Origin of the sequence: Mesorhizobium carmichaelinearum, assembly GCF_900199455.1 — a bacterium.
Classification (GTDB): Bacteria; Pseudomonadota; Alphaproteobacteria; order Rhizobiales; family Rhizobiaceae; genus Mesorhizobium; species Mesorhizobium carmichaelinearum.
This window is the reverse complement of the sequence record NZ_FZQR01000006.1, coordinates 114291-171150: the sequence shown is the minus strand read 5'-3', so window position 1 is coordinate 171150 and position 56860 is coordinate 114291. Positions and strand designations below refer to the sequence as shown.

At 63.5% G+C, this 56860-nt stretch carries 52 protein-coding genes (1 of these 52 running past the window's edge); 27 read left to right on the top strand and 25 right to left on the bottom strand.

All coding sequences use genetic code 11. From position 1 onward, the window contains the following. From aroA to rpsA, 3 genes are all read left to right on the top strand, one after another. Positions 1-167, top strand: partial view of a 3-phosphoshikimate 1-carboxyvinyltransferase gene (gene aroA / locus CKW40_RS15940; RefSeq protein WP_095200843.1) — the end only. The gene continues 1192 nt to the left of window position 1, outside the view; 167 of the gene's 1359 nt are visible here — the last part of the coding sequence; its start codon lies off the left edge, out of view; its stop codon occupies positions 165-167. Between the two features lie 244 nt (positions 168-411). After that, the gene (gene cmk / locus CKW40_RS15930; protein ID WP_095200842.1) at positions 412-1062 is read left to right on the top strand and encodes a (d)CMP kinase; all 651 of its coding nucleotides are present in this window, start codon (positions 412-414) and stop codon (positions 1060-1062) included. A 207-nt stretch (positions 1063-1269) separates the two neighbouring features. Then, positions 1270-2967 (top strand): 30S ribosomal protein S1, encoded by a 1698-nt coding sequence (gene rpsA, locus CKW40_RS15925; protein WP_095200841.1) that lies wholly within the window; start codon positions 1270-1272, stop codon positions 2965-2967. A gap of 141 nt (positions 2968-3108) precedes the next feature. Here rpsA and CKW40_RS15920 read toward each other — a convergent pair whose 3' ends face one another. From CKW40_RS15920 to CKW40_RS15905, 4 genes are all read right to left on the bottom strand, one after another. After that, on the bottom strand, positions 3109-3816 hold the full coding sequence (locus CKW40_RS15920) for an SDR family NAD(P)-dependent oxidoreductase (RefSeq protein WP_095200840.1): 708 nt from the start codon (positions 3814-3816) through the stop codon (positions 3109-3111). A gap of 238 nt (positions 3817-4054) precedes the next feature. After that, positions 4055-5635 (bottom strand): 5-guanidino-2-oxopentanoate decarboxylase, encoded by a 1581-nt coding sequence (locus tag CKW40_RS15915; RefSeq protein ID WP_095200839.1) that lies wholly within the window; start codon positions 5633-5635, stop codon positions 4055-4057. Between the two features lie 97 nt (positions 5636-5732). Further along, entirely contained in the window at positions 5733-6410 is a 678-nt protein-coding gene (locus tag CKW40_RS15910; RefSeq protein WP_095201036.1) for a TetR family transcriptional regulator C-terminal domain-containing protein, read from the bottom strand. Beyond that, positions 6380-7252 carry a dimethylarginine dimethylaminohydrolase family protein gene (locus tag CKW40_RS15905; protein WP_095200838.1) on the bottom strand — a complete coding sequence of 291 codons (873 nt, stop codon included), beginning with the start codon at positions 7250-7252 and terminating at the stop codon, positions 6380-6382. Before CKW40_RS15905 ends, CKW40_RS15910 begins: the two co-directional genes overlap by 31 nt. A 214-nt stretch (positions 7253-7466) precedes the next feature. Between CKW40_RS15905 and CKW40_RS15900 the strand changes: the two genes are divergently transcribed. The 7 genes from CKW40_RS15900 to CKW40_RS15870 all read left to right on the top strand — a co-directional run bounded on the left by CKW40_RS15900 (position 7467) and on the right by CKW40_RS15870 (position 13784). Then, the gene (locus CKW40_RS15900; RefSeq protein ID WP_095200837.1) at positions 7467-8282 is read left to right on the top strand and encodes an ABC transporter ATP-binding protein; all 816 of its coding nucleotides are present in this window, start codon (positions 7467-7469) and stop codon (positions 8280-8282) included. A 54-nt stretch (positions 8283-8336) separates the two neighbouring features. After that, positions 8337-9134 (top strand): transporter substrate-binding domain-containing protein, encoded by a 798-nt coding sequence (locus tag CKW40_RS15895; protein ID WP_095200836.1) that lies wholly within the window; start codon positions 8337-8339, stop codon positions 9132-9134. A 197-nt stretch (positions 9135-9331) separates the two neighbouring features. Further along, positions 9332-9997: an ABC transporter permease gene (locus tag CKW40_RS15890; RefSeq protein WP_095200835.1), complete on the top strand. Its 666-nt coding sequence runs from the start codon at positions 9332-9334 to the stop codon at positions 9995-9997. Next, a complete protein-coding gene (locus tag CKW40_RS15885; RefSeq protein ID WP_095201035.1) occupies positions 9997-10806 on the top strand; it encodes an ABC transporter permease in 810 nt (269 codons plus the stop codon). Before CKW40_RS15890 ends, CKW40_RS15885 begins: the two co-directional genes overlap by 1 nt. A gap of 101 nt (positions 10807-10907) precedes the next feature. Beyond that, positions 10908-11909 (top strand): Ldh family oxidoreductase, encoded by a 1002-nt coding sequence (locus CKW40_RS15880; RefSeq protein ID WP_095200834.1) that lies wholly within the window; start codon positions 10908-10910, stop codon positions 11907-11909. 334 nt (positions 11910-12243) lie between these two features. Continuing rightward, positions 12244-12696 (top strand): DoxX family protein, encoded by a 453-nt coding sequence (locus CKW40_RS15875; RefSeq protein WP_095200833.1) that lies wholly within the window; start codon positions 12244-12246, stop codon positions 12694-12696. A gap of 110 nt (positions 12697-12806) precedes the next feature. Next, on the top strand, positions 12807-13784 hold the full coding sequence (locus CKW40_RS15870; protein WP_095201034.1) for a complex I NDUFA9 subunit family protein: 978 nt from the start codon (positions 12807-12809) through the stop codon (positions 13782-13784). 21 nt (positions 13785-13805) lie between these two features. Here CKW40_RS15870 and CKW40_RS15865 read toward each other — a convergent pair whose 3' ends face one another. Beyond that, positions 13806-15179 (bottom strand): cytochrome P450, encoded by a 1374-nt coding sequence (locus tag CKW40_RS15865; protein ID WP_095201033.1) that lies wholly within the window; start codon positions 15177-15179, stop codon positions 13806-13808. Between the two features lie 199 nt (positions 15180-15378). Between CKW40_RS15865 and CKW40_RS15860 the strand changes: the two genes are divergently transcribed. The 4 genes from CKW40_RS15860 to gyrB all read left to right on the top strand — a co-directional run bounded on the left by CKW40_RS15860 (position 15379) and on the right by gyrB (position 24039). Further along, positions 15379-15948: an NADPH-dependent FMN reductase gene (locus CKW40_RS15860; RefSeq protein ID WP_095201032.1), complete on the top strand. Its 570-nt coding sequence runs from the start codon at positions 15379-15381 to the stop codon at positions 15946-15948. A gap of 89 nt (positions 15949-16037) precedes the next feature. Further along, positions 16038-18671 carry a caspase family protein gene (locus CKW40_RS15855; RefSeq protein WP_244571196.1) on the top strand — a complete coding sequence of 878 codons (2634 nt, stop codon included), beginning with the start codon at positions 16038-16040 and terminating at the stop codon, positions 18669-18671. 87 nt (positions 18672-18758) lie between these two features. Next, positions 18759-21422: a caspase family protein gene (locus CKW40_RS15850; protein WP_244571195.1), complete on the top strand. Its 2664-nt coding sequence runs from the start codon at positions 18759-18761 to the stop codon at positions 21420-21422. Positions 21423-21567: 145 nt separating this feature from the next. Beyond that, on the top strand, positions 21568-24039 hold the full coding sequence (gene gyrB, locus CKW40_RS15845) for a DNA topoisomerase (ATP-hydrolyzing) subunit B (RefSeq protein ID WP_095200832.1): 2472 nt from the start codon (positions 21568-21570) through the stop codon (positions 24037-24039). A gap of 79 nt (positions 24040-24118) precedes the next feature. On the opposite strand, the gene CKW40_RS15840 is transcribed toward gyrB, so the two are convergent. Continuing rightward, on the bottom strand, positions 24119-25267 hold the full coding sequence (locus CKW40_RS15840) for an alpha/beta hydrolase family protein (protein WP_095200831.1): 1149 nt from the start codon (positions 25265-25267) through the stop codon (positions 24119-24121). Positions 25268-25587: 320 nt separating this feature from the next. On the opposite strand from CKW40_RS15840, the gene CKW40_RS15835 reads away from it, so the two are divergent. Beyond that, a complete protein-coding gene (locus CKW40_RS15835; protein WP_095200830.1) occupies positions 25588-26505 on the top strand; it encodes a hypothetical protein in 918 nt (305 codons plus the stop codon). Positions 26506-26580: 75 nt separating this feature from the next. Here CKW40_RS15835 and CKW40_RS15830 read toward each other — a convergent pair whose 3' ends face one another. The 10 genes from CKW40_RS15830 to CKW40_RS15785 all read right to left on the bottom strand — a co-directional run bounded on the left by CKW40_RS15830 (position 26581) and on the right by CKW40_RS15785 (position 38868). Beyond that, positions 26581-27978 (bottom strand): NAD(P)(+) transhydrogenase (Re/Si-specific) subunit beta, encoded by a 1398-nt coding sequence (locus CKW40_RS15830; RefSeq protein WP_095200829.1) that lies wholly within the window; start codon positions 27976-27978, stop codon positions 26581-26583. 6 nt (positions 27979-27984) lie between these two features. Further along, the gene (locus CKW40_RS15825) at positions 27985-28410 is read right to left on the bottom strand and encodes a proton-translocating transhydrogenase family protein (RefSeq protein WP_095200828.1); all 426 of its coding nucleotides are present in this window, start codon (positions 28408-28410) and stop codon (positions 27985-27987) included. Continuing rightward, positions 28410-29696 carry a Re/Si-specific NAD(P)(+) transhydrogenase subunit alpha gene (locus tag CKW40_RS15820; RefSeq protein WP_095200827.1) on the bottom strand — a complete coding sequence of 429 codons (1287 nt, stop codon included), beginning with the start codon at positions 29694-29696 and terminating at the stop codon, positions 28410-28412. The genes CKW40_RS15825 and CKW40_RS15820 overlap by 1 nt, the downstream gene beginning before the upstream one ends. A gap of 87 nt (positions 29697-29783) precedes the next feature. After that, positions 29784-30008, bottom strand: coding sequence for an aa3-type cytochrome c oxidase subunit IV (locus CKW40_RS15815; protein ID WP_095200826.1), 225 nt, complete (start codon positions 30006-30008; stop codon positions 29784-29786). A gap of 164 nt (positions 30009-30172) precedes the next feature. Further along, the gene (locus CKW40_RS15810) at positions 30173-30322 is read right to left on the bottom strand and encodes a DUF3096 domain-containing protein (RefSeq protein ID WP_019862764.1); all 150 of its coding nucleotides are present in this window, start codon (positions 30320-30322) and stop codon (positions 30173-30175) included. A 121-nt stretch (positions 30323-30443) separates the two neighbouring features. Continuing rightward, positions 30444-31136, bottom strand: a complete 693-nt coding sequence (locus tag CKW40_RS15805; protein WP_244571194.1) for an N-acyl amino acid synthase FeeM domain-containing protein — start codon at positions 31134-31136, stop codon at positions 30444-30446. Between the two features lie 404 nt (positions 31137-31540). Beyond that, positions 31541-33886, bottom strand: a complete 2346-nt coding sequence (locus tag CKW40_RS15800; RefSeq protein ID WP_095200824.1) for a putative bifunctional diguanylate cyclase/phosphodiesterase — start codon at positions 33884-33886, stop codon at positions 31541-31543. Between the two features lie 141 nt (positions 33887-34027). Next, on the bottom strand, positions 34028-37507 hold the full coding sequence (locus CKW40_RS15795; protein ID WP_095200823.1) for an indolepyruvate ferredoxin oxidoreductase family protein: 3480 nt from the start codon (positions 37505-37507) through the stop codon (positions 34028-34030). A gap of 217 nt (positions 37508-37724) precedes the next feature. After that, positions 37725-38264, bottom strand: coding sequence for a hypothetical protein (locus CKW40_RS15790; RefSeq protein ID WP_095200822.1), 540 nt, complete (start codon positions 38262-38264; stop codon positions 37725-37727). Then, positions 38257-38868, bottom strand: coding sequence for a CGNR zinc finger domain-containing protein (locus CKW40_RS15785; RefSeq protein ID WP_095200821.1), 612 nt, complete (start codon positions 38866-38868; stop codon positions 38257-38259). Before CKW40_RS15785 ends, CKW40_RS15790 begins: the two co-directional genes overlap by 8 nt. Positions 38869-39017: 149 nt before the next feature. Between CKW40_RS15785 and CKW40_RS15780 the strand changes: the two genes are divergently transcribed. The 5 genes from CKW40_RS15780 (at position 39018) to CKW40_RS15760 (ending at position 44231) form a co-directional block, all read left to right on the top strand. Then, positions 39018-39923: a branched-chain amino acid ABC transporter permease gene (locus tag CKW40_RS15780; protein WP_095201029.1), complete on the top strand. Its 906-nt coding sequence runs from the start codon at positions 39018-39020 to the stop codon at positions 39921-39923. A gap of 183 nt (positions 39924-40106) precedes the next feature. Further along, a complete protein-coding gene (locus CKW40_RS15775) occupies positions 40107-40691 on the top strand; it encodes a TRAP transporter small permease subunit (protein ID WP_095200820.1) in 585 nt (194 codons plus the stop codon). Then, the gene (locus CKW40_RS15770) at positions 40691-42481 is read left to right on the top strand and encodes a TRAP transporter large permease (protein ID WP_095201028.1); all 1791 of its coding nucleotides are present in this window, start codon (positions 40691-40693) and stop codon (positions 42479-42481) included. The genes CKW40_RS15775 and CKW40_RS15770 overlap by 1 nt, the downstream gene beginning before the upstream one ends. A 13-nt stretch (positions 42482-42494) precedes the next feature. Further along, positions 42495-43523 carry a zinc-dependent alcohol dehydrogenase family protein gene (locus CKW40_RS15765; protein WP_095200819.1) on the top strand — a complete coding sequence of 343 codons (1029 nt, stop codon included), beginning with the start codon at positions 42495-42497 and terminating at the stop codon, positions 43521-43523. Between the two features lie 333 nt (positions 43524-43856). Continuing rightward, the gene (locus tag CKW40_RS15760) at positions 43857-44231 is read left to right on the top strand and encodes a VOC family protein (protein WP_095201027.1); all 375 of its coding nucleotides are present in this window, start codon (positions 43857-43859) and stop codon (positions 44229-44231) included. Between the two features lie 55 nt (positions 44232-44286). Here the strand turns inward: CKW40_RS15760 and CKW40_RS15755 are convergent, their stop codons facing one another. Beyond that, on the bottom strand, positions 44287-45396 hold the full coding sequence (locus CKW40_RS15755; RefSeq protein ID WP_095200818.1) for a TRAP transporter substrate-binding protein: 1110 nt from the start codon (positions 45394-45396) through the stop codon (positions 44287-44289). A 263-nt stretch (positions 45397-45659) separates the two neighbouring features. Between CKW40_RS15755 and CKW40_RS15750 the strand changes: the two genes are divergently transcribed. Further along, a complete protein-coding gene (locus CKW40_RS15750; protein ID WP_095201026.1) occupies positions 45660-46433 on the top strand; it encodes a gamma-glutamyl-gamma-aminobutyrate hydrolase family protein in 774 nt (257 codons plus the stop codon). Here CKW40_RS15750 and CKW40_RS15745 read toward each other — a convergent pair whose 3' ends face one another. From CKW40_RS15745 to CKW40_RS15725, 5 genes are all read right to left on the bottom strand, one after another. Continuing rightward, positions 46434-46832: a hypothetical protein gene (locus tag CKW40_RS15745; protein ID WP_179297982.1), complete on the bottom strand. Its 399-nt coding sequence runs from the start codon at positions 46830-46832 to the stop codon at positions 46434-46436. A gap of 83 nt (positions 46833-46915) precedes the next feature. Continuing rightward, entirely contained in the window at positions 46916-47899 is a 984-nt protein-coding gene (locus tag CKW40_RS15740; protein WP_095200816.1) for a 2-hydroxyacid dehydrogenase, read from the bottom strand. Continuing rightward, positions 47896-48918, bottom strand: a complete 1023-nt coding sequence (locus CKW40_RS15735) for a LacI family DNA-binding transcriptional regulator (RefSeq protein WP_080511907.1) — start codon at positions 48916-48918, stop codon at positions 47896-47898. Before CKW40_RS15735 ends, CKW40_RS15740 begins: the two co-directional genes overlap by 4 nt. A 78-nt stretch (positions 48919-48996) precedes the next feature. Continuing rightward, complete coding sequence (locus CKW40_RS15730; protein WP_179297981.1) at positions 48997-49881, bottom strand: DMT family transporter; 885 nt, start codon at positions 49879-49881, stop codon at positions 48997-48999. Between the two features lie 200 nt (positions 49882-50081). Continuing rightward, complete coding sequence (locus CKW40_RS15725; RefSeq protein ID WP_095200814.1) at positions 50082-50489, bottom strand: DUF2000 family protein; 408 nt, start codon at positions 50487-50489, stop codon at positions 50082-50084. A gap of 51 nt (positions 50490-50540) precedes the next feature. On the opposite strand from CKW40_RS15725, the gene CKW40_RS15720 reads away from it, so the two are divergent. After that, positions 50541-51413, top strand: coding sequence for an AraC family transcriptional regulator (locus CKW40_RS15720; RefSeq protein WP_095200813.1), 873 nt, complete (start codon positions 50541-50543; stop codon positions 51411-51413). Here CKW40_RS15720 and CKW40_RS15715 read toward each other — a convergent pair whose 3' ends face one another. Then, complete coding sequence (locus tag CKW40_RS15715; RefSeq protein WP_056569192.1) at positions 51414-51884, bottom strand: MarR family winged helix-turn-helix transcriptional regulator; 471 nt, start codon at positions 51882-51884, stop codon at positions 51414-51416. Positions 51885-52307: 423 nt separating this feature from the next. On the opposite strand from CKW40_RS15715, the gene CKW40_RS15710 reads away from it, so the two are divergent. The 4 genes from CKW40_RS15710 (at position 52308) to CKW40_RS15695 (ending at position 55291) form a co-directional block, all read left to right on the top strand. Beyond that, on the top strand, positions 52308-53363 hold the full coding sequence (locus CKW40_RS15710) for a CobW family GTP-binding protein (protein WP_095200812.1): 1056 nt from the start codon (positions 52308-52310) through the stop codon (positions 53361-53363). 82 nt (positions 53364-53445) lie between these two features. After that, positions 53446-53724, top strand: coding sequence for a type II toxin-antitoxin system TacA family antitoxin (locus CKW40_RS15705; protein WP_095200811.1), 279 nt, complete (start codon positions 53446-53448; stop codon positions 53722-53724). Then, the gene (locus CKW40_RS15700; protein WP_095200810.1) at positions 53721-54248 is read left to right on the top strand and encodes a GNAT family N-acetyltransferase; all 528 of its coding nucleotides are present in this window, start codon (positions 53721-53723) and stop codon (positions 54246-54248) included. The genes CKW40_RS15705 and CKW40_RS15700 overlap by 4 nt, the downstream gene beginning before the upstream one ends. Positions 54249-54316: 68 nt before the next feature. Beyond that, entirely contained in the window at positions 54317-55291 is a 975-nt protein-coding gene (locus CKW40_RS15695; RefSeq protein WP_095200809.1) for a WD40 repeat domain-containing protein, read from the top strand. 2 nt (positions 55292-55293) lie between these two features. Here CKW40_RS15695 and CKW40_RS15690 read toward each other — a convergent pair whose 3' ends face one another. Then, positions 55294-55749, bottom strand: coding sequence for a hypothetical protein (locus CKW40_RS15690; RefSeq protein WP_179297980.1), 456 nt, complete (start codon positions 55747-55749; stop codon positions 55294-55296). 64 nt (positions 55750-55813) lie between these two features. Between CKW40_RS15690 and CKW40_RS15685 the strand changes: the two genes are divergently transcribed. Next, positions 55814-56245 (top strand): MarR family winged helix-turn-helix transcriptional regulator, encoded by a 432-nt coding sequence (locus tag CKW40_RS15685; RefSeq protein WP_095200807.1) that lies wholly within the window; start codon positions 55814-55816, stop codon positions 56243-56245. An 18-nt stretch (positions 56246-56263) separates the two neighbouring features. Here the strand turns inward: CKW40_RS15685 and CKW40_RS15680 are convergent, their stop codons facing one another. Then, on the bottom strand, positions 56264-56716 hold the full coding sequence (locus CKW40_RS15680) for a hypothetical protein (protein WP_095200806.1): 453 nt from the start codon (positions 56714-56716) through the stop codon (positions 56264-56266). Positions 56717-56860: the final 144 nt, after the last annotated feature.

The window sequence follows — 56860 nt, the reverse complement described above, 5'->3', positions numbered from 1 at the left end:
TGGATACGACGGTCAAGACGCATCTCGACCACCGCATCGCCATGAGTTTTCTGGTGATGGGGCTGGCGACGGAAAAGCCGGTTACCATCGATGACGCCAACATGATCGCGACCAGCTTTCCGGAGTTCATGGGGCTGATGAAGGGGCTCGGCGCGGAGATCGAGTGACCGTCGTGGCGACCAATAGCCTTGGCACGTTGGCAGGACAGCGCCCCCCTCTGTCCTGCCGGACATCTCCCCCACTTGGGGGGAGATTGGCAGTTTTGGCGCTTCGCTCAATTCTGCAACGTAGACAATTGGCCAAGGCCGCGAGGACGGCCGATCTCCCCCCTTGTGGGGGAGATGTCCGGCAGGACAGAGGGGGGCGCGAAGGATCGCGGCGCTTGTCTAGATTCTCTATGGTGGCCTGCCAATGACCTCGACCTTCACCATCGCCATCGACGGCCCCGCCGGCGCCGGCAAGGGCACCCTCGCCCGCCGGCTCGCCGATCACTACCGGCTGAACCTGCTCGACACTGGCCTCACCTATCGCGCGGTGGCCTATGCGCTGATCCAGCACGCATTGCCGCTCGACAATGTCTCGGCGGCCGAAACCGCCGCGCGCCAGGTCGACCTGGCCAAGCTCGACCGGGCGGTGCTGTCGGCACATGCCGTCGGCGAGGCAGCCTCGAAGGTCGCGGTGTTCCCGACCGTGCGGCGCATTCTCGTGGAAAAGCAGCGCGCATTTGCCATGACGCCGCCGGGCGCGGTGCTGGACGGGCGCGACATCGGCACCGTCGTGTGCCCCGATGCCGACATCAAACTCTATGTGACGGCGAGCGCGGAGGTGCGCGCCAAGCGCCGGCTGGCCGAGATCGAAAGCATCGGCGGCACCGCCAATTTCACCGAAATCCTCGCCGACATCGTGCGCCGGGACGAGCGCGACATGGGCCGCGCCGACTCACCCTTGAAGCCGGCCGCCGACGCGCACTTGCTTGATACCAGCGAAATGGCTATAGAAGCCGCGTTTCTCGCAGCCATGGCGATCATCGACGAGGTCATGGCCAAGAGAAACAAGGCCTGATCCGGGTTTTCTCTCGCATTTCCGTTGCCGGAAGCGCAGAAAATACCCATATCGGGCACGAACCAGCCTGCCAGCATTCTTCATGCGCCGGAATTGCCGCTTTAAAGCGGCCCAGGGCTTTTAAAGCCCGGAACGCCGGCAGGCCAACGCAACGCTAACCCACGGCGCCCGTCCCGCTCAGAGATGCGGGGCACTCCAGGAGAAAATATGTCAGCTGCAAATCCCACTCGCGATGATTTCGCGAGCCTGCTCGAAGAATCTTTTACCGCCGGCCATTCCGGCGAAGGCCAGGTCGTCAAGGGCATCATCACCGCCATTGAAAAAGACATGGCCATCATCGACGTCGGCCTCAAGGTCGAAGGCCGCGTGCCGCTGAAGGAATTCGGCGTCAAGGGCAAGGACACCACCCTCAAGGTCGGTGACACCGTCGAAGTCTATGTCGAGCGCATCGAAAACGCGCTTGGCGAAGCGATGCTTTCCCGTGAAAAGGCCCGCCGCGAAGAGAGCTGGGTCCGTCTCGAAGAGAAGTTCACCAAGGGTGAGCGCGTCGAAGGCGTCATCTTCAACCAGGTCAAGGGCGGCTTCACCGTCGACCTCGACGGCGCCGTGGCCTTCCTGCCGCGCAGCCAGGTCGATATCCGCCCGATCCGCGACGTCTCCCCGCTGATGCACAACCCGCAGCCCTTCGAGATCCTCAAGATGGATCGCCGCCGCGGCAACATCGTGGTGTCGCGCCGCACCGTGCTCGAGGAGAGCCGCGCCGAACAGCGTTCGGAAATCGTGCAGAACCTCGAAGAAGGCCAGGTTGTCGAAGGCGTCGTCAAGAACATCACCGATTACGGTGCGTTCGTCGACCTCGGCGGCATCGACGGCCTGCTACATGTCACCGACATGGCCTGGCGCCGCGTCAACCATCCGACCGAAATCCTCAACATCGGTCAGACGGTCAAGGTGCAGATCATCCGCATCAACCAGGAAACCCACCGTATCTCGCTCGGCATGAAGCAGCTCGAGAGCGATCCGTGGTCCGAGATCGGCACCAAGTTCCCGATCGGCAAGAAGATCAAGGGTACCGTCACCAACATCACCGACTACGGCGCGTTCGTCGAGCTGGAGCCGGGCATCGAAGGCCTCATCCACGTTTCGGAAATGTCGTGGACCAAGAAGAACGTGCATCCCGGCAAGATCCTGTCGACGACCCAGGAAGTCGACGTGGTGGTGCTCGAGGTCGATCCGGCCAAGCGCCGCATCTCGCTCGGCCTCAAGCAGACGCTTGAGAATCCGTGGGAAGCCTTCGCGCGCAACCATCCGGTCGGCAGCCAGGTCGAGGGCGAGGTCAAGAACAAGACCGAGTTCGGCCTGTTCATCGGCCTGGAAGGCGACGTGGACGGCATGGTGCACCTTTCCGACCTCGACTGGACCCGTCCGGGCGAGCAGGTCATCGAAGAGTACAATCGCGGCGACATGGTCAAGGCGCAGGTGCTCGACGTCGACATCGAGAAGGAGCGCATCTCGCTCGGCATCAAGCAGTTGGCGCGCGACACGGTCGGCGAAGCAGCGACTTCAGGCGAACTGCGCAAGAACGCCGTCGTCACCTGCGAAGTCATCGGCGTCAAGGATGGCGGTCTGGAAGTGCGGCTGGTCGACAGCGGCATCGAGACCTTCATCAAGCGCTCCGATCTGAGCCGCGACCGCGACGAGCAGCGCCCCGAGCGCTTCACCGTCGGCCAGAAGGTCGATGCCCGCGTCATCGCCTTCGACAAGAAGACCCGCAAGCTGCAGGTCTCGATCAAGGCGCTGGAAATCGCCGAAGAGAAGGAAGCGGTCGCCCAGTACGGCTCGACCGACTCCGGCGCTTCGCTGGGCGATATCCTGGGTGCCGCGCTGAAGAAGCAGGGCAACTAAGTCCTTCGCAACGCGAAGGCCTTCGCAACGCGAAGTCCTTCGCGTCATCTCGAAAACAAAACCCCGCCGAAGCGATCCGGCGGGGTTTTTCTTTGGAAGCCAGGTCGACTTCTGGCGAAAGCCAGGTCGACGGATGCTGAGCTATGCGCGGCCGTAGAGCGGCACCAGCGTTCCGCTCATCGCCTGGTTGGCGGGCGAGGCGAGATACGCGATGGCTTCGGCCGCCGCTTCGAGACTGACCCATTTGGTGAAATCGGCATCCGGCATGTCGGCGCGGTTTGCCGGCGTGTCGAGCGTCGACGGCGCCACGGCGTTGACCAGGATGCCCTTGGCCTTGAGTTCTTCGGCCATCGCCACCGTCATGGCCGCGACCGCCGCCTTGCTGGCGGTGTAAGCGACCATGCCGGCGCCCCGCCTGGGGTCGAGCCCGGCGCGCGCCGTGACATTGACGATGCGACCCGATGTGCCCGACGCCAGCATCGAGCGGATCGCGGCACGGCTGCACAGGAAGGTGGTGCGGGCGTTGGTATCCATCATCTCGGCAAACGATGCCGATTCGATCTTTTCCACCGGCGCCATGGCGAAGCCGCCGGCCAGATGGATCGATCCCCACAAGGCAGGAACCTGGGCATAGAAGCTTTCAACCTTGGCGGAGTCCGACAGGTCGACATTGTGCGCCAGCTTTACATTCTCGTGCGCGGCGAAAGGAAAATGCTGGGGTGCCGCGGCGTGCGCGTTCGGCACATGGCAGATCGCGCCCTGTTCCAGCAGCCGGCCAACCACCGCACCGCCGAGCGCGCCGGTTCCACCGGTCACAACGATATGTCTGCCTTGAAGTGTTTCCGTCATCCTGGACCGCTCCTGTCGTGTTTTTATGATTTTGTCGCTTGTTGTGCCCCGCCGACGCGAAGCGTCGCGCCTTTCTGGCGATCACTCAACTGATATCTCGGCATGGCAGCCGTCACGTCTTTGCATGCGTCGGGACGCATATAATGGCAATGCCGTCAGCCATCCGGCTGTTGCGGTACAACAGCCGAGCCGGCTTAGGTCCGATGCAGGTTGGACAATAAACGCTGGCCTGCAGGCTTCAATCGACCGTGATTTCGATGACGCAGGGCAATCCGGTTGCCCGGGCGCGCTTCAGCGCCTGTGGCAAGGCGCCGATCTCGGCCAGCCGTTCGGCGCCGATGCCATAGGCTTCGGCCAGCTTGCAGAAATCCGGCGGCGCCGGCGAGACCCCGACAGGTTCGACGCCGACATCGAGCATCGAGGTTTCGATCTCGCGATAGCCCCTGTTGTTCCAGACCACGAAGATGACCGGCGCGTCGGAATCAAGTGCGACACCCAGTTCCGGCAATGTGAACTGGAAGCCGCCGTCGCCGGTCAGGCAGACGACCGGCACGTCGGGCACGGCAAGTGCGGCACCGATCGCCGCCGGCGGGCCGTAACCAAGCGCGCCGAAGCCGGTGGCGGCGTTGAACCAGCCGGCCGGTCGGTCGTGGTCATAGTAGAGGTTCGCGGCGTAGATCGGCTGTGTCGAGTCGCCGACGATGATGGCGCCCGGCAAGGCATCGCGGATCATTTCCACGGCATGCACCTGCGCCACATAGGCCGGGCTGAGCTCGGCGAATGCCGCCTTCCGTGCCGCGGCGGCGCGTGCCTCGCCGTCCGGCGCGGCGGCATGGGCGGGGCCGATCGCCGCCAGCAAGGCTTCGATTGCCTCGGCGCAGTCGGCCTGGATACCAACCGTCACCGGGCGGCGCGCGAGCTGGTCGGCGCCGATGTCGATGCGAATCAGGTTGGAAGGCAGCACAAAGCCGCCGTCGCCATAGCCGTCATAGTCGGTCGGGCCGAATTCGGTGCCGGCGGCAATCACCAGATCGGCCTCGGCCATCAGCGCGCGAACCGCCTTCAGGCTTGGGCTTGCCGGCACGCCGAGCGGGTGCCGATAGAGCAGGCCGCGCGCATTGGTGGTCTCGACGACCGGCGCGCCCATTGTCTCGGCCAGACGCCGCAAGGGTGCTTCGGCACCCTTGGCACCGCCCCCGGCCAGAATCAGCGGATGGCGGGCAGTGGCGACGAGTTTGGCGGCACGCGCAATTGCCGCGCCATCCGGCGCCGGCGGTGCCGCATTGCTCAGAAGCGCAACGATATCGTCCGCCGACTTGACCATGACATCGGTCGGGATCTCGATGTGCACCGGGCCTGGCCGCGAGGATGAAAACAGCGCGAAGGCCTGCGCCAGCGCGCCCGGCAATTCGCTGGCCTGGGTGACGCGTAGCGACAGCAGCGCCACCTTCTCCATCATGCCGCGCTGGTCCGGCAGTTCGTGCAGGAAGCCCAGTCCCTTGCCCAGCGTCGGCATGGCGTTGACGCCGGATATGACCAGCATCGGGACCGAATCGGCGCGCGCCTGACCCATGGCGGTGATGGTGTTGGTCAGCCCCGGTCCGGTGATGACGAAGGCGACACCGGGCCTGCCGCTGGCGCGGGCATAACCGTCGGCCATGAAGCCGGCGCCCTGTTCGTGGCGCGGCGTGACGTGGCGGATTTTCGAGCGCGCCAGGCCACGGTAGAGCTCGACCGTGTGGACGCCTGGAATGCCGAAGACGGTGTCGACGCCATGGGCTTCAAGCAGCGTGATGAGGGCTTCGCCGAGTGTTGTCATTGGTTCTCCTCCCCTTCCGAGCCGATCACTGTTCAACAGAACAGCGATCCGCTTTATCTCTTTGTTTTTAACGCAATTCCGGACGAAAAACCGCTTCTCACTTTTTCTGGACTTGCTCTAGCGGCACGAGGCCTAGTTCGGCCTCGACAGTCTTGATGCCAATCGCCGCCAATTCGCCGGGCGAGAACATCTCGCCGGCCAGGCAGCCTTCAATCCAGAGTCCGTCGATGATCGCATTGATCGCGATGGCATGGTGGCGCAATTGGCTTGCGTCCGGCGTGCGCCGTTCGGCGGCAAGCACCTCGGCCACAACTGCTTCCACCTCATTGCGAAAGCCAAGGTAGCCTTCGCGGTGGGCGCGAGCCAGGCTCGGATCCGCACCGGCACGGCCGATGAAGGTTGCCCAGAGTGAAAACACCCGCGCGTCGATGATCGGCACGTTGAGGTTGGCGGTGACGAAAGCCGCAAGGCGCTGGCGCGGTGAGGCATCTTCCATGACCAACGCCGCTTTCGCCTGCTCGGTCATGCGGTCCATGAGCGCCGCATAGGCTTCCTGCAGTAGTTCTTCCTTGCCGGGGAAATAGTGCCGGATCAGCCCGGCGGTGACGCCGGCACGCAATGCGATGGTGCGCAAGGTGGCGCCCTGCAGGCCATGTTCCGCCACGCTGTCCAGAGTGGCCTCGATCAGATCCTGCCGCCGCCGCTCTTCGCCCTCGCGGCGGAACCTGCGGCGGGTTGGCGCATTCATTGGCGCAGGATCGGCCGCGTCAGGCATGTCGGCCCACCCTCGCAGGCGATGCAGAGCGCATCCGCTTCGAAGATTTCGACCGTGCAGCCAGCGGCTTCCATCGCGGCCTTGGTTTTTGGAAAGCCTGCAACGGCAATGACCTTGTGTGGGCTGGTCGGCAGCACATTCAGGCTGAGGCCGTTGGAAGCCGCGAACTCTTCGGCATCGCCTGCGACCAGCCGGATGTTGCGCGCCTTCAGCATCTGATAGAACGGGGCCGGCAAAAGCGGTGAATAGACCAAAGCGAGGTCGTCGGCCAGCGGGCTGATCACCGACATCAGATGCAGGCACGCCTCTTCGCCCTGCCACAGCGGCAGGTCAAAACCGAAGACGGAAATGCCCAGCGGTGTCAGCAAGTTGGAAAGCTGTTGGATGCCTTCCTGATTGGAGCGGACACCGCGCCCGATCACCAGCGTGCGGGCATCCAGCCAGACACAATCACCGCCTTCGACCTGGCCAGGAGCCTCGAGGCGGCCGAGGATCGGAATGCCCAGTCTTCTGTAGGTCTCCTCATGCAGCGAGGGCTCGCTGGCGCGCAAGGGCTTGCCCATGGACAGGATCAGCGCGCCGCGGTCCGTCATCAGCGATGGGTCGTGCGTGAACACCGAATCCGAAAGCCCATCGGCCCTGTCCTCGATCCATTCGATTTCGGCACCGGAAGCCGCCACCAGTTCAGCAAGGAGCGCGTGCTGCGATGCTGCTTTCGCCGGATTGAATCCTGGGCCATAGTGCCAGGCAGCTCTGTCGGCGTTGCGCATAGCGTTCGCCGCCGACCGCATCAGCACGCGTCGCAGCGGCGCCGCCATGGACTGTGATCCGAAAGCGCTCATCGAAGCCCTTTTTTAGCTGAAAAAAATCGAAAAAATTTCATGAGAGGCTATTTATACACTTGCACAACAAGCTCGCAAGTGCCGTAATGAGCGGGATTGACGGGCTCGCGCCGTTGGGTCCATGCTGAAGTCTGGAGCGGGGCAGTACAGCGTATATGTTGATTAGCCAGATAGACGTTCGACGAACTGCCGCCGACCCTATAGAGGTCACCCGGTGAGCGCGGTGGAGGCTGCCGCAGTCCGATCCGGCAAGGCGCAGGACGGCGCCGCCGAAGCCATCCATGTCGAGAACCTGCACAAGAAATTCGGCCAGCTGCATGTGCTGAAGGGCGTGTCGCTGTCGGCGCGCGACGGCGAGGTGATCGCTATCATCGGCGGCTCGGGCTCAGGCAAATCGACGCTGCTGCGCTGCATCAACTGCCTGGAAAATCCAACCAGCGGCATCATCCGCGTCAATGGCGAGGAGATCAAGCTCAGGGCGGACAGCCATGGCCACACCGTTCCGGCCGACCGCAGGCAGATCGAGCGCATCCGCTCCAAGCTCGGCATGGTGTTCCAGAACTTCAATCTGTGGAGCCACATGACGCTGATCGAAAACGTCATCGAAGTTCCCGTGCATGTGCTCGGCGTCAAGCGCGACGAGGCTATCGCCCAGGCCGAAAAGCTGCTGGCGCGCGTCGGACTCGCCGAGAAGCGCGACGTTTATCCAGCCTATCTTTCAGGCGGCCAGCAGCAGCGCGCCGCGATCGCCCGCGCGCTCGCCATCAACCCACGCGTCATGCTGTTCGACGAGCCGACCTCGGCGCTCGACCCGGAACTGGTCGGCGAGGTGCTGAAGGTGATCGGCGATCTGGCGCGCGAAGGCCGCACCATGGTGCTGGTCACCCATGAGATGAAGTTTGCCCGCGAGGTCGCGACCCACGTCGTCTATCTCTACAACGGGCTGGTCGAGGAAGAAGGCCCGCCGGAGCAGATCTTCGGCGCACCGAAATCCGAAAGGCTCAAGCAGTTCATCCGCAACATCGGCTAGGGACAGGCCGGGACGGAAGAAAACCGGGAACGAACAACAAACTGGGAGTTTGAAATGAAGACTGTTCTGAAGACATTCGCCGCGGCACTGCTGCTCGGCGTCGCCGCCATGGGCGTGGCCAAGGCCGATCCGGTCAAGATCGGCGTCGCCGCCGAACCCTATCCGCCCTTCACCTCGCCGGACGCTTCGGGCAAATGGGTCGGCTGGGAGATCGAGTTCATCGACGCCGTGTGCGCCGAGGAGAAACTTGATTGCGTCATCACGCCTGTCGCCTGGGACGGCATCATCCCGGCGCTGACCACCAAGAAAATCGACCTCATCGTCTCGTCGATGTCGATCACCGACGAACGCAAGAAGACGATCGACTTCTCCGACAAGTACTACAACACGCCGACGGCGATCATCGGACCGAAGGATCAGAAGTTCGGCGCCTCGCCTGACGACCTGAAGGGCAAGGTACTCGGCGTCCAGGTGTCGACCGTGCACGCCGTCTACGCCAAGAAGCACTTCGGCGCCACGGCGTCCGAGATCAAGGAATACCAGACGCAGGACGAGGCCAACCAGGATCTCGCCGCCGGCCGCCTCGACGCGGTGCAGGCCGATTCCATCGCGCTCGGCGAATTCCTCAAGTCGGACCAGGGCAAAGCCTGCTGCGACCTGAAGGGCATGGTGGCTCCGGATCTCGAGGTGCTCGGACCCGGCGTCGGCGCCGGCGTGCGCAAGGAAGACACCGAGCTGAAGGAAAAGATCAACGCCGGCATCAAGGCAATCCGCGCCAACGGCAAATATGACGAGATCTCGAAGAAGTACTTCGATTTCGACATCTACGGTGCCGACGCGCAGTCGAACTGACGTCCCTCGCATGAGCCGGAGGCACGACGCCAAGTCGTGCTCTCCGGCTTCCCACGCATGCTTGCCGCCGGCCACTGGCGTCGGCGGATAGAGCCAGCAATCCGGGGGCAAAGCTGATCGACGCATTCCTTCCGGCCTCGGCGGCCGGCATCATCGAACTCCTCTCGCCCGCGCCCGTCGGCTGGGGCGGCACACTCATGCTCGGGCTGCTGCATTCGCTGGAGATTGCCGTCGGCGCCACGATCGTCGGCCTTGCCATCGGGGTCTGCGGTGCCTATGGCAAGCTTTACGGCGGACCGGTCGTGCGCGACCTGCTCGCGGTCTACACCACCGTGGTGCGCGCCGTGCCGGAACTGGTGCTGATCCTGCTGCTCTATTATGCCGGCACCGACCTGATAAACCAGGTGCTGAGCGCGATCGGTTACCAGCGTGTCGATATTAGCGGGCTGGTGGCCGGCATAGCCGTGCTCGGCTTCTGCCAGGGCGCCTATTCGACGGAGGTCATGCGCGGCGCGATCCTCGCCATCCCGCAAGGCCAGATCGAAGCCGCCCGCGCCTTCGGCATGTCTCCCGGCCTTCTCTTGCGGCGCATCACGCTGCCGGCGATGCTGCCCTTTGCCATTCCAGGTCTCGCCAATCTGTGGCTGATCGCGACCAAGGACACCGCGCTGCTGGCCGTCGTCGGCTTCTTCGAACTGACGCTGGCGACACGGCAGGCGGCGGGCGTCACCAAGGCCTATCTGATCTTCTATCTCGCCGCCGGCGTGCTCTATCTCGCGGTGACACTGTTTTCGAACTTCCTGCTTGGCCGCGCCGAGAAGTGGGCGCGGCGCGGCATGCCTTCGATCAAGGAGGCACGCTGATGGCGGGCGAAGCAGCCATCATCAACACAGCGGCGCGCGCCTCGCTCTGGCTGCAGCCGCATCGCATCGTCCTCATTCTGATCGCGCTCGGGCTGGTGCTGTCGGCCGCCTTTTTCATGCGCTGGGACTGGCTGCCGCAATATTGGGAAATGGGCCTGATGGGCATCTGGCGCGCCCTGTGGATCCTGGCCGTCACCTGCGCGCTCGGCTTCCTGATCGCCGTGCCGGTCGGGCTGGCGCAGGCCGCCGGTTCGATCTGGGTTGCGGCACCGGCGAAAGTCTTCTGCACCATCATCCGCGGCACGCCGCTGCTGTTGCAATTGTGGTTGCTCTATTACGGGCTGGGCTCGCTGTTTCCGCAGTACCCGTGGATCCGCGACTCCTGGATGTGGCCTTATCTGAGACAGGCCTGGCCGTACGGCGTTCTGGCTCTCACCCTGTCCTTCGCCGGTTACGAGGGCGAAGTGATGCGCGGCGCCTTTGCCGGCGTGCCCAAGGGACAGTTGGAAGCCGCCCGCGCCTTCGGCATGAGCCGCTGGAAGATCTTCCGGCGCATCTGGCTGCCGCAGGCCTTCTACCGGGCACTGCCGACGCTGACCGGTGAGGCCGTGCTGCAGTTGAAGTCGACCCCGCTGGTGGCGACGATCAGCGTGATCGACATCTTCGCCGTCGCGGGCAAGGTGCGGCAGGACACCTACCTCACCTACGAGCCCTTGCTGCTGCTGGCGTTGATCTATATGGCGATCACCGGCATTCTCGTCCTGGCCCTCAGCCGGATCGAGGCGCGGATTCCGGTCAAGGTCGGCTAGGAAGACGTGGTGAATAGCGAGTAGTGAGTAGCGAATAGGGGCGCCTCGCTATTCCCCTACTCGCTACTCCCTACTCGCTACTCACTTAGGAACCTATTGCGATGCAACTCAGTCTCGACCAGGCAAGAGGACTGTGCCGGATGGCGGCACTCGGCGCCGGCGCCAATGAGGAGGCGGCGCAGTCGCTCACCGCGTCGATCATCGCCGCCGAGGCGGAAGGGCTTTCTAGCGTCGGCCTGTCGCATTTCATCGACTATCTCGAGGCGCTGGAGGCCGGGCGCATCGACGGCAATGCCGATCCGGTGATCACGAGGCCGGCGCTGGCGGTCTATCTCTCTGACGCACGCGGCGGGCTGGCGCATACCGGCTTCGACCGCACGATCGACGACCTTGCCAAGGCGGCAAGACTGTTCGGCGTCGCCATCTTCTCGCAGAAGAACGCCTATACATGCGGTGCGCTCGGCTATTTCACCGGAAGGCTGGCGGCACAGGGGCTGGTGTCCTTCGCCGCCACCAACGGCCCGGCCGTGCTTGCCGGCTCGGGCTCGATCAAGCCGGTCTACTGCACCAACCCGATGTCGTTTGCCGCGCCCGCCGCCGACGGCGCGCCGCTGGTCATCGACCAGTCGTCGAGCGCCACCGCCTTCGTCAACATCCGCAAGGCGGCCGAGGACGGCAAGAAGATCCCCGAAGGCTGGGCGCTGGACGCCAGCGGCAACCCGACCACCGACCCGGCCGCCGCCATGAAGGGCGCCATGCTTGCCTTTGGCGGCCAGCGCGGCGCCAACATCGCGCTGATGGTCGAAGTGCTGGCGGCGGGCATTTCCGGCGCCAACTGGTCACTCGATGCGCCCTGGTTCAGCGGCGGGCCGGACAGCCCCGGAACCGGCCTGTTCGTGCTGGCCATCGAGCCCAAGCTGCTCGACCCGGATTTCGAGCAGCGGATGAAGGACCAGCTCGACCGCCTGCGCCGCCGCTATGGCGTGCATGTGCCGGGCCGTGCCCGGGCGGAAGCCGCCGAGAAGGCACAGGCGCGCGGCATCACCGCGCCCAAGGCGGTGGTGCAGCGTATTTCCGAATTCGCCGAGCGCTATTCGGCCTGAAGAAATCGACGAATTTTTCCGCGCCTTTGTGAACCTTTGCGCGTGTCGCGACGACCTATGACTGTCCGGGTCGGGTTTGCCCGGTCGGTGTCTTGTGTCGGATGCGTCCAGGGCTGGGGCGGGCGTCTCACGCCACGCTGATACCGTCTCAGGTCAGGCCGCCTCGTTGGACCCTGGTTTCGACATGAACCTCACCCGGAAAACCCCGCTTCGGCGGGGTTTTCTGCGTTTCGTCCTGCACATAAACATGATTGTGAAAGTTAACTTTTGTTAACTTGACTTGACGGGAGCCATCGGGCGTTTGCGAGGGGATACTCACCAGACAGGAGCTACGATGTCCGTAACCACCGACGCTTCCCGCGGCAGACTAATCATTCCGGCGCTCGGCCGCCTGTATTCGTCGCTGCATGACGCCGGCGAAACCGTGCTGCGCGTCGTCGCCGGCGCGTTCCTTACCATCCATGGCTCGCAGAAGATCACCGATCCCTTCGGCGCCGCCGAGATGGTCGAAGGCCTCGGCTTCTATCCGGGCGCCTTCTGGTCGTTGCTTTTGGCCTGCACCGAGTTTTTCGGCGGCATTTTCATCGCCCTCGGGTTTTTGACGCGCCCGGCCGCTTTTGCCGGCCTGTTCGTGCTGCTGGTGACCGTCTGGTTCCATTGGGTCACCATGGGCCAGGGTTTTTCGGGCGCCGAAAAGTCGCTTTTGTGGGCCGCGATCCTGCTCTTCTTCGTCATTCGTGGCGGCAACCGTCACTCGGTCGACGCCCGTATCGGCAAGACGTTCTAACAGACGCGAACCGGGGGTAACGCGACGACGCGTCACCCTTTGCCTTTGGCGCAAAACCGACTATGAAACGGCTTCAGCCAAGCCATCTGGAACGTGCGCCGGAGCCCGCCATGACCGAAATCCTGCAAACCCCAAAGCTCGTCGTCGTCTTTGGCGGGTCAGGCTTTGTCGGCCGCCATGTCGTGCGCGCACTGGCCAAGCGCGGCTACCGCATCCGGGTCGCCTGCCGGCGGCCCGATCTTGCCGGCCACTTGCAGCCGCTTGGCAATGTCGGCCAGATCCAGCCGGTGCAGGCCAATGTGCGGGTGCGCTGGTCGATCGACCGTGCCGTGCAAGGCGCTGACCATGTCGTCAATCTCGTCGCCATCCTGCATGAGACCGGCCGGCAGAAATTCAACACCGTGCATGACTTCGGCGCCCGCGCCGTCGCCGAGGCCGCGCGCTCCGTTGGCGCCGGGCTCACCCATATTTCAGCACTTGGCGCCGATCTGGGCTCCGAATCGGATTACGCGCGCACCAAGGCGCTTGGCGAGAAGGCCGTGCTAGAGACGATCACTGATGCCGTGATCTTGCGGCCGTCGATCAATTTCGGACCGGAAGACAGCTTCTTCAACCGCTTCGCCAACATGGCGCGCTATTCGCCGGTGCTGCCGCTGATCGGCGGTGGCCACACCAAGTTCCAGCCGGTCTATGTCGGCGACGTCGCCGAGGCGGTGGCGCGCTCGGTCGACGGCAAGATCAATGGCGGCCAGATCTACGAGCTTGGCGGCCCCAATGTGCTCACCTTCAAGGAGTGCATGGAAGAGCTGCTCACCGTGATCGAGCGCAAGCGCTTCTTGGTTCCGGTCCCGTGGTGGGTGGCCAACATCCAGGCCTCGATCCTCGGCCTGTTGCCCAATCCGCTGCTGACCAAGGACCAGGTGATGCAGCTGCGCGAGCACAACATCGTTTCGGAAGCCGCCGCCAAGGCCAACCGGACACTCACCGGGCTCGGCATCCAGCCGCAATCGATCGCGACGATCCTGCCCAGCTACCTCTGGCGCTTCCGCGCCGCCGGCCAGTTCCAGCAGCGCAAGCCAGCGGCATAATTTCCAGAAGAGCCTTGCCCTTCAACGTTGCCGCGGTGTGACCTGCATCGGCAACCCACCTTGCGGCTGCGTGGTCAGTTTCTGCACCGGCCAGGGCTTGGTCTCGGCCGTGGTATCGAAGCGGAAGCGCGACAACAGGATGGCGAGCGCGATGATCGCCTCCTGCATGGCGAAGCTGGCGCCGATACAGACACGCGGGCCGGCGCCAAACGGCAGATACTGGAAGCGGTCGATCTTTTCGCGGTTTCCCGGGTGGAAGCGCTCGGGCAGGAAGGCATCGGGCCTGTCCCACAGCTTCCTGTGGCGATGGACGACCCAGGGCATGACCAGCACGGCCGCGTGCTTGGGGATATAAAGATCCTTCCAGGTCTCCGGCACGATCGGCTCGCGGTTGATCGAGGGCGCCGGCGGGTAGAGCCGGAGCGCCTCATCGAAAGCCGCGCGGGTCAACGGCATGGTGTCGAGCCATTTCGTCGGATCGGGCTCGCGCGCCAGCACCTCGTCGATCTCCTGCTCGACGCGGTTACGCTCCCACGGCGATTCGGCCAGGCAATAGAGCGTCCAGCCCAGCGCCCGCGCGGTGGTCTCATGGCCGGCGCCGATGAAGGTGATGATGTTGTCCTCGACTTCCGAGCGCGTCAGCCCGTCGGGGCCTTCGGCCTTGAGCAGCAGCGTCAGGAAATCCTGCGGCACGCCATCGGGATCACGCTTGAAACGCTCCTCGCGCATCTTGACGGTGTCGGTGACGATCTTGCGGAAATAGGCCATGGTCTTGCGGCCACGGATGCGGGTGAGCCGCGGCAGCCAGTCGGGCGCGCGCAGCAGATCGAGCGGATCGACACGGCCCATGGTCTCGAACAAACGGTCGATCTCATTGGCGAAACTGCCCGGCTCACCCGCGATCTCGCCGGAGAACAGCGTCTCGGCCAGAATGTCGTAGGTGAGCAGCGTCATGTCATGGGCGATGTCGGACGTGCCGCCGTCCTCGTAGCGGGTGACAAACTCCAGCGTGCGCTTCAGCATCGGCTGGGCAAAGCCGAAGATGTGGCGCGGCGTGAACACCGGCGCCATCGCCTTGCGCGACCGCTTCCACACCTCGCCCTCGGCGGTCAGCAGGCCATCGCGCAGGATCGGCCGCAGGATCTTCTGGCGCACCGTCGCCATCTTGTAGTTCTTGGCGTTGTCGACCAGCACATGGCGGATGAGGCCGGGATCGTTGGCGATGACCAGATGCCCGCCAACGCCATTCACCGATATCCAGGGTTCGTTGTAGGTCGGCTCGCCCCACAGTTCGAGCGGGTTGCGGTAGACGATGCGGATCATCTCCAGCGTCGAAGGCGGCGACGTGCGCGGCTTCGGTGCGGGTGGAACGAAGGGGGCGGGCTGAGTGTCCATGAAGTGCTCCGCTGCTCTGTTAATGTAGTGGCTGGTGATCCGGGCGTCCATGTGACCGAACGGCAGGCAATTCACGGCACGAAGCAGACGATCTGTTCATCCGATCGTGACTGCTGCGCCAGATGTCCCGGCTTGTCCGCCGGGACGCTCTGCCGTAGTGACAGTCACCAACAGATACCGCCCGAGAAAGGAGCCCGCCTTGAAGCACCAGTTGAACATCATAATCGGCAGCACGCGGCCCGGCCGCGCCGGCCCGGTTTTTGCCGAATGGCTGGAGACATTCGCGCGCGAGCACGGGAAATTCGAGCCGATGCTGACCGACATCGCCGCGTTTCACCTGCCGGTGCTCGACGAGCCGCATCATCCAAGGCTAGGCAATTATCAGAACGATCACACCAAGGCGTGGTCGAAGGCGATCGACGCAGCCGATGCCTTCGTCTTCGTAGCGCCGGAGTACAATTATTTCGCCGCCCCGGCGATCGTCAACGCCGTCGACTACCTGCTGCGAGAATGGAAGTACAAGCCGGCCGCCATTTTCAGCTATGGTGGCGTCTCAGGCGGCCTGCGCGCGGCGCAGGCGCTGAAGCCGCTGCTGACGTCGGTGGGGGTCATGCCGATCCCGGAAGGCGTCGCGCTGCCGATGTACCAGAAGCTGCTCGACGAAAATGGCGCTTTCAGCGCCAGCGAACAGGTGACCGGCGGCGCCAAGGCCATGCTGGACGAGTTGTTGCGCTGGAGCGAGGCGTTGAAACCGCTGCGCGCAGCCTGAAAGAGCTGATCTTCGCCCAAATGCCCGGCTTGCTCGCGCCATAAAGAGGTGGAATTGTCAGTACGCGACTGAGCCGGGGGCGGTTCGACGTGCGTTTGCTGCTTGCCATGCTGCTGTTCTTGTCGGTCACCGCCACCGCGGTGGCGGAGCGGCGCGTGGCACTGGTCATGGCGGAGGACGACTACCGGCTGGTGCGGCCCTTGGCCAATCCCATCCATGACGGCGAGGCGATGCAAGCGGCGCTGAAAAAGCTCGGTTTCGAGGTGGTGCTCGAAACCGACCGTGATCTGCGGCGCATGCGGCGCGCGCTCGACGATTTCCGCGACGATGCCAAGGGCGCCGATGTCGCACTGGTCTATTTCTCCGGCCATGGTGTCGAAATCTCGGGCGACAACCGGCTGCTGCCGGTCGATGCCGACGCGTCCTCGCTCGACGCGCTGGACAAGACCAGCCTGCCGCTGGAGGAAGTGCGCGCCGCGGTCGCCGCCACCGCCAAGGTCGGGCTGATCGTGCTCGATGCCTGCCGCAGCGATCCGTTCTCGGGCGGCGGTGGCGACGGGCGCGGCGCGACCTCGCTGGCGAAGGATATCGCCGACAAGGTCAAGCCGGGCCTCGGCCGCGTCGGCCGCGCGGAAAACATCCTGTTTGCCTTTTCGGCCGCACCCGGCGAGACGGCGGCCGACGGTACCGGCCAGAACTCGCCGTTCACGACCGCGCTGACCAAATATCTCGGCACCGACGGGCTCGAAATCCGCTCGGTGCTGACGCTGGTGCAGCAGGAGGTCTACGACCTGTCGCGGGGCAAACAGCTACCCTATGTCGAGAGCGGACTGCCGAAGCTGTTCTTCGCTGCTGCAGCCAAGGAGCAGCTGCCGGAGCGCGAACGGCTGCTGCTGGCCATGGCCGATGTGACGCCGGAAATGCGCGGCGAGGTCGAGCAGATCGCCAGCGATGCCGACATGCCACTGGCGCCGCTCTATGGCGCGCTGTTGTCGAAGAACCTTGCCTCGCTCGGTCCCGAGCAGCGCTCGGCCAAGCTCAGGGAAGCCGCGGATGCCTTCGTCAAGGTGCAGCGGGAAATGACCACGCTCGCCTCCGGCGATCCGGCGGTGACGCAGCTGCGGCAGGAAGCGGAACGGCAGCTCTCGCTCGGCGCGTTCGATGCCGCTCGCGCCAAGCTCGCCGAGGCCGCCGGAATCGACAAGGATTCGCGCCAGCGGCTCAAGACCAATTATGTCGAACGCACGCTTTCGGAAGCGGCAACCCATTCGCTGGAAGGCGGCGCGGCAAGCGCTTTGCTCCGATATCAATTGGCCGCGGATGGCTATGAGAAGGCGACAGCGCTCTATCGCGAGGTCAATGGCGAGGACATTCCGGCGGACGATCGGCTGCAGCAGCTTCTCACGCTTGCCCGGCTCGGCGATGTCTATACGACGCTGGGCAGGCTGGATGACGCCGCCAGGACCTACAAGGAATGGAACGAAGGATCGACAAGGCGCGCCGGCACCGATCCGAAGAACGTTTTCTGGCAGCGGGACGTTTCGCTCAGCCTGGACAAGATGGGCGATACCGCCGTCGCCCAGGGCAAGCTCGCCGATGGCCTTGCCGATTACCAGGCATCGGCTGATATCGCCGAGAAGGTGGCTGCCGCAGCCCCGACCGAGCTCGAATGGCAGAGCGATCTTTCCTTTGCCTATGACCGGATCGGCTACGTCATGCGCTCCCAGGGCAATCTCAAGGACGCCATGCCCTATTACCAGAAGGCGCTGGAGGTTTCCAAACGGGTGGTCGGACTTGACCCCGACAACATCAACTGGCAGCGCCGGCTGGGCGTGGCCCACGACTCGATCGGCGACGTGCTGATCATGGAGGGCGACTACAGCCAGGCGCTCGACGCCTTCAGTTCGGGCTTTGCGATATGGCGCAAGCTGACCGAACTGGACCCCGCCAATCTCTCCTGGCAGCGCGATCTGTGCGTCTCCTACACCAAGATCGGCGACAGCTTGCAGATCTTGGGCGAATACAAGAACGCCATCGTTTCCTATCAGGCCGGCCTGAGCCTGAGTTCGGCCCTTGCCAGCGCCGATCCGGAAAATCTCGAAGGCCAGCGGGATATCGCGATCCTTCATGACAGCATCGGCGACGCGCAGCTGATGCTGCAGGCAAATGCAGAGGCTCTGGCCGCGTTCAACGAGGCCAATCACATCTGGGAATCGCTGGTCAAGACCGACCAGAGCAACACGCGATGGCTGCGTGATCTCGAAATCAACTACAGCAAGCTGGGCGACGCACATCTGGCGAATGGCGAGCCGGGAGCGGCGCTGACCGCCTACAAATCAGCACTTGACGCATCTCTCGCCCTGACTGGAAACGACGCCAGCAACAGCCTCTGGCAACGCGATCTGGCGATCAATTGCGGCAAGATCGGCGATCTCCTGGCAAGATCGGGCAACAAGGATCTCGCCACCCAATTCTACCAGCAGTCGCTCGATATCTCCGAGCGCTTCTCCGCCATCGATCCGGACAATTCGATGTGGCTGCGCGATATGGTCATCGGTCATTTCAAAATGGCCGAGATGGGTCTCGATGTCCGCTCGAATTTGACGGCGGCCCTCAAGATCGCCTCCGACATGCAGCAGGCCGGCATCCTCTCGCCCGCGGACGCCTGGATTCCCGATGAATTGCGCAAGCGGCTGAAGCTGCTGGACGCCCCAGCCAAATGACGGACCCTGGACAGGAAACCCTGCTGGGTAGCGCTGCCTGAATGAACCGGTCTTCGGCTTGGCTTGCTCGTGCCATAAAGAGGTGGAATGGTCGGCAAACGACTGAGCCGGGGGCGGTTCGACTTGCGCTTGCTGTTTGCCTTGCTGCTGTTCTTGTCGGTCACCGCCAGCGCGGTGGCGGAACGGCGCGTGGCATTGGTCATGGCGGAGGACGACTACCGGCTGGTCCGGCCTTTGGCCAATCCCATCCACGACGGCGAGGCGATGCAAGCGGCGCTGAAAAAGCTCGGTTTCGAGGTGGTGCTCGAAACCAACCGCGACCTCCGGCGTATGCGGCGCGCGCTCGACGATTTTCGCGACGATGCCAAGGGCGCCGATGTGGCCCTGGTCTATTTCTCCGGCCATGGCGTCGAAATCTCGGGCGACAACCGGCTGCTGCCCGTCGACGCCGATGCGTCCTCGCTCGATCAACTGGACAAGACCAGCCTGCCGCTGGAGGAAGTGCGCGCCGCGGTCGCCGCCACCGCCAAGGTCGGGCTGATCGTGCTCGACGCCTGCCGCAGCGATCCGTTCTCGGGAGGCAGTGGCGGCGGGCGCGGCGCGACCTCGCTGGCAAAGGATGTCGCCGACAAGGTCAAGCCAGGTCTCGGCCGCGTCGGGCGCGCGGAAAACATCCTGTTCGCCTTTTCGGCCGCACCCGGCGAGACGGCCGCCGACGGCAGCGGCCAGAATTCCCCCTTCACCACGGCGCTGACCAAATATCTCGGCACGGACGGGCTCGAAATCCGCTCGGTGCTGACCTTGGTGCAGCAGGAGGTCTATGACCTCACACGCGGCAAGCAGCTGCCTTATGTCGAAAGCGGCTTGCCGAAACTGTTCTTCGCTGCTGCGGCCAAGGAGCAACTGCCAGAGCGCGAACGGCTGCTGCTGGCCATGGCCGATGTTACACCGGAAATGCGCGGCGAGGTCGAGCAGATCGCCAGCGATGCCGACATGCCGCTGGCGCCGCTCTATGGCGCGCTGATCGGCACCGACACCAGCCATCTCTCTGCCGACAGCCTGAACGCCCGGCTGCGCGAGGCGGCCGACGCTTTCGTCAAGGTGCGCAGCGAAATGAAGACGCTCGCCTCCGACGATCCGGAGGTGACGGAGCTGCGCCGGCGGGCCGAGGAGCAGCTTGCGCTCGGTGCCTTCGACGGCGCCCGCGCCCTGCTCGCCAAGGCCGCCGACATCGACAATGTTTCGCGCCAGGCGCTGAAGGTCAATTTCGTCAGCCGAACCCTGTCCGAGGCCGCGACGCGCTTCCTCTCCGGTGGTGCGGCGCGCGCCGACCTCGACTACGCCACGGCCATTGGTGACTATGAATCGGTGCTGGCGCTGTATGGCGAGGCCGGGCAGACCTCGCTCAACCTGGAACAAGCCGACCGCCAGAGCCGAACGCTGGAGGAACTCGGTATTCTCTATACGACGGTGGGCAATGTCGAGGCGGCCGGCCGCGCCTTCACCGCGCTGTTGGCCAATCTCGAGCAGCGGTCGCGTCAGGAAACCGACCCAAGCGTCAAGCGCGATCTCGCCATCGCCCATATCAAGCTCGCCAACACTGAGATGGCGCAAGGCGACCTGCCAACCTCGCTGGAGAACTATAAGGCGGCCAGGGGCATGCTGCAGGAGCTGACTGCAGGCATGCCGGACAAGAAAGACTGGCTCGGGGATCTTGCCATGGCCAATGACAAGATCGGCGTGCTGGCGACGCAAGGCGATGTGGGTGCGGCGGCCAAGGCCTACCAGCAAAGCCTGTTGATCAAGCAGAAATTGGCCGATGCCGAGCCGAACAGTGCCTATCTGCTGCGCGACCTGACCATAACCTATGACGAAATCGGCGACCTTGCCCGTACCGCCGGCCAGTTGGACAGCGCCCAGACGGCCTTTGAAGAGAGCCTGAGAATTCGGCTTGTGCTGGCCGAGAACAAACCCGATGACCCTGAGCGCCAGCGCGCCGTTTCCGTTAGCCACGACAGGATCGGTGACGTGCTGCGCCTGCGCGGCGACGCCGCCGGTGCGCTCGTGGCCTACACCAAGAGCCAGGCGATCGCCGAAGACATGGTGCGCCGTGACCCCAACGATACCGACCTGAAGCGCGACCTGTCGATCAGTTACGCCAAGATCGGCAACGCGCTCAACGACCAGGAGAACTGGCCGGCAGCGCTGGCTTCCTATCGGCAAGCGCTGGCCGTAGCGCGCGATCTGGCCGCGGGAGACCCTGGCAACACCGAATGGCAGCGTGACCTGTCGATCTGTCTGGAAAAGGTTGCCGGCGTGCTTGATGCCCAGGGCGATGTCAGCGGCGCACTGCAAAACTATCAGGACAGTTTTGCCATTGCCGGCCGGCTGGCCAAGCTCGACCCGGGCAATTCCGACTGGCAGCGCGACCTGTCGATCACGCTGGCGGAAATCGGCATGCTGGAGACCAAGCAGCGCCACTTGGAGGGCTCCAAAAAGGCCTTCGAAGCCAGCCTCGGCATCCGCCAGAAACTGGCCCAGTCCGATCCGAACAATGCAATCTGGCAATTCGATCTGGTGCAGGCCTACATCAACTATGCCTATGTGGCGAAGGATCCGAAGGCCGTTCTGAACAAGGCGCTGAACCTGACGCTGGAGCTCGACCGCACGGGCCGGCTGGCGCCCCGGGACAAATCCACGATCAAATATTTGCGCGACCTTCTCGCCAAATTCGGGGCTCGAAAAAAATAGCCGGCTGCCAGCCCGGGATTCGGCCCGGAAATGCCCGCAAACCTTGGAAAAACCGCCTTTAGCGCCTATATCTAGTCGATATCAGACGCGCGATTCGGGGCCGATTTTTCGCGCTGTACAAGCGGCATCTAGACAACAGGTTTTCATGAGCGACCAGACCGAGAACTCAAACGGCGCAGAAGCCGAATACGGCGCCGATTCCATCAAGGTTTTGAAGGGGTTGGACGCCGTCCGCAAACGCCCCGGCATGTATATCGGCGACACTGACGACGGTTCCGGCCTGCATCACATGGTCTATGAGGTGGTCGACAACGCCATCGACGAAGCCCTGGCCGGCCACGCCGACCTCGTCACCGTGACGCTCAACCCCGATGGATCAGTGACGGTGATCGACAATGGCCGCGGCATTCCGACCGATATCCACACCGGCGAAGGCATTTCCGCGGCTGAAGTGATCATGACGCAGCTGCATGCCGGCGGCAAATTCGACCAGAACTCGTACAAGGTGTCGGGCGGCCTGCATGGCGTCGGCGTCTCGGTGGTCAACGCGCTTTCGGCATGGCTGAAACTCAAGATCCGCCGCAACGGCCAGATCTTCGAGATGAGCTTCACGCACGGCAATGCCGATGCGCCATTGAAGGCGACCGGCAGCTACGAGCAGGACAAGCAGCCGGGCACCTATGAGGGCCGCAGCGGCAGCCAGATCACCTTCTTTCCGTCGGCCGAGACCTTCACCATGGTCGAGTTCGACTTCGGCACGCTGGAGCACCGGCTGCGCGAGCTCGCCTTCCTCAATTCCGGCGTGCGCATCATTCTGACCGATGCCCGCCACGCCGACATCGTGCGGCATGAGTTGCACTACGATGGCGGGCTGGAAGAGTTCGTCAAATATCTCGATCGGGTCAAGAAACCGCTGATCGAGAAGCCGATTGCCATCAAGGCCGAGCGCGACGGCATCACCGTCGAAGTGGCGATGTGGTGGAACGACAGCTACCATGAGAATGTCCTGGCCTTCACCAACAACATCCCGCAGCGCGATGGCGGAACCCATCTGGCCGGCTTCCGAGGCGCGCTGACGCGCCAGATCACCGGCTATGGCGAATCCTCGGGCCTGACCAAGAAGGAAAAGGTCTCGCTGATCGGCGACGATTGCCGCGAAGGGCTGACGGCGGTGCTGTCGGTCAAGGTTCCCGACCCGAAATTCTCGTCGCAGACCAAGGACAAGCTGGTTTCGTCGGAAGTCCGTCCGGTGGTCGAGGGGCTGGTCAACGAGGCGCTCGGCACTTGGCTGGAAGAGCATCCGACCGAAGGCAAGGTGGTCATCGACAAGGTGATCCAGGCCGCGGCGGCGCGCGAAGCCGCACGCAAGGCGCGCGACATCACCCGCAAGAGCTCGCTCGGCGTCACCTCGCTGCCCGGCAAGCTCGCCGACTGCCAGGAACGCGATCCGGCGAAATCCGAGATCTTCATCGTCGAGGGCGACTCGGCCGGAGGCTCGGCCAAGGGCGGCCGTTCGCGTCAGAACCAGGCGATCCTGCCGTTGCGCGGCAAAATCCTCAATGTCGAGCGGGCCCGTTTCGACCGCATGCTCGGCTCCGACATGATCGGCACGCTGATCACCGCGCTCGGCACCTCGATCGGCAAGGACGAGTTCAACGCCGACAAGCTGCGCTACCACAAGATCATCCTGATGACCGACGCCGACGTCGACGGCGCCCATATCAGAACCTTGCTGCTCACCTTCTTCTTCCGGCAGATGCCGGAGCTGATCGAGCGCGGCCATCTCTACATCGCCCAGCCACCGCTCTATAAGGTGACGCGCGGCAAGAGCTCGCAATACATCAAGAACGAAAGCGCCTTCGAGGAGTTCCTGATCGAATCCGGACTGGAGGAAGCTTCGCTCACGATGGGTTCAGGCGAAGTACGGACCGGGCAGGATCTGCGCGGTGCCGTTGACGATGCGCTCGCTGTGCGCCAGCTCATCAACGGCCTGCACACGCGCTACAACAGAGGCGTGGTCGAACAGGCCGCGATCGCCGGCGGGCTCAACCCCGAGGTCTTCGGCGATCTCGGCCGTGCCAACGCCATGGCGGAGCGGATCGCACAACGTCTCGACATCATCGCCGAGGACACGGAGCGCGGCTGGACCGGCCGCATGTCGACCTCGAATGACGGCAGCGGCGGCTATGTCTTCGAGCGCACGGTGCGCAGCGTCAAGGAATACGCCCATCTCGACATGGGGCTGATCAATTCGGCCGATGCCCGCCAGCTCGACCGCTACGCGCAGCGCCTGAGCGAGGTCTACGGGACGCCACCGGTGCTGCGCCGCAAGGATGTGTCCGAAACCGTCTCGGGCCCGCTGGCGCTGCTCAACGCCGTCTTTGCGACCGGCCGCAAGGGCCTGACCATGCAGCGCTACAAGGGTCTCGGCGAGATGAATGCCGAGCAGCTGTGGGAAACCACGCTCGATCCGAATGTGCGTTCGCTGCTGCAGGTCAAGGTCAATGACGCGACCGATGCCGACTCGCTGTTCTCGCGGCTGATGGGCGACGAGGTCGAGCCGCGGCGCGAATTCATCCAGGACAACGCACTGTCGGTCGCCAATCTGGATATTTGATGCCGGCCGGCCAATACTGCGCAGCGGTTTTGGGCGAACGAGATGCACAAGAGCTTAAAGCGCGTCGGCTGAAACCGTTTCAGTGCGACGCGCTTTGAGACTGCAGCGATGAGCTGAAGAAGCTTGCCAGGGCGGCGTTGAGGCGCTGATGAAACGCTGCCCGGTCGAAGCCGGGTGCGTCAACGCAAGCTATGGGCGCAATGGCGCGCAGGCGAGTGCTGCAAGGCGGCAGGAACGCATAGTGACCCGCCAGCGGTTCGACATGATACTCTGGCGGTCGAGGCAGCGCCGCACGGATGGGTTCTTCATACCAGGGATCGGGTTGATGCTGGTCGTTGGCCGCGCGCCATAGGAGCACCGGGATCTGAACCGAAGCAAGGCCGGCGCGGTCGAAGGTGAAGCCGAACGCCGGCGCGGCGGCTGCGATGGCGCGGATCCGCAGATCAGACTTCCACGCATCCGGCGGTGGCTGGGCCGCTTCGGCAACGGAATGGACCCCGGCTTTCGCCAGCGTGGTGCAAAGATCGTGCTGGGGATTTGCCGCGCAGTATGGGTCGATCCTGTCGAGGTTGGGTATTCCCCCCGCTTCGACGAGCACGGTGAAGCCGCCATTCGAGAATCCGAAGGCGCCGATGCGCTGCGGATCGATGTCTGCATGTCCCTGCCAGTCCGTCAGCATGAAATCGATCAGCCGGCTTAGCTGGGCAGGCCGGCGCCATAGCATCAGCACCTTGCTCTGGTCGTCGTAGGTATCGCCGGCATGGCTGACCGCGGCGACGATGAAGCCGGCTCTCGCCAACGCGATCGCCGTATCATAGTGACCTGCATAGGATCCGCCGCCGCCATGCGAGATCACGATAAGCGGCAGCGCACGGCCTTTTACCGGGCCGGAAGGCGCGACGTGTTGCTTGAAGTTTTCCAGCGGCACATCGCGCGGTTCGGCTGAAGTCGGGTACCAGATACCGGCAGCCAGCGGCGGTTCGCTGCCGTTGGGAACGCGAACGACTTCAAAGCCCACGGCAGAAAGATGCGCGGTGTCCTCGGCAGCCGAACTGGCCGATGTCGTGCCAGTCGGTGTACCGGCTGCAACTGCCGGGGTCGCGCCCCAGGTGAACAGACCAGAGAGCAAGACCAGGCCGGCGAAAATTGCCGGGCGCAGCCCACAGTCAGGACCCCAAAGCCGCTGGACTTTTGCTTTTTGCTTCTTCTGGAATTTCCTCAGAGTCATTCGTCTTCCTAACCGGCAAGGCGCTTCGAAGAAAATTCGTCCGGATTTCCGCTTTTGCCCGACTCGACCTATGGGTCAAATCACAACAACATGATCGCTTGAGACATTGGTGCGAAGCGGGGCTTCGAATTGTTCCCTCGCCGGCAAACAAAATCATTTTATAGCCTGCCGGAACGGAAGTCCTCTCGGGACATTGTGACAACATCGATCATAATTTCTCACAGGAGGCCTTCATGGGACGTGGCATTTTGCTCTGGTTGCTCGGTATTCCGATCCCGATCATCATCCTCATCATGCTGTTCGTACGGTAGGGGGCGTTGATGCAGCCCACCATATCGGCTATCGACCTATCCGCTTCAGAAGAATCCTCCGCTACAGCCGTCAGCTGGGGACCGATCATCGCCGGCGCTTTCGCGGCTTCGACGCTGACCTTCATCCTCATGCTGCTCGGCTCGGGTCTCGGGCTCAGCATGGTTTCGCCATGGTCGGGCTCTGGCGCATCGGTCACCACTTTTGCGGTGTCGACCGCCATCTGGCTGGTCATCGTGCAATGGCTGTCCTCCGGCGTCGGCGGCTACCTTGCCGGACGCCTGCGCACCAAATGGGTCGGCGTCCACACTGACGAAGTGTATTTCCGCGACACCGCTCATGGCTTCCTTGCCTGGGCATTGGCGACGCTGCTCGTTGTCGGCGTGCTCGGCTCGGCGCTATCCGCAGCCCTGGGCTCAGGTGTACAGGCTGTCTCAACCGTAGCATCGGGCGCCGCCATGGGCGCATCGGCTGGTGTCTCGGCCAAGACCGGCAGCGCATCGGCCGACAATGCGACCTCCTATCTGGTGGATTCGCTGTTCCGTCCGGCCGATCCGGCCAAGCTTGCGGCTGCCAATTCTGACGGTGATGCTGCCGCAGTCGGAGAGGCCTCGCGCATCCTGATCGCCAGTGCGGCGGCGGGCGAGATTTCCGCCGACGACAAGACCTATCTGTCGCAACTGGTTGCTGCCCGCACCGGGCTGTCCGAGGGCGACGCCAAGGTGCGTGTCGATGCCCTGGTCGCCAAGGTCGAGGACGCCAAGGTCAAGGCCAAGCAGGCCGCCGACACAGCCCGGAAAGGCAGCGCGACGTTTGCCCTGCTCGGCGCCTTGTCGCTGGTCATCGGCGCCTTCATCGCCAGTGCCGCGGCCGCTCTCGGCGGCAGGCAGCGCGACGAAGAGGAAGCGGTTTTCCTGACCACCCGCTGAACCCAGGCTTGCGCCAGAAATGAAAGAGCCCGGCTTCAAAGCCGGGCTCTTTGCCGTTTCCGCCGATCGGCCGGATCAGTGATCCATGGCCTTGACGATTTCCTCGGTCATTTTCTTGGCGTCGCCGAGCAGCATCATGGTGCCGTCCTTATAGAACAGCGTGTTGTCGATGCCGGCATAGCCGGAGCCGAGCGAGCGCTTGACGAACAGGCAGGTGCGCGCCTTGTCGACGTCGAGGATCGGCATGCCGTAGATCGGCGACGACTTGTCATCGCGGGCCGAAGGATTGGTGACGTCGTTGGCGCCGATGACATAGGCGACATCAGCCTGCGCGAACTCCGAATTGATGTCCTCGAGCTCGAACACTTCGTCGTAGGGCACGTTGGCTTCGGCCAAGAGCACGTTCATGTGGCCGGGCATGCGGCCGGCGACCGGGTGGATGGCGTATTTCACATCGACGCCATTGGCCTTGAGCTTGTCGGCCATTTCGCGCAACGCGTGCTGCGCCTGCGCGACCGCCATGCCGTAGCCCGGCACGATGATGACTTTTTGGGCGTTCATCATCAGATAGGCTGCATCATCGGCCGAACCCTGCTTGACCGTGCGCTCGATGCCGTCGTCGGCCGCCGCCGCGGTCTCGCCGCCGAAGCCGCCGAGGATGACCGAGATGAAGCTGCGGTTCATGCCCTTGCACATGATGTAGGACAGGATCGCACCGGACGAACCGACCAGCGCGCCGGTGATGATCAGCGCCAGGTTGCCTAGCGTGAAGCCAAGTGCCGCGGCGGCCCAGCCCGAGTAGGAATTCAGCATCGAGACGACGACCGGCATGTCGGCGCCGCCGATCGGGATGATCAGGAGAATACCGAGCACCAGCGAGGCGGCGACAATCAGCCAGAAGACCAGTTTTGACTCGGTGGTGACGAGCAGGATGATCAAAACGATCAGGGCGATGCCAAGCGCGGCGTTGATGAAGTGGCGGCCGCCGATCATGATCGGCTTGCCGGACATACGGCCATCGAGCTTGAGGAAGGCGATGACCGAGCCGGTGAAGGTGATGGCGCCGATGGCAACGCCAAGGCTCATCTCGATCAGGGCCTGGGCGTGGATATCTCCATTCGTGCCGATGCCAAAACTTTCCGGCGCATAGATGGCGGCTGCAGCCACCATGACCGCGGCGAGGCCGACCAGCGAGTGGAAGGCGGCGACCAGTTGTGGCATCGAGGTCATGGCGATGCGGCGCGCGGTGACGGCGCCGACACCGCCGCCAATGGCAAGGCCAAGCACAATCAGGCCGAAGCGGCCTGCCGACGGGGTCGCCAGCGCCAGCGTGGTGGCGATGGCAATGCCCATGCCGATCATGCCGTAGAGATTGCCCTGACGGCTGGTGGTCGGATGCGACAGGCCACGCAGCGCCATGATGAACAGGACGCCGGAAACCAGATAGAGGAAGGAGGCGAAGTTGGCGTTCATGGCGCTCTACTTGTCCTTCTTCTTGTACATGGCCAGCATGCGCTGGGTGACCAGGAAGCCGCCGAAGATGTTGACGGAGACCAGCATCAGCGCGACGAAGCCAAAGCCGGCGGCAACACCGGAAGCGGCGATGCCGACGGCCAGCAGCGCGCCGACGACGATGACCGAGGAGATGGCGTTGGTGACCGCCATCAGCGGCGTGTGCAGCGCCGGGGTCACCGACCAGACGACATAGTAGCCGACGAAGATCGCCAGAACGAAGATGGCGAAGCGGAAGACAAAGGGATCGATGGCGCCGCCGGACAGGGCGTGCGCGGCATCACCCGCCGCCTCGGCACCGCCTGGAGCATTGGCCAGGTTCTGCACCGCCAGCCTGACGGCGGCGGTGGCCTGGTCGAGCTGGTCGAGGGCTTTCTGCAGGGTCTGATCCATCACGCTGTGCCTTTCGACTTGGGCGACTTGGACGAGGGCGACTGGGATGCGGCCGTTTTCTTTGTCGCGGCTTTCTTTGCAGCAGCCGGCTCGGCCGAGGCCACCATGGTCGTGGCCGGGATCGCGGCCGGCTCGACATGAGGCTGCTGGTCGGCCTTGGCGAAGGCCGGATGCACCACCTTGCCGCCATCGGTCAGCATCGTCGCCTTGACCAGATCGTCGTCGCGGTTGATGGCGAGCGTCTTGGTCGTCTTGTCGACCAGCGTCTCGAGGAAAGCGAACAAGTTCTTGGCGTAGAGCAGCGAGGCGGACGCAGCGACGCGGCCGGGCACGTTGAGATGGCCGACAATCTTCACATTGTTGGCCGTGGTGACGACCTTGCCTGGCTCAGCGCCCTCGACATTGCCGCCGCGTTCGACGGCGAGGTCGACGAGCACAGAACCCGGCTTCATCGAGGCGACCATCGCCGCCGACACCAGCTTCGGCGCCGGCCGGCCGGGGATCAGAGCCGTGGTGATGACGATGTCCTGCTTGGCGATGTGCTCAGCGGTGAGCGCCGCCTGCTTGGCCTGGTATTCCTTGGACATTTCCTTGGCGTAGCCGCCGGCGGTCTCGGCGGCCTTGAATTCATCGTCCTCGACGGCCAGGAATTTGGCGCCGAGCGAGGCGACCTGTTCCTTGGCGGCGGGGCGCACGTCGGTGGCGGTGACGACCGCGCCGAGGCGGCGTGCCGTGGCGATCGCCTGCAGGCCGGCGACGCCGACACCCATGATGAAGACCTTCGCCGCCGGCACCGTGCCTGCCGCCGTCATCATCATCGGCAGGGCGCGATCATATTCCGAAGCGCCGTCGATCACCGCCTGGTAGCCGGCAAGGTTGGCCTGCGAGGACAGCACGTCCATCGATTGCGCGCGAGTTATGCGCGGCATGAATTCCATCGAGAAGGCGGTGACACCGGCCTTGGCCAGGGCCGCGACCGCGGCATCATTGCCGTAGGGATCCATGATGGCGATCACCGCCGCACCGGCTTTGTAGCCTTTCAGCTCGGCTTCCGTCGGCCGGCGAACCTTTAGCACGACATCGGCCTTGCCGACATCCGCGGCCTTGCCGATGACAGCACCCGCCTTGGCGAACTCTTCGTCGGGGATACGCGATCTCGTGCCGGCGCCGGTTTCGACAATCACATCGAAGCCCAGCCCCGCCAGCCGCTTGACCGTATCGGGCGAGGCCGCGACACGCGGCTCGTTCGCATCAAGCTCACGAGGGATGAAAACCGTCTGTCCCACCGCATGATCCTTTCGGCTGGAACCTGTTTGCGCAAAGTGTCGGCCGGAATATCCGGCAACGTCAATGGCAACGGGGTTTTGGAAGGTCTATCGCAGAATGAAGGCGCCGACGGCCATGATCAGGATGAACAGGATGGTCGCCGAGAAGAAACCGGCCGCGAAGAAGCCGAAAGCCATCGCGATGAGCAACGCGCCGCAGAACAGCGATCCGTATTTGGCCAGAGCGAGAAAGCCCGCATAGGTGCGGTCATGTTCCGCATAGTCCATCTTCGCGCCCAGTTCGACAGGACCGGTCGGCGAGTGATCAGCCATAGGAATACCCCTTCGAAGACATCTTTCAGGCACATAGCGAAAACCCGGGCCGAGAGCAATGGCGCTATTGCCGCATTGGGGCGGACAACTGCCTCAAGGGAAAATTGAAACTGCCGGCTGTCCCTGTGTCAGGGATGGCTTTGCGGCAGACCTGCACGGCGGTCTCAGCCGGCGAGGTGCGGGAAAAGCCCGAGCAGTCCAACAACGATCAGATAGAGGGCGACGATGTAGTTCAGCAGCCGTGGCATGATGAGGATCAGCACGCCGGCGATCAGCGAGATAAGTGGCGTGAGCGCGAGCTGGGAGATGTGCATGTCGGGGTCCTTCGCGGCAGATCAGTTGGCATGATGACGAGACGGAACGGCGGCACGCCGCCGTCATCAGAACGCGGATCTGGCCGGAAAGCTCCAGAGGCTCGTCAAAAATCGCGTAGCCTCAGGCGGCGGCGCGATAATATTTCGCTGTCGGCACGATGGATAAGGGCGTCAGCCGGTTGATGGCCGGATTGGCGAACATCAGCCGCTGCTCCGTCGGCGTCGACCTGAAGAAGGGGAACCGTTCGAGCGTCAGGCGCATATTTTCGCCGGCAGGGATTTCGAACAGCGCGATCCGGGTAAGAACGCCTGGAAATTCTTTAGCCTCGGTCCGCTGTACGGCATTGAAATAACGCGAATAAAAATTGGAATGCTCGACCTTGACCGGCGTCAGCACCGAGTCCTGGCCAAAATAGAGCGAGGCCACCATGGCAAGCCTGAGGGTCAGGAACGGCAACACTCCGGGCGCCGGCGCGCTATCGGGATCGGTTGCAAACCGGGTTCCGTCGATAAAGGTTTCTCCGCGGGCAAGTCGCTCGATCAGTATTTCCGGATAGGCATCGACGGACGGCGAATTCGGGTGCTCCCGAGAAATGTAGTGGAAGCGGATCGTGCTGACCAACTCGCCATAGAAATAGACCCCGAACCGGTAGGAATTGGGCAGATTGTCCCAGCGATCCTCGAACATCCCGCTGGCGATTGGGCCGCACATGCCTGAGCGCAGATAGGATTTATAGCGAAGCCGGTAGATCGCCTCCAAATCCTCGCCTCCGGTAATGAGGCGATAATCGACATGCTCCAGCAGTTGCATCATCGATCGGTTCAGCACGGAATCCCCGGCTGCCCTGACCACGCCAGACGTATTCCTTGCAGCCGTTGCAGCATCCATCATCTGTCCTCGAAATTCCGCCGATGAATAGGCTATTCGAGCTGAAATGAGACACAAGCTGAAACTTGGATAGCGCCGGTTTACCTTCTGTTAACCTTAACAGCCGTCCGTCCGGTTGTGGCTGTGGGGCTTGCGTTCGGCAATTGCTGATCGCGCCTTAACCAATTGTTTTTGCTTTTATATATTTGAAAGACTGACCGTCAATGACGCCGCCTCTTGGGCTTGACCTCACGGCCGACCCGTTCCCGGTCATCAACGCAGCGTTGTGCATCGCCCGCACGTGGAATGCCCGACAAAGCGGCGGAACCGCCATCCAGCGACCTTCGAAATCACGATAATTGGCTGGCTGTCCGTTTGCCGGAACTGGCTATCCGTTTGCCGGTGAGACGCAGGTCCGCGGCGAATGGCCAGGTGACATTCGACATCGTCTCGATACCCGACGCACTCAGCGCGGCGCCGAAGAGGAAGCCTTGCACGAGATCCGGCTTGACCTGTAAAGCCAGGATCTTGAGCTGTTCGAAGGTCTCGACGCCTTCCACGGTCACCGAAAGCCCGAGCGGCCGCGACAGGCTGACAATGCCCTTGAGCAGTTCCAGCGAACGATTGTTCTGGGTGACGTCCATCAGGAACGAACGGTCGATCTTGATCTTGTCGAGCGGCAGCTTGTGGAGGTAGCTCAAGCTCGAATAGCCAGTGCCGAAATCGTCGAGCGCGATGCGCACGCCGAGCTGCTTCAGTTCCTCGATATACTGGCGCGTCAGCGACTTGTCGTCGAGCAGCGCCGTTTCGGTGACCTCGATTTCCAGCCGGCCGGCGGCGAGGCCGGAATTCGCCAGCGCATCGCGAACCTTCTGGATGACGTCGCGGTTGCGGAAATCCTTGGCCGAGAGGTTGACCGAGACGCTGGTCTGGTCAGGCCATTTGGCGCATTCGGTGCAGGCTGCGTGCAGCACGAAAGTGCTGATCTCGGAAATGATGCCCATTTCCTCGGCGAGCGGAATGAAGATGCCTGGCGAAATCGGGCCGAGGTCGGGGTGATCCCAGCGGCACAAGGCCTCGCAGCTGGCAATGCGCATGGTGCTCATCGCCACGATCGGCTGGTAGACCACGCGCAATTCCTTGCTTTCCACCGCGCTGCGCAGATCCGCCTTCATCAGCTGGCGATTGCGGAACGCGGCGTCCATCGCCGCCTCGAACAGTCGCCAGCCGTTCTTGCCCAGTTCCTTGGCCTTGTAGAGCGCCAGATCCGCCTTGACGATCATGGCATCGACGTCGCTGTCCCTGACCCGCGACAGCACGGCGCCGCCGCTGGCCTGGATGCGCAGCCCATGGCCGGCGACGTCCACCTCGCCCTGCAAGCCGGCAAAGATCTCATCGATCTGCGTGGTCAGGTGGCTCTCGTCCTCGATGCGGTCGAAGAAGACCATGAATTCATCGCCGCCGAAGCGGCTGACGGTGATGCCTTGCCCGGCAACGGCGGCAAGACGCTCGGCGACCGCGTAGATCAACCCGTCGCCGATCGGATGGCCGAGCGTGTCGTTGACGCTCTTGAAATCGTCGAGGTCGAGCACGGCCAGACCGCAGAAACGGTCGCGGTCGCCTGACGCCATCGCCTCGCCGATCAGTTCGTGGAAATAGGCGCGATTGGGCAGGCCGGTGAGATTGTCATAGCGCGCCATGAAGCGGATCTTGTCTTCCGCTTCGACACGCGCCGTCACGTCCTCGAAGGTGATGACACCGAGTTCTTGGCTGCCTTCGCGGGCCGAGAATTCGTAATGCTGGCCGTTGGCGAGGGAAACGAGCACCTTGCGGTCGCGGCCCTCGCGCAGGGCACGCGTCAGCTGAGCCTCGATATAGCGGCAGTCCTTCGGCGCCAGCATGCCGCCGGCAACGCCGCGCATGAGGAGACCATGGATCGACCGCCCGAGCAGCGCATCCGCGGACTTGAGCGACATCAGATGGGCAGCCTCGGCATTGGCCACCACCACCCGGCCATTGGGCCCGAGCATGACAAGGCCGTGCGACATGGTGTTGAGGGCGCGGTCGAACCTGTGCGCGAGCTTCCTCGCTTCCTTGTGGCCGATGACCGCCGAGAAAAGCACGTTGCGGACGTGGTCGGCGCTGTTGATCGTGATGAACGTCAACGGGATGATCATCAAGCCGAGAACAACCGAGGGGACATCCATGCGCAGCAAGAGTGCAAGTGCCGCCGGGCCAATGAAGGTCACGGAAAAAATCCGCACCATCAGCGGAGAGCCATAGTTGCGGCCAACAACCGTCACCAGGGTTGCGATGGCCAGCGACGTCGCTGCCAGTTCGGCAAACGGATCGGGATATACGTAGATCGATATGAAACACAGTGCGCCCAATCCAAGGCCCTGCAGGCTGCCCTTGAGGATATAGGTGCGCTCCCACCGCCGCGCCTCTTCGACATTGGCGATTACGCCGCCCGCCTTCCGGAAGCCGCGAATGCCGGAGTAGCGGAAAAGGCTGATCGACAGCAGACCAAAAGAAAAACCCAGAAACAAAGGGTTGTGCGTACGCAGGTAGATCATGAATCCGAGGATCCAGTAGCATACGCCGCCGATCACCAGCATGTGGGCGTTGTCGAACAACGACCGCACAAACTGGATATAAACATCCGCGGGGATGTTTTCGGTTTTTGTTCTGCCCATATTGTCGGCCCAACGCTAAGCCTTGTCATGTCACACCCGCCTTAAGAAAGGCTTAGAACAGTGATTTCGGCTGGGTTGCCAGGGCCCGCAAATGCAGGGCAGATCTGGAAAATCAAGCTTCAGGTAAACAAGGCGTATCCGTCATTCGGCGGCCTGAAGTTCCGCCCGCGTCGGCGTGCTTGACAGGCGCGCCAGCAGCCTTTGGCGCTCGCCCGCGGCCTTTTCGGCACTGGCCTGCCGGACATGGCCATAGCCGCGGATAAGCGCGGGGACCGAGACGAGAGCGACCGCCGCATCGGCCTTATCAGGCGCCAGCGACTTGACGACGAGCTCAAGATCGCCCTCAAACTGTGCCAAAAGCTGCCGTTCCATGCGTCGTTCGGCGGTGTAGCCGAACAGGTCGAAAGCGGTGCCGCGCAGGCCCTTCAGCGCCGCCAGCACGCGAAAACCCTTCATCATCCATGGGCCGAAGCTCGATTTCCGAGGGCTTCCGTCATTGCCGCGACGGCCCATGATCGGCGGAGCGAGATGGAATTCGAGTTTTTCGTAGCTCTGGAACTGCTTGCCAAGTTCGGCGGCGAAGGAGCCGTCGGTGTAGAGCCGCGCCACCTCGTATTCGTCCTTGATCGCCATCAGCTTGAACAGGTTCCTGGCCGCAGCCTCGGTCACGGCGGTCGAGCCGGGCACGGCCTTGGCCTCGGCTGCGCGCAGCAGCGCCAGCCTGTCGGCATAGCGCCGGCCGTAGGCGGGGTTCTGGTAAGCGCTCAGGAAGGAGACACGGCGGGCAATGATCTCGTCCAGCGTCTGTGCGATCGGAGCGGTCTGTCCCGGTTTGCCCGGCTGGGCGACGAGGCCGCGCACGAAATCCGGCTGGTGCGCCGCGCGACGACCCCAACGGAAGGCGGCGATGTTCATGGCCACCGCTTCGCCGTTCAATTCTATAGCCTTTTCAACGGCTTCCGCCGACAGCGGCAGGCCGCCATGCTGGAAAGCAAAGCCGAGCATGAACATGTTGGCGCCAAGCGAATTGCCGAACAGCGATGTGGCGGTGCGGGTGGCGTCGAAGAAATGCGCCTTGTCGTCGCCGGCCGCGGTGCGGATCGCCTTCTTCAGGCGCTCTATCGGTAAGGAGAAATCCGCCGAACGGGCAAACTCGCCGGGCATGATCTCGGCGGTGTTGGCGAGGAAGATCGTATGGCCCTCGCGTACCGCCGTCAGCACCTTCTTGGCGCCCGACACGACAAGATCGCAGCCAAGCACGAGGTCGGCCTTGCCCGCCGAAACGCGGATGGCATGGATGTCGTCCGGCGTGCGGGCGATGCGGACATGGGTGAACACCGAGCCGCCCTTCTGGGCGAGGCCGGCCATGTCGATCATGCCGCAGCCCTTATCCTCGAGATGGGCGGCCATGCCGAGCACGGCGCCGACGGTGACGACACCGGTGCCGCCGACGCCGTCGATGATCGCCGCCCAGCCTTGCTCGCCAAGCGGAAATTCAGCCGGTGTCGGCACGCCGTCAAGCGGATCGGCCTTGCCGGCAAGGCCTTCGGCCTTACGGATCTTGGCGCCGTGCACAGTGACGAAGGACGGGCAGAAACCGTTGACGCAGGAGAAATCCTTGTTGCAGCTCGACTGGTCGATCTTGCGCTTACGGCCGAATTCGGTCTCGACCGGCTGGATCGAGACGCAGTTCGATTGTACGCCGCAATCGCCGCAGCCCTCGCAGACCAGTTCGTTGATGAAGACTCGCTTGTCGGGATCGGGAAAGGTACCGCGCTTGCGGCGCCGGCGTTTTTCGGCCGCGCAAGTCTGGTCGTAGAGCAGGACCGATACGCCCTTGACGTCGCGCAGCTCGCGCTGGACGAGATCGAGGTCGTCGCGGTGGTGGATGGTGGCGCCGGCCGGAAATTCGGCCTTGCCGGCATATTTGTCGGGCTCGTCGGTAACGATGGCGATGCGGTCGACGCCCTCGGCCCGAACCTGCCTGGCGATCATGTCCACCGTCAGGCCGCCCTCATGCGGCTGGCCGCCGGTCATCGCCACTGCGTCGTTGTAGAGGATCTTGTAGGTGATGTTGGCTTCGCTCGACAGGGCGAAACGGATCGCCAGCGTGCCGGAATGGTTATAGGTGCCGTCGCCGAGATTCTGGAAGATGTGGCCGCGCTTCGAGAACGGCGCCTGGCCAACCCATTGCGCGCCCTCGCCGCCCATCGCCGTGAAGCCCAGCGTGTTGCGGTCCATCCACAGCGCCATGAAATGGCAGCCTATGCCGGCGGCGGCGATCGAGCCGTCGGGCACCTTGGTCGAGGAATTGTGCGGACAGCCCGAGCAGAAGAACGGCGTGCGCGAACCGATGTCGGTGGCGTCCGCCAGCATCGCCTGGAACTGGCGCAGTTTCGCCACCCGCGCCGAAATCTCTTCCGACGGGCCGATGGTTTTCACGATCCGCTCGCCAAGGGCGATGGCGATCTCGTTGGGGTCAAGCGCACCCTTGGCCGGGAACAGCCAGTCGCCGCGCTCATCCTTCTTGCCGACGATGACTGGCTGCGAGGCGGTGCCATAAAGGCTTTCGCGCAGCTGCACCTCGATCAGCGAGCGTTTCTCCTCGACGACAACGATGGTGTCGAGGCCACGGGCAAAGTCGGCGATGTGGTGGAGGTCGAGCGGCCAGGGGCAGCCGACCTTGAACAGCCGCACGCCGATGCGGTTGGCGGCAGCCTCGTCGATGCCGATATCCTCCAGCGCCTGGCGGACATCGAGGTAGCTCTTGCCTAGCGTGATGATGCCGAGCTTGGGGTTGCGGCCGCCCGAATAGACGATGTGGTTCAACCCATTGGCATGGATAAAGGCGGAGGCCGCGGCGCGCTTGTACTCGTGCAGCCGCTCCTCCTGGCCGAGCATGTCGATCTCGTGGCGGATGTTGAGCCCGCCCGGCGGCATGCCGAACTCCGGCACGACGATGTTGAGCCGTTCGAGCGAGGCATCGACCGAGGCTGTCGATTCGATGTTGTCCTTGACGCATTTGATCGCCGCCCAGGTACCGGCGAAACGCGACATGGCAAAGCCGTAGAGGCCGTAGTCGATGATCTCCTGGACGCCGGCCGGGTTGAGGATCGGCACCATGGTGTCGACGAAGAGGAATTCGGTGGCATGCGCGTTGGTCGAGGATTCGGCCATATGGTCGTCGCCCATCAGGGCGAGCACACCGCCATGCTTGGACGAGCCGGCAAGATTGGCGTGGCGGAACACGTCGCCCGAACGATCGACGCCCGGCCCCTTGCCGTACCAGACCGAAAAGACACCGTCGTGGGTGCCCTCGCCCAGCAGTTCCGTCTGCTGCGATCCCCAGCAGGCGGTCGCGGCAAGCTCCTCGTTGAGGCCGGGCTGGAAGACGATATCGGCCCCGGCGAGCTGCTTCTTCGCCTTCCACAGCTGCATATCGAGGCCGCCGAGCGGCGAGCCGCGATAGCCGGAGACGAAGCCGGCCGTGTTCAGGCCAGCGCGACGGTCGCGCTCGCGCTGCATCAGGAGCATGCGGATAACCGCCTGCGCGCCGGACAGGAAGATGCGCTCCTTTCCAAGATCGAACTTGTCGTCGAGCGCGACATCATGCAGCGTCATCAGGCATTTCCTCTGCGAAGGCCGCACGGGGAAGCGGCCAACGTCGGGATCGGATGACGCATCCTTTCTCCCCTTGCAAGGCAGGTCAAACAAAATCGCAGGGGCCAGGCAACGCGCAACAAACAGTCCGGCGGGTGTCGGACCACGCATGAAACCGCGCGCCAAAAGTGCTGCGGCGCACGAAAATTCCGGCCGGAATCGATGCTGTCGGAAGGTATCAGCCGGCTTTCGAGCAATCCGGCTTCGGTTCGCCCGGCAGCTTGCCGTCGGGATGGCCGGCGAGGTCGGGGTTGGCGGTATAGAGCTGATCCACGACCAGCGGCCGGTCGGGCAGGATCGACTGGTCTTCCGTCGACATCAGTGTGGTGTCGATCTTCTGCAGGACCGCGCCGTCGGCGCCCTTGATGCTGATGGCGATGGCGTAGGGCTTGTTCTTGACGATGCAGGTCAGCGCCGGGCTCTCCAGGCTCACCTTGTCGAGCTTCGGCCAGACTTTCTGCTCGACCACCAACGGCGCACCGCCGGCAGGGTTCTGGAAGCTGGCGACCGCGACCTGGCCCTCGCCCATCGGCTGCAAGGGCCGCAGCGTCACGACATAGGTCGCCCTGGCGAGACGGTAGTTGAAGACGAAAATCTTGCCTGAGATCTCGAACAGCTTGCCCTCGCTGTCCTTACCGGTGTCGCGGCAGGCGCCGAGCGCGACGGCGGCGATCAGCGCGGCGCCGACAACGATCGAACGGGAAAATCCTCTAAACATCCTTGACCTCATTGGCCGCCATGCGGCGGCGACGATAGTGACGACTTGCCTTCTGCCGGTTGCCGCACACGGCCATGTCGCACCAAAGGCGGCTGGAATTGCGGCTTCTGTCGACGAACAGCCAAGTGCAGTTGGGGCAGATCCTGAGCCTCGCGACGGTGTCGTCGCGCAGCAGTGACAGGGCCGAAACCGCCAGCGCCGCTTCGAAGGCGATCGGCGCCAGGGGATCGCCGAACGGCCTTCCCGGCGCGCCGATCTCGGTCCGGTTGCCGGCCAGCCCCTCGGCGCAGGCGCGCAGGAATTCGGGCAGGTCGGCGGTGGCGACGGCGCCCTTCGACACAGCGCCGCGAAACAGCCGGTCGGTCGTCTCGCGGATCGACAGCACGACAGGCGCGATTGCCGTGGGCGAGGAGACCGTTAGCCGCCTGTCGCCGAGCTCGACGGCGCGAAAGCCGCTGGCCGCATCGGCGAAGCGGGCGATTTCGAGGGGATCATCGAAACGGTCGAATGTGCGCTCTGGATCGCCGCGCAGCACGACAGTGTTCGCCGTATCGAGCGCGAGCAGGCCGCCGGTGAAGCGGTGTGGGGTCCAGGCAACCGTCATGCCGCAAAATCTAACCGATAAATCGCATTTGACAAGTTAGATTCGACGATGCAAACCTCCGATGCGCACGGTATCGTCGCCTTTTGTCTCGAGCATTCCGTCGTCCCAGGTCGCTGCGGTTGGGCGAGATGCTTCTGGTGTTGTTGAGCATGCTCTATTTTTTCCAGCAGGTGCTGAACGGGCTGCATTCGGGCGCGCTCTATGCGCTGCTCGCCTTCGGCTACGTGCTGATCAACGGCATCCTGCACCGCACCAACCTCGCCTATGGCGCGCTGTTTGCCTTCTGCGGCCAGGCAATGATCCTGAGCGTCGCCTTCGGCTATCAGGTGCTGTGGCTGACACTGTTGGCGTCGGTGCTGTTCGGCGTCGTTGCGGCATTCCTTTATGCCGCGCTGATCAGCCATGTCCTGTCGCGCAGCGTCTTCGAACCGTTGGCCGACCGCTCGCCCAATGCCATCGTGGTGACCACGCTCGGCATCCTGATCGTCTTGTCGGAAGCAAGCCGAATCGCGGCCGACACGCATGATCTGTGGCTGCCGCCAATGCTGGCACAGCCCATCGTTTTCGCCGAAGGCGCCGGCTTCAAGGCGACGCTGACGCTGATCCAGGTGCTCGACTGCGCGGTGGTGCTGGCAGCGGTCGCACTCGCCACCTCTGCATTTGCCCGCTCCAACTTCGGCCGCTGCTGGCGCGCTGTCTCCGATGACCCACGCGCCGCAGCCCTATGCGGCGTCGATGTGCGTCGCGTGTTCCGGCATGCCGTGCTGCTCGGTGGCTTCTGCGCCGCGCTGGCCGGTGTCATGGCCAGCCTCTATTACGGCAATGTCAGCGTCGGTTCTGGCCTTGTCTACGGCCTGAAGATCCTGTTCGTGACGGCGGTCGGCGGCTATCTCTCACCGCCGCGGGCAGCGCTTGGCGCGGCCGCCTTCGGCATGGCCGAATCACTGTGGGCCGGCTATTTCCCGCTCGAATGGCGCGACGCGTGGATGTATCTGTTCCTGGTGGCCATGCTGATCCTGATCGGCGCCGGCCGCGACACCAGCAAGGTCGTCTGAACCCATCAGACTTTGGTTGCATGACGCCGGGGCAGACCGCCCTTGTCCGGCCCCGCCCTTCATCCGATACCGTTTTGCTGCTTCGGTCCGTGTTGACCCGTCCGGCCACGCGCGGCATACCGTTGGGCCACGCGGCGTGATGGCAGGGGGAGCTGGCACGCCATCGGCACAAGGGAGGACTGCATGGAAGGGCCGCTCGCTCTGTCACGGGGCATCGACCGCCTCAATGAATTCATCGGCAAATCGGTATCCTGGCTGATCCTGCTGGCGATCCTGGTGAGCGCGGCCAACGCCGTCATCCGCAAGGTCTTCGACATTTCGTCGAATGCCTGGCTGGAGCTGCAATGGTACCTGTTCGGCGCCGCCTTCATGCTGGCTGCCGCCTATACGCTGAAGCAGAACGAGCATATCCGCATCGACATCGTCTACGGTCTGTTTTCACGCCGCGTGCAGCACTGGATCGACCTTCTCGGCCATCTCCTCTTCCTGATGCCGTTCGTGACGCTGATGGTGTTCTATTTTGTTCCCTACGTATCCCTGTCGTTCCGCAGCGGCGAGATGTCCAACAACTCCGGCGGGCTCATCATCTGGCCGGCCAAGGCCATCCTGCTGGTCGGCTTTTTCCTGCTCGCGCTGCAGGGCATTTCCGAAATCATCAAGAAAATCGCCATCATGCGCGGCGACATGGACGACCCCAATCCGTTCATATCGGCACATGAGCAGGCCGAACTCGAAGCCAAGGCACTGGCCGACGAGGTGCGCTCATGATGGAATTCATCGCCCAGAACATGGCGCCGATCATGTTCGCCTCGCTGATCATCTTCCTGCTGATCGGCTACCCCGTGGCCTTCTCGCTGGCCGCCAACGGCTTGATGTTCTTCTTCATCGGCGTGCTCCTCTCGCCCTATTCGGGTGGATCGATCAACCTCGCCTGGCCACTTCTGCACGCACTGCCGGATAATTTCTATGGCAGCAGGGTGATGTCGAACGACACGCTGCTGGCCATTCCGTTCTTCACCTTCATGGGCATCGTGCTCGAACGATCCGGCATGGCCGAGGACCTGCTCGACACGATCGGCCAGCTGTTCGGGCCGATCCGCGGCGGCCTTGCCTACGCGGTGATCTTCGTCGGCGCGCTGCTGGCGGCGACCACCGGCGTGGTGGCGGCATCCGTCATCGCCATGGGTCTGATCTCGCTGCCGATCATGCTGCGCTACGGCTACGACCGCCGGCTGGCTGCCGGTGTCATCGCGGCGTCCGGCACGCTCGCCCAGATCATCCCGCCATCGCTGGTGCTAATCGTGCTTGCCGACCAGCTCGGCCGCTCGGTCGGCGACATGTATGCCGGCGCACTGATCCCGGGGCTGGTACTAACCGGCCTCTACGCGCTCTACATCCTCATCATGTCGATCGTCCGGCCGAAGTCGGTGCCGGCTCTGCCGCTCGAGGCCCGCACGCTCGGCCACGGCGTTCTGTCGCTGCTGGTGGCGCTGGTGGTGGCGGTGGCCATCTCCTATGCCGCGTATCGCTATCTCGCCCCAACCCATGGCGACAATGCCGACATTCTCGGCGCCACCGTAGGGGTGCTCTTCATCTACATCGTGGCAATTGCCGACAAACGCCTGAACTTCAACATGATGTCCAGGCTGGCGCAGCAGGTCGTCATCGTGCTGATCCCGCCGCTGGCGCTGATCTTCCTGGTGCTTGGCACCATCTTCCTCGGCATCGCCACGCCGACCGAGGGCGGCGCCATGGGCTCCGTCGGCGCATTGATCATGGCGGCGGCAAAAGGTCGACTGTCGCTGGACGTGATCAAGCAGGCCCTGACCTCGACGACGCGGCTGTCGTCCTTCGTGCTGTTCATCCTGATCGGCGCGCGCGTCTTCTCGCTCACCTTCTACGGCGTCAACGGCCACATCTGGGTCGAACACCTGTTGACCTCGCTGCCGGGTGGCGAAGTCGGCTTCCTGATCGGCGTCAACATGCTCGTCTTCTTCCTGGCCTTCTTCCTCGATTTCTTCGAGCTGGCCTTCATCATCGTGCCGCTGCTGGCGCCGGCGGCCGACAAGCTCGGCATCGACCTGATCTGGTTCGGCGTGCTTCTCGGCGTCAACATGCAGACCAGCTTCATGCATCCGCCCTTCGGCTTCGCGCTGTTCTACCTGCGCTCGGTCGCCGCCCGCGTGCCCTATCTCGACCGCCTCACCGGCAAGCAGATCGCGCCGGTGACGACCGGCCAGATCTATTGGGGCGCGGTGCCTTTCGTCCTGATCCAGGTGGTGATGATCGGGCTGACCATCGCCTTCCCGCAAATGGTGATGCGCTACAAGGGCACGGCGATCGATCCGGGCACGATCGACTACAAGGTGCCGGAAGTGCCCGGCCTGTCGCCGCTCGGTACACCGCCGGCTGGTGGCACGGCCCCCGCCAATGGCGGCAGCGCACCGGCAGCGCCCGGCACGCCGGACCTGTCGCAACCGCCAAACTTCGGCGATGCGCCGCCGGCCAAGCCGGCGACACCGGCGCCGGACCTTTCGCAGCCGCCGAGCTTCAACTGATGGGGACGACGTCATGAAAGCGGTACGGCTGGAGGCGGTTGGCAGCATAGCGCTGCGGGAGGTCGGCAAACCCGTCCCGGGCCCGGACGAGCTTCTGGTGCGGATCGAAGCCTGTGGCGTCTGCGGCACCGACCGCCATCTCTTCCATGGCGAATTCCCCTGCCGGCCGCCGGTGACGCCCGGACATGAATTTTCGGGCATCATTGAGGCGGTCGGCAACGCCGTCTCCGGCTTTGCCGTCGGCGACCGTGTCACCGGCGATCCCAACATCGCCTGCGGGCGATGCCCGCATTGCCATGCCGGCCGGGTCAATCTCTGCCGCAATCTCAATGCCATCGGCATCCACCGCGATGGCGGCTTTGCCGAGTATGTCGTGCTGCCGCAGAGACAGGCTTTCATCCTGCCCGCCGATCTGCCGCCGACGCATGGCGCCTTCTGCGAGCCGCTCGGCTGCTGCCTGCATGGCGTCGATCTTGCCGAGATCCGGCCGGGCAGCTCGGTGATCGTGCTGGGCGGCGGCGTGATCGGCCTGCTCACAGTGCAGCTGGCGCGGCTGGCCGGCGCCACGACCATCATCCTGTCGACCAGGCAGGCCTCGCGGCGCGCGCTTGCCGAGGAACTCGGCGCGACAGCGACGGTTGATCCCACCGCCGCCGATGTCATCGAGACCATCGCCGGACCAACTGGGCTGGTGCCCGGTGGCGCCGACGTGGTGTTCGAATGCGCCGGCGTGCGCGACACCGTCGAGCAATCGATGCGGCTGGCAAGGGCGGGCGGCACCGTCGTCATCGTCGGCGTGACGCCACAAGGCATGAAGGCGGAATTCGAGCCGTTCGACCTGCTGTTTCGGGAATTGAAGGTGGTCGGCTCGTTCCTCAATCCCTATACGCATCGTCGCGCCGCCGAGCTGATCGCATCGGGCGCGATCGAGATCGACCGGCTGATCTCCAGGCAAGTGCCGCTCGAAGAGGCGGCCGATGTGATCGCCAATCCGCCGGCGCCCGGCGAGGTCAAGGTGCTGGTGGTGCCAGGCCGGCCCTGAGCCAAGGCCAGTCGTGCCGGACCCGCTTGCCGCCACACCGCCGATCGGCTATTCAGCCGGCGCCGAAAAAGACATGGCCGGTTCGGTAGTCCGGTCTCTTCCGTTCCTTTTTTCGAGCATGACCTTGTCCGAATGCCGGACGCCACTTTTCGGGATCATGCTCGGCGGAGGCCTGTTCGCCGCATGAATATGCGGGAGAACCCGCGGCCGGCAAGCGAGGCGAAAGCCCGTGGGCCGGTTGGGTCATGTCCGGATTTCCTGATGCCACGGTCCCGCCGGTTCTCGGTCTGCAGCCAAGCCTGTCCGCGTTTCAACCGTGACAGGACCAAGACCATGAAACTGAACCACCTCAACCTCACCACATCGGAAGTCGCGGCTCTTGCCGGCTTCTTCACCAGCCATTTCGGCTTCGAACTCGTCGCCATGCGCGGCAAGGACGCTTTCGCGATCCTGCGCGGAGCCGATGGCTTTGCCCTCAACCTGATGATGCCAGGCAAGGGAGAACCCGCCACCTATCCCGACAATTTTCATGTCGGCTTCTTCGTCGGCAAACCGGATCTCGTTCATTCCAAGCAGGCTGAACTTGCCGAAGCGGGCTTCGCGCCGGGTGAGGCGCAGGATCTGACGCGTGGCGGTGTCGACTCGACGAGCTTCTACTGCCTTGCGCCTGGCGGAATACTGATCGAGGTCAGTTCCTTGCAGGCCTGAAAAGAAAGACCCCGGGCGTGTCGCCCGGGGTCTCTTCACCTGATGCAAGGATCGTTTACAGCTTGCCGTTGCGCTGCTGGACCATCATGAAGGTGTCGTAATTGTACTCGGCCACCTGTGCCCAGAGATAGTGCTCCTTGCGGAAGCCCTTGATCGATTCCCAGATCTTCTTGAACGGCGCGTTCGAGGCCTCCATTTCGGCATAGACCTCGTTGGCCTTCTCAAAGCAGGCGGCCATGATCTCCTGGCTGAACGGACGCAGTTTGGCGCCGCCGGCCACCAGCCGTTTCACCGCTGGAGGGTTCACATAGTCGTATTTCTGCAGCATGTCGGCGTCGGTGGCTTGCGCCGCGTTGCGCAGCAGCGACTTGTAAGCCGGCGAAAGTTCCTCGTATTTCGCCTTGTTGAACATCAAATGGACGGTCGGGCCACCCTCCCACCAGCCGGGATAGTAGTAATAGGGCGCGACCTTGTAGAAGCCGAGCTTCTCGTCGTCATAGGGGCCGACCCATTCGGCGGCGTCGATGGTGCCTTTTTCCAGCGCCGGATAGATGTCGCCGCCAGCGATCTGCTGCGGCACGACGCCAAGCTTCTGCACCACCTTGCCGGCGAAGCCGCCGATGCGCATCTTGAGGCCGGAGAGGTCGGCGACGGTGTTGATCTCCTTGCGGAACCAACCGCCCATCTGGACACCGGTGTTGCCGCCCGGCAGGCCGAAAAGACCTTGCGTGGCGAGGAACTCGTTGAACAGGTCGATGCCGCCGCCATGGTAGTGCCAGGCATTCATGCCGCGCGCGTTGAGCGAGAAGGGAACCGCCGCGCCGAGCGCCCATGTCGGATCCTTGCCCCAGTAATAATATGCCACCGTGTGGCAGGCCTCGACCGTGCCGGCCGTGGTGGCGTCGGCGGCCTGCAGGCCGGGCACGAGTTCGCCCGCGGCAAAGACCTGGATCTGAAAATTGCCGTCGGTGGCTTCCGACAGCATCTTGGAGAACACCTCGGCACCGCCATAGATGGTGTCGAGCGATTTCGGGAAGGACGACGCAAGCCGCCATGTCACCTTGGGATTGGACTGGGCGATTGCCGGGGCGGCAAGCGTTGCCGCCGCCGCCGCGGCGCCGACGCCGGTCACGCCGGCCTTGCGAATGAATGAACGACGATCCATGAAGTTCCTCCCTTTTGGATCAACACGCCGACATTGGGGAAAATCCTCGATTCCCGCGTCGGTTCGCCGAAACAATACACGGGCAAGGAGTCGAGTCCAGCACGGCGGCCGGATTTGGTAACCAAGCCATGCGACCCTGCAACTATAGTCTAACAGGGGATTGGTGGCCCATGCGACACGCTGAAACTTGCCATGGAAAAACCACAGCGGATCGCCTATTTTGAAGGCAGGATATCCCTTGCCAGATGGAAACCAGAGCCAAAATGCAGCAGCCGCTCGTCGCCATATCGACCGACGTCCGTCAGTTCGACAACTACACCTGGCATGCCGCCCCGCAGCAATATCTGGAAGCCGCGATCACTGGAGCGGGCGTATTCCCGCTGCTGGTGCCGTCGTTCGGCGACAGGCTCGACTTCGACGAACTGCTGTCCTCGGTCGATGGTGTCATGGTCACCGGTTCGAAATCCAATGTGCACCCCTCGCTCTACGGTGGCGATGCCAGCGAAGCCAACGGTCCCTACGATCCGGCGCGCGACGCCACCACGCTGCCGTTGATTCGCCGGGCGATCGAGCGCGGCGTGCCGCTGCTCGCCATTTGCCGCGGCATCCAGGAATTGAATGTCGCGCTCGGCGGCACGCTGGGCACCGAGATCCAGGAGCGCGAGGGTTCGCTCGACCACCGCGCACCGGTGAGCGACAAACAGGATGAGCGCTTCGCCATTCACCAGACCATTTCGATCAAGCCGGGCAGTTGCCTCGCCGGCGTGTTCGGCGCCGGCGACATCAAGGTCAATTCCTTGCATCGCCAGGCGATCGACCGGCTGGGCTCGAAGCTTGAGGTCGAGGCTGTCGCCACTGACGGCACGGTCGAAGCGGTTTCGGTCAAGGGCGCCCGCGCCTTCGCCGTCGGCGTCCAGTGGCATCCGGAGTACTGGGTCAACTCGGACAGCAACTCGGCCAAGATCTTCCGCGCCTTCGGCGATGCCGTGCGCCTGCACGCCGCCGCCAAGGCTGGCTCGCGGGCCGCGGCGGAGTAATCAGTCGCCGGCCTTGCGGTCGCCTGCCAGCGACAGCAAGGGCGTGGCGGGCGCATAGGATTCGTAGCCATCGCCGTCTGCCACGCCGAAGGTGACGATCGGATCGACACCGTTGGCGCTGAAGGCCACCGTGCCGTCATTCTGATCACGCCAAAACTTTGCCCGTTCTATGCCGGGCAGCAGACTACGGCACGTCGGAGCAACGGTAAGCAGGGACAAGCCATCCGAAATTTCGGCCCCACGGCTCACCGCGCAGGCCGCCTCATCGCCATTGGCGATCAGCCTGTAGCTGTTGGACGGCGAGGCCTCGTTGGCGACGCTTTCCCCATTGCCGTCATGAAACAGTTGAACGCCGCCAAACAGGGCTACGGCTACGATCAATGCGGAAAGCGTTTTCATCATTCTTCATCCATGCACGCGGGCAGGATGAAGAATGATTTCATAGGGTTAAGCTGACGTTAATAAACGTGGCAGCCTGCCACTCAGCCGCGAGCCTTCACATGCGCCGTCTCCGGCACGGGTGTCAGAGGCCGGCGCTCGGTGAACCAGGACACCAGATTGTCGACGCACAGATCGGCCATGGCGCGGCGCGTGTGCTCCGAAGCCGAGCCGACATGCGGCAACAGGGAGGTGTTGGGGGCGTCCAGCAGCGCCCTGGGCACGTTCGGTTCGTCGGCGAAGACATCGAGCCCGGCGGCGGCGATGGTGCCGTCGGCAAGGGCGGCCGCGAGTGCTGCCTCGTCGACCGTGCTGCCGCGGCCGATATTGACAAAGACGCCATTGGCGCCGAGCGCCGACAGGATCTCGGCATTGACCGCCTTCTGCGTCGAAGCCCCACCGGGCGCCACCGAAATCAGCGTGTCGACCGCTTCGGCAAGGCCCTTCAGCGTCGGATGGTACTGGTAGGCAAGACCTTCGACACGGCGCCGGTTGTGGTAGGCGACCGGCAGGCCGAACGCCTCCAGCCGCCGGGCAATGGCCTGCCCGATGCGGCCCATGCCGAAAATACCGACACGGCGCGCGCGCAAGGTCAGCCGGCTCAGCGGATAGTTGCCCTTGCGCAGCCAGCTGCCGTCGCGCAGCCAGTTTTCCGCGCGTGGCAGGTCACGGATCGTGTTGATCAGCAGCCCGATCGCGGTGTCGGCGACCTCCTCGGTCAGCACGTCGGGCGTGTTGGTGACCATGATGTTTTTTGCCGCCGCATGGCCGACATCGACCGAATCATAGCCGACGCCGAAGGAGGCGATGAGTTCGAGATTGGGCAGCGCGTCCATCATTGCCGCGCTGATGCCGGCGAAGGAGGCAATGCCACGCACCGTGCGGCGCATCTCGTCGGTGACCAGCGCCGGATCGGCGCGCTCGATGCTGACCTGTTTGAAAGTGCGGTCGATGCGCCGGACGGCATGGTCGCTGAAGTCAGCCGGCACCAGAATGGCGACGGCTTGCAGCTGTTCGGCCTTGGTCATGCACGCTCCACCGGCTTGCCGGTCGACTGGCGCACATGCAGTTCCGGCTTGATCAATTCCTGCGAGGGCCGCACCGTCTGGCCGTTGAGCTTGTCGAGCAGCGCGCTGGCGGCGCGGCGGCCAACCTCGCGCTGGCCGTTCCAGACGGTGGTGAGCGCCGGTGTGGCGATCGCCGCCTCCTCGAGATCGTCATAGCCGGTGACGGAAATGTCGATGCCCGGCACAAGGCCGGCGCGCGCAATGCCGTTCATCAGGCCGATGGCGACGAGGTCGTTCCAGCAACAGGCGGCGGTCGGTCTATCCTTCAGCGCCAGGAACTGCCCGGCGGCCTCGAAGCCGGCCTGCTTGGTGCGCGGGCCGGCGATGCGCCAGGACGGCCTGACTTCCAGCCCTGCCGCCTCCATGGCATTGACATAGCCCTGGTAGCGGTCGCGGCCGGTCGAGGTCTGGTCGGTGCCGCCGATCATGGCGATGCGCTTGTGGCCAAGCGAGATCAAATGGTTGGTGGCAAGCCCGGTGCCATAGGAATCGTCGCCGCGAAACACCGGCACGTCGGCGCCCTCCACGGTGCGGGCAATGAGCACCGCCGGCAGGCCGTTCTCCTCGGCCATCAAAATGTCCGCGGCCGGAGTGCCGATGGCCGGCGACATGATGACGCCGTCGGCGCCGAGCTGCAGCAGCGTATCGATGAAGGTGCGCTGCTTCTCGAGCTGGTCGTAGTGGTTGGACAGGATGAAGGTCTGCCGGCTGCGGTCGAGTTCGCTTTCGATCGAGCGCAGGATCTCGGCGAAGAACGGGTTCATGATGTCGTGGACGACGACGCCGACAATGCCCGAGCGCGAAGTGCGCAGGCTGGCGGCGCGGCGGTTGTAGATATAGCCGATGGCGCGCGCATGTTCCTTGATGCGGTCGCGCGTCGAGCCGGCAACCAGCGGACTGTCGCGCAGCGCCAGCGACACGGTGGCCGTGGACACGCCAAGTGCATCGGCGATCGTCGAAAGCTTGATTTTTTGTGCCAGCGCCTTGCGCCCCCCGAACGAGCTGAATTGCGACCTAAACAGTTTAAAGGCGGCGTTATGCCACTGATCGGGGGCAAATCAAAGTTTTTTTGCCAGCGCCTCGGCCTCGACATCGGAGGCCGCGCGGCTCTGCAGCCGAAGCCGGTGCTCGCGGTGGACGATATAAAGGCCGCTGGCGACGATGATGGCGGCGCCGACCAGCGTCCAGCGATCCGGGAACTGCTTGAAGACGATCCAGCCGGAAATGATCATCCACACCATCTGCGAATAGGGATAGGGCGCCAGTGCCGTGGTTGTCGCCAGCCGATAGGCCTGCACTAGCAGCCAGTGTCCGACACCGCCGAACACGCCAAGCATGAGCAGGATGAACCAATGCCAGCCATCATGCGGCAGCGAGAAGGAAAACGGCAGCAAGGGCAAAAGCAGCACCACCGGCGCCAGCGCCGAGAACAGGATCAGGCTTTCCGACGTCTCGGTCGACGACATGCGGCGCGTCATGATGACATAGAAGCAGTTCGACAGCATCGAGCCGAGCGCGAAGAGATGTCCGATGCCGAAAACGCCGACACCTGGCCTTGTGATGATCAGGACCCCAACGAAGGCGGCGAGAATGGCCAGCCAACGCCGCCAGCCGGCCCATTCGCCGAGCAGCGGGCCGGCAAGTGCCGTGATCACCATCGGCCCGAAGAAATAGATCGAGGTGGTCTCGGCCAGTTGCAGGGAGCGCAGGGCCAGGACGTTGCCCATGGTCGAACCGAACAGGAACACGCCGCGCAGCACATGCGCCGGCAGGTTGACCGGACGAAACCGCATGGGTTCGCGCCAGCCACGCAGCAGCGTGCCGACCAGCACGACATGCACGGCAAAACGCACCCAGGCGACGATCAGCGCGGAAACGCCGGCCAGGACGAGATATTTGCTTGAGGTGTCGAGGAAGGTGAAGAAGACGTAGGTGGTAAGCATGCACAGGATCGCCACCGGCGGCGTCGCGCTTTCGACATATCTTTGGGAAGCATTCACTTGCAGGCCGGGGAAAAGCGGGGCTGAAGCCCACCTTTGCGGGAATTGTCGCTTGCCGGCAAGCCAATTGTCGGCCGCTCCCGCGCGCCTAAGCTCGCTGGCATAACAATCGAAGCCGCCAGGCTTAGTCCAGGCCTCCCTCTCTATGCCTGCATGCGGGCGCCCTTGGTGATCTTGTCGACCGCCTTCTTCTCGGCACGCAGCGCGATGCCGACCACCTTGGCGTCTTCGGGTGCGAACTCGGCAAAGACGGCGCGGTTGGCGGCGTCGAAGCCGGTAACAAACATCTCCTCGACATAGAGCGAGGTGGTGACGCCACGCTCCAGCGCGCGCCGGTGGATGGTGGCCAGCGTCGCCTGGTCGGCCGACAGCACAATGACCGGCTGGATCGACAGCGGATTGTAGAGATTGCCGGAACGGTCGCGATAGGGTTCGCCGATGATGTCGGGAAACTGCGCAACGATGCCGCTGGTCAGGAAGGCGGTGACGTTGAGTTTCTGCCAGACGGGCAAGTCTTCCCGCAGCACGATTGCAAATTTCGTATCGAACATGAAAAATGGGCCATTCGAGGTTGTGCCCCGATTGCGAGGCTGAAGGAGACGATGTCGCACGATCTAGGCAGCCAGGCCTTCGAGGGTCTTGGACGTTTGTGCGCCGGCGCGGCGGAAAACTGCATCATCTCCGCTCCCGACCCTGCAGGCATGGAGCGGATCGAGGCGCGGTTTCACGGCAGCGCCTTCGATTTGCATCGCCATGACACCTACGCGATCGGGGTGACGCTGCAGGGCGTGCAGACCTTTCGCTATCGCGGCGCGACGCGGCTAAGCCTGCCTGGCCAGATCATCGTGCTGCATCCGGACGAATTGCATGATGGCGGCGCCGGTACCGAGGACGGGCTGCGCTACAGGATGCTGTATCTCGAACCGTCGCTGATGCTGGACTGCCTTGGCGGCGCATCGCTGCCCTTCGTCAGGGATGCCGTTGTCAGGGATGACGCCTTCTGCACCACGCTGCTTTCAGCGCTGGGGCCGTTGCAACAGGAACTCGACGAGCTGTTCGTCGACGATTTTCTCACGCAACTGATGCGAAGCCTGACGCGCCATGCCGGCCAGCCGGCAAAGCCGATGGCGAGGACGGCGTGGCGGGCGGCGGCGCTGGCGCGGGACTATCTTACGGAGAACGCAACGCGGCCCGTGCGATCCGGCGAATTGGAGGCGATCACCGGGCTCGACCGCTATGCCCTATCTCGGCATTTCCGCGCCGCCTTCTCGACCAGCCCACATCGTTTCCTGGTGATGCGCCGGCTTCAGCGCGCGCGGCGGATGATCACCGCCGGCGAGCCCCTGGCGCAGATCGCGGTCGAGGCCGGCTTCACCGACCAGAGCCACTTCAACCGGCAATTCAAGAAAGCGTTCGGCATGACGCCGGGGCGTTGGTCGTCGCTGATCCGGGACTCAATCCCGGCAGCGGCCTGATCAGTCGTCCGACTCGGCGTCGTCGTCGATCAACACCAGTTCCTCGTTGGAGAGGTTGGCCTCGATACGGGCCAGCAGCTTGAACAGCGCCTTCTGGTCCTTCTTGTCGAGGCCCTTCAGTGCCTGCTTTTCGGTCTTCTTCACCGACTTCTCGATGGCGCGGATGGTTTCGCGGCCGGTGTCGGTGAGGAAGATGTGCGCCTGGCGAGCATCGGCCTCGGAGGCGCGCTTTTCCAGAAAACCCTGCGCCTGCAGCCGGTTGATGGTCTTGGTGATTGTGGGTGGGCGCACACCGAGGCGGCCGGCAAGATTGCCAGGCGTCTGGCCGTCCTCGCGGTCAAGCGCCAGCATGATCTGATCCTGGCCGGCATAGAAGCCGTGCGCCAGAAGCCGGGCCGCCAGCGCGGTTCTTGCCAGTCTTGCCGCCGAATGCAGCCGGCTCATTGTTGCAGTCTTGTCCGCCTTGGCCATGGTCATCCCTCTTCGGCCGAACCGGTGCGTACAGCATAGACGCAGCCGGCCGGTTGGCAATCGACGATCGAAAAGATTCCGGCTCTCCAAACAGCTTTGCCGGCAAGCATTGCGGTGTCCGCCGTGGTGATGCCAGATGTTTATTTCAGTTAGATGACAAACGAGTTTCCGGGGCACCGGATTCACAGCAACTACGGCGCGGGGCGCGGCCTGGCGCCGGCAGCCCCGGACAACACACCCTCCTTATCGTCTCGTCGCCGAAGAAGCGGAGCTTTCCGTTGCCATAACCATGGGACAAGCTCGGCTGGCCGCTTTGGCCCATTGGTTTGCCCCGTGCAAAAGCCCCGCACACATCCTATATGGAGCCGACAATCCCTTTTTGTGGCCTGGATTTTCAAGGCCCCAGTCATTTCGAGGCAAGCCATGAGCGACGCACAGACGCAGATCCCCGTAACCGTTCTCACCGGCTATCTCGGAGCCGGCAAGACGACGCTGCTCAACCGCATCCTGTCGGAGAACCATGGCAGGCGCTACGCCGTCATCGTCAACGAATTCGGCGAGATCGGCATCGACAACGACCTCATCGTGGAATCCGACGAGGAAATCTACGAGATGAACAATGGCTGCGTCTGCTGCACGGTGCGTGGCGACCTGATCCGCGTCGTCGAAGGCCTGATGCGCCGCCCCGGCCGCTTCGACGCCATCGTCGTCGAGACTACCGGCCTCGCCGATCCGGTGCCGGTGGCGCAGACCTTCTTCATGGATGACGATGTGCGCTCCAAGACCAAGCTCGATGCGGTGGTGGCGCTGGTCGACGCCAAGCATTTGCCGCTCAGGCTCAAGGATTCCAAGGAAGCCGAGGACCAGATCGCCTTTGCCGATGTCGTCGTGCTCAACAAGACCGATCTGGTCACCCCGGAAGAGCTCGCCAAGGTCGAAGCGACGATCCGCGCCATCAATCCGGCGGCGAGGATTCACCGCACCACCCGCGCCGGCGTCGCACTGTCGGAAGTGCTCGACCGTGGCGCCTTCGACCTGTCGCGGGCGCTGGAAAACGATCCGCATTTCCTCGAGGCGCATGACGATCACCATGACCACGATCATCACGACCATGATGGCCACGATCACCATGATCATGACGGGCATGATCATCACCATCATGCGCATCCCTCGGACATCCATGACGTGACGGTGCAGTCGGTGTCGCTGCGCGGCGGCGAGATGGACCCTAAGAAATTCTTCCCTTGGATCGAGAAGATCACCCAGATGGAAGGCCCCAACATCCTGCGGCTGAAAGGCATAATCGCGCTCAAAGGCGATGATGAGCGCTATGTCATCCAGGGCGTGCACATGATCATCGAGGGTGACCACCAGCGCGCCTGGAAGGACGGCGAGAAACATGAAAGCCGGCTGGTGTTCATCGGCCGCGAGCTCGACGCCGAGCGGCTGAAGAAGAGTTTTGACGCCTGCCAGGCCTAGGCACGGTCACGCCGCGTAAGGAGGGTTGAATATTCCTGAGTGTACACATATCATGTGTACACTCAGTTCCAAGGAATGACCCATGCCTAGATCAGCCGACAACAAGACCGAGCGCTACCAGATCCGCATTCCTCCGGTGCAAAAGGCGATGATAGCGCGTGCTGCTGCACTGTCTCATAAGGATATGGCCGACTTCATCCTCGACAAGGTCGTGCCCGAAGCCCAGGCCGTGATCGACGCAGCCGAGGTAACGAAAGTGGCGGACCGCGACTTCAAGCGCATCCTCGACCTTTTGGAGCACCCGCCCAAACCCAACGCCAGGCTCAAGGCAGCGATCGCCGCCTTGCCGGATACTCTGTGACGCTTCCGTCCTGGCACGAAGAGCCCATTGCCAAACGGCACGACCGCGCGTCCTTCGATTGCGGCGATGCACAGATGAACGATTTTCTGCGGCGGTTTGCACGACAGAGCCACGAACAGAATGCGGCCAAGACCTTTTGTGCGATCAATGAGACGGCTCCCGAGCGTATCCTCGGCTTCTACACAATCGCGCCGTCCGCCGTCGCTCATGAAACCGTTCCCGAGGCGATGACGAAAGGCTTGGCGCGACACGAGGTTTCCGGCTTCAGGCTTGCTCGGCTCGCGACCGACCACAGCGTTGCCGGGCAAGGTCTCGGAGGGCAATTGCTTGCCGCCGCAGCGTTGCGCTGCCTGCGGCTTGCTGGAGAAGGTGGCGGCATCCTGCTGATCATCGATGCCAAGAGTGAGCGGGCGGCTAAATGGTATGCCAGCTACGGAGCCGAACGCCTCCAAGGATCGGATTTGACTCTGGTGATGCCACTGGCGACTTTCGCAACTGATCTGCGGGCCAAGGGACTGCTTTGACAATGGCCTCTTGCGTCGAGTAAGCCCGAGCCGAGCCTGCAATCCAGCCCAACTGAACAAAGATAATCATGCCAACCGTTGCCCCACTCGATCTCGAAGGCCATTGCGTTGCCGCCGTCTTCCTTGGTGACGTGCCGCATTTCGCGCTGGCCGATGGTGCCGTCCATCGGCTCGACAATGGCCACAAGACGGTGCAGGCCAATGACGGGCTGCTCGCGGCCTTCCATGATGCTGCCAATGACCGGCTGATCACCGGCGGTGAGGACGGAAAGGTGTTTGCCGTCAAGGCAGGCGGCGATGCTCAGGACGTGGCGAGCGCCGGCAAAAAGTGGATCACCAGCGTTGCCGCCGGGCCGCAAGGTGCCATCGCCTATGCCACGGGCAAGACCGCCTTTGTGCGCTTCGCCGATGGCAAGACAAGGGAATTTGCCCATCCGCGTTCGGTCGAGGGGCTGGCGTTTTCGCCCAAGGGCATGCGCTTCGGTGTCGCCCGCTACAATGGCGCAACGCTGCACTTCCCGGCCGCCGAGGGCAAGCCAGTGGAGCTCGAATGGGCCGGCGCCCATACCGGCATCACCTTCTCGCCGGACGGCGCCTTCCTCGTCACCACCATGCAGGAAAATGCCCTGCATGGCTGGAAGCTCGCCGACGGCAAGCACATGCGCATGACCGGCTATCCCGGCAAGGTCAAAAGCCTGTCATGGAGCGTCAAAGGCAAATGGCTGGCGAGTTCCGGCGCCCCGGCGGCGATCGTCTGGCCGTTTTCAGGCAAGGACGGGCCGATGGGCAAGGCGCCGCTGGAACTCGGCACGCGCGGCAACACGATGGTGACCTCAGTCGCCTGCCATCCAAGCCAGGATGTCGTGGCGATCGGCTACGAGGACGGCATGGTGATCGCCGCGCGCTTCGCCGACGCCAAGGAAGTGCTGTTGCGTCGGCAGGGCAAGGGCGCCATCACCTCGATGATGTGGGACAAGGAAGAACGCCGCATCGCCTTCGGCAGTGCCGCAGGCGACTGTGGCGTCATCGACATCACGGCCTGAATTCACCGCGCTCGCGCGGCCAGCCGAACAGGCTTGCGCCGCAGCGACAGCCCATCGCGCATGTTGAGCGACAGCAGCGCGATGTTCGTTGCGCCGGCCACCAGTTCGATCGTCTGGACGATCATGAAAAAACTGTCGAAGCGACCGGCTGTGGCAAAGCTACTGAGCAGGAAGGCCGACGGCACGAGCACCAGCAGTCCGTTGGCGGCGATGATACGCATGCGCCGCGCTTTGCGTGCCACGACCGGGCTCTTCCAGCCCTTGCCGAGTGAAAAGCCCGACGCGCCGGCAATGATCATCGCCGGGATGAGCATCGCCATGCCGGCCAGCACAGAGTTCTTAACCGTGGTGATCGCGGCCGTGTCGCCGAGCAGTTCAACCGTGGCCGTCGACAGCCAGAAAGCTGAGACCGCGATGAGCGCGACGGTACCCGCCGCTGCATGAATCCTGGTTTTCATGTTCATCTCCATAGCAAGCTATATATCATTGCATAGCATGCTATTCAACTGTTATCTGACAGGCATGGCATTTCAGAAGGAACGATCCGCCGGATTCCTGGCCAACCACATGGCGCGGTTGTTTGCCAACGGACTGCAGCAGCGCATCCGGCCGCTCGGCCTAGCGCCGGCCCAGTTCATGACACTGCTTGCGCTGTGGGATGAAGATGGCCTGACACAACGCGAACTCGTGCAGCGCCTCAACGTGGAACAAGCGACGATGGCCAACACGCTGATCCGCATGGAGCGTGACGGGCTGATCGAACGGCGCCTGCACCCGGAAGACGGGCGCTCGCAATCCATCCATCTCACGGCGAAAGCCGTTGGCCTGCGCGAGCCGGCGACACAGGCCGCGCGCTCACAGAACGAGGTGGCACTGGCCGGCTTCAGCGAGGACGAGCAACTGGTGTTTCTCGACCTGATGCGGCGCGCCATCGCCTCGATGCAGGCCGGCTGACACAACCGACCGACGCGCCTACTCAGCCCCGCACGACACCTTGCCGGTCAACTCCGCCGGCTTGCCATCCTTGTCCGTGTCGGCGGCATTGTCATAGACGGCAAGCGTGTACTGCCCGTCATAGACGCCCTCGTCACTGGCCTTGGTCAGGATCGTCAGTTCGACCGAATTGAAGGCGTTTTCCACCTCGTGCTCGTGGTAGATGTTCAGCCGCAGTTCCTTGTCGTCCAGCCAGTACTGGGTCAGGTTGGAATCCTCGAACACCGTCTTACGCAATCCATCGCCAGCCGGCCTCGCCTTGATTTCGAGATCACCGCGGAAGTTGAAGGTCGGGCCGCCCATGCCCCTGGTGACGCCGGCGCCGACGTCGAATGTTACCGCCGTATCGTCGACGTTGCACCAGATGCCGCCCGAGGCGAAGGCGATGCTGGCCGTCGACAGCAGCATTGCCGCACAGATGATCGTCCGCATTTTGTCCCCCACCTTTAGTTCCCGCACACATTGGCGCTGACTTCGGCAGCACGGTCAAGCGCCGATGCCAAAGGCTGAGCCAATGCAGGGCAGATGCGCGGCCAATTGCGGTTGCAGACATGGATTGGCTAAGAGGGACGGATG

What these genes read in the sequence shown, in the direction of transcription:
- CKW40_RS15875 (WP_095200833.1), top strand. Translation starts at nt 12,244, where the DNA reads ATGTCCGTAACCACCGACGCTTCCCGCGGCAGACTAATCATTCCGGCG.
- CKW40_RS15920 (WP_095200840.1), bottom strand. Translation starts at nt 3,816, where the DNA reads ATGACGGAAACACTTCAAGGCAGACATATCGTTGTGACCGGTGGAACC.
- CKW40_RS15770 (WP_095201028.1), top strand. Translation starts at nt 40,691, where the DNA reads ATGGAATTCATCGCCCAGAACATGGCGCCGATCATGTTCGCCTCGCTG.
- CKW40_RS15880 (WP_095200834.1), top strand. Translation starts at nt 10,908, where the DNA reads ATGCAACTCAGTCTCGACCAGGCAAGAGGACTGTGCCGGATGGCGGCA.
- CKW40_RS15745 (WP_179297982.1), bottom strand. Translation starts at nt 46,832, where the DNA reads ATGAAAACGCTTTCCGCATTGATCGTAGCCGTAGCCCTGTTTGGCGGC.
- CKW40_RS15765 (WP_095200819.1), top strand. Translation starts at nt 42,495, where the DNA reads ATGAAAGCGGTACGGCTGGAGGCGGTTGGCAGCATAGCGCTGCGGGAG.
- gyrB (WP_095200832.1), top strand. Translation starts at nt 21,568, where the DNA reads ATGAGCGACCAGACCGAGAACTCAAACGGCGCAGAAGCCGAATACGGC.
- CKW40_RS15750 (WP_095201026.1), top strand. Translation starts at nt 45,660, where the DNA reads ATGCAGCAGCCGCTCGTCGCCATATCGACCGACGTCCGTCAGTTCGAC.
- CKW40_RS15760 (WP_095201027.1), top strand. Translation starts at nt 43,857, where the DNA reads ATGAAACTGAACCACCTCAACCTCACCACATCGGAAGTCGCGGCTCTT.
- CKW40_RS15690 (WP_179297980.1), bottom strand. Translation starts at nt 55,749, where the DNA reads ATGAAAACCAGGATTCATGCAGCGGCGGGTACCGTCGCGCTCATCGCG.
- CKW40_RS15775 (WP_095200820.1), top strand. Translation starts at nt 40,107, where the DNA reads ATGGAAGGGCCGCTCGCTCTGTCACGGGGCATCGACCGCCTCAATGAA.
- CKW40_RS15715 (WP_056569192.1), bottom strand. Translation starts at nt 51,884, where the DNA reads ATGGCCAAGGCGGACAAGACTGCAACAATGAGCCGGCTGCATTCGGCG.
- CKW40_RS15740 (WP_095200816.1), bottom strand. Translation starts at nt 47,899, where the DNA reads ATGACCAAGGCCGAACAGCTGCAAGCCGTCGCCATTCTGGTGCCGGCT.
- CKW40_RS15710 (WP_095200812.1), top strand. Translation starts at nt 52,308, where the DNA reads ATGAGCGACGCACAGACGCAGATCCCCGTAACCGTTCTCACCGGCTAT.
- CKW40_RS15885 (WP_095201035.1), top strand. Translation starts at nt 9,997, where the DNA reads ATGGCGGGCGAAGCAGCCATCATCAACACAGCGGCGCGCGCCTCGCTC.
- CKW40_RS15830 (WP_095200829.1), bottom strand. Translation starts at nt 27,978, where the DNA reads ATGAACGCCAACTTCGCCTCCTTCCTCTATCTGGTTTCCGGCGTCCTG.
- CKW40_RS15905 (WP_095200838.1), bottom strand. Translation starts at nt 7,252, where the DNA reads ATGAGCGCTTTCGGATCACAGTCCATGGCGGCGCCGCTGCGACGCGTG.
- CKW40_RS15695 (WP_095200809.1), top strand. Translation starts at nt 54,317, where the DNA reads ATGCCAACCGTTGCCCCACTCGATCTCGAAGGCCATTGCGTTGCCGCC.
- CKW40_RS15785 (WP_095200821.1), bottom strand. Translation starts at nt 38,868, where the DNA reads ATGACGGTTGCCTGGACCCCACACCGCTTCACCGGCGGCCTGCTCGCG.
- CKW40_RS15870 (WP_095201034.1), top strand. Translation starts at nt 12,807, where the DNA reads ATGACCGAAATCCTGCAAACCCCAAAGCTCGTCGTCGTCTTTGGCGGG.
- CKW40_RS15680 (WP_095200806.1), bottom strand. Translation starts at nt 56,716, where the DNA reads ATGCGGACGATCATCTGTGCGGCAATGCTGCTGTCGACGGCCAGCATC.
- CKW40_RS15805 (WP_244571194.1), bottom strand. Translation starts at nt 31,136, where the DNA reads ATGATGCAACTGCTGGAGCATGTCGATTATCGCCTCATTACCGGAGGC.
- CKW40_RS15720 (WP_095200813.1), top strand. Translation starts at nt 50,541, where the DNA reads ATGTCGCACGATCTAGGCAGCCAGGCCTTCGAGGGTCTTGGACGTTTG.
- CKW40_RS15810 (WP_019862764.1), bottom strand. Translation starts at nt 30,322, where the DNA reads ATGCACATCTCCCAGCTCGCGCTCACGCCACTTATCTCGCTGATCGCC.
- CKW40_RS15705 (WP_095200811.1), top strand. Translation starts at nt 53,446, where the DNA reads ATGCCTAGATCAGCCGACAACAAGACCGAGCGCTACCAGATCCGCATT.
- CKW40_RS15815 (WP_095200826.1), bottom strand. Translation starts at nt 30,008, where the DNA reads ATGGCTGATCACTCGCCGACCGGTCCTGTCGAACTGGGCGCGAAGATG.
- CKW40_RS15840 (WP_095200831.1), bottom strand. Translation starts at nt 25,267, where the DNA reads ATGACTCTGAGGAAATTCCAGAAGAAGCAAAAAGCAAAAGTCCAGCGG.
- CKW40_RS15835 (WP_095200830.1), top strand. Translation starts at nt 25,588, where the DNA reads ATGCAGCCCACCATATCGGCTATCGACCTATCCGCTTCAGAAGAATCC.
- cmk (WP_095200842.1), top strand. Translation starts at nt 412, where the DNA reads ATGACCTCGACCTTCACCATCGCCATCGACGGCCCCGCCGGCGCCGGC.
- CKW40_RS15850 (WP_244571195.1), top strand. Translation starts at nt 18,759, where the DNA reads ATGGTCGGCAAACGACTGAGCCGGGGGCGGTTCGACTTGCGCTTGCTG.
- CKW40_RS15915 (WP_095200839.1), bottom strand. Translation starts at nt 5,635, where the DNA reads ATGACAACACTCGGCGAAGCCCTCATCACGCTGCTTGAAGCCCATGGC.
- CKW40_RS15725 (WP_095200814.1), bottom strand. Translation starts at nt 50,489, where the DNA reads ATGTTCGATACGAAATTTGCAATCGTGCTGCGGGAAGACTTGCCCGTC.
- CKW40_RS15790 (WP_095200822.1), bottom strand. Translation starts at nt 38,264, where the DNA reads ATGTTTAGAGGATTTTCCCGTTCGATCGTTGTCGGCGCCGCGCTGATC.
- CKW40_RS15800 (WP_095200824.1), bottom strand. Translation starts at nt 33,886, where the DNA reads ATGGGCAGAACAAAAACCGAAAACATCCCCGCGGATGTTTATATCCAG.
- CKW40_RS15825 (WP_095200828.1), bottom strand. Translation starts at nt 28,410, where the DNA reads ATGGATCAGACCCTGCAGAAAGCCCTCGACCAGCTCGACCAGGCCACC.
- rpsA (WP_095200841.1), top strand. Translation starts at nt 1,270, where the DNA reads ATGTCAGCTGCAAATCCCACTCGCGATGATTTCGCGAGCCTGCTCGAA.
- CKW40_RS15755 (WP_095200818.1), bottom strand. Translation starts at nt 45,396, where the DNA reads ATGGATCGTCGTTCATTCATTCGCAAGGCCGGCGTGACCGGCGTCGGC.
- CKW40_RS15895 (WP_095200836.1), top strand. Translation starts at nt 8,337, where the DNA reads ATGAAGACTGTTCTGAAGACATTCGCCGCGGCACTGCTGCTCGGCGTC.
- CKW40_RS15865 (WP_095201033.1), bottom strand. Translation starts at nt 15,179, where the DNA reads ATGGACACTCAGCCCGCCCCCTTCGTTCCACCCGCACCGAAGCCGCGC.
- CKW40_RS15890 (WP_095200835.1), top strand. Translation starts at nt 9,332, where the DNA reads ATGCTCGGGCTGCTGCATTCGCTGGAGATTGCCGTCGGCGCCACGATC.
- CKW40_RS15910 (WP_095201036.1), bottom strand. Translation starts at nt 6,410, where the DNA reads ATGCCTGACGCGGCCGATCCTGCGCCAATGAATGCGCCAACCCGCCGC.
- CKW40_RS15795 (WP_095200823.1), bottom strand. Translation starts at nt 37,507, where the DNA reads ATGACGCTGCATGATGTCGCGCTCGACGACAAGTTCGATCTTGGAAAG.
- CKW40_RS15780 (WP_095201029.1), top strand. Translation starts at nt 39,018, where the DNA reads ATGCTCTATTTTTTCCAGCAGGTGCTGAACGGGCTGCATTCGGGCGCG.
- CKW40_RS15730 (WP_179297981.1), bottom strand. Translation starts at nt 49,881, where the DNA reads ATGCTTACCACCTACGTCTTCTTCACCTTCCTCGACACCTCAAGCAAA.
- CKW40_RS15685 (WP_095200807.1), top strand. Translation starts at nt 55,814, where the DNA reads ATGGCATTTCAGAAGGAACGATCCGCCGGATTCCTGGCCAACCACATG.